Source organism: Campylobacter sp. CH186, assembly GCF_004378925.1.
Classification (GTDB): Bacteria; Campylobacterota; Campylobacteria; order Campylobacterales; family Campylobacteraceae; genus Campylobacter_D; species Campylobacter_D jejuni.
The window spans coordinates 56,645-113,795 of sequence record NZ_RYYB01000002.1 but is presented as its reverse complement, the minus strand read 5'-3'; the positions used below and the strand labels follow the sequence as shown (position 1 = coordinate 113,795).

The window sequence follows — 57,151 nt, the reverse complement described above, 5'->3', positions numbered from 1 at the left end:
AAATAGTCCGTCCAAGACAACTTTATTTGGGTGAAACTAGTAAAGTTTAATTAAAATTTTTGTGGAAATTAAAAATTCCACAAAATCTTCTTGTATAATTTTAAAAAATCTTATAGAAAGTCTTATAATCATGCTTAATCTTGATAAATTTTTAGAAATTGCTATAAATGCTAGCAATCAAGCTTCTAAAGCTATTTTAGAAGAGAGAAAAAATTTCAAAACTTGGGAAAAAGAAGATAAAAGCCCGCTTACATCAGCAGATCTTGCTTCTAATAAAATTCTAAATGATATTTTAGGTTCTACGGATATTAAAATTTTATCAGAAGAAAAATTACTCAGCAAAGAAGAGTGTGAAGAATTAAAAACTTTTTGGCTTATCGATCCTCTTGATGGAACAAGTGGTTTTTTAAAAGGCAGTGATGAATTTTGCGTTATGATAAGTTTGGTTCATGACAATCGCCCTGTTTTATCGCTTATACAAAATCCATCAAAAGGTGATATATTCTATGCTCATGCAAAAACCAAGGTTTATAAAAACGATAAACCTTTGCAAATTGACCAGCAAGAATACGAGAAAAATAAATATAAAGCCTTATTGAGTGTTAATCATCTTAGCAAAGAAGATGAAGACTTTGCAAAAGAGTATCAACTAGAAGCTATTAATATAGGCTCTGGATTGAAATTTTGTGCTATTTTAGAGGCTAGGGCAGGAGTTTATAAAAGATTTGAAAAGCTTAATATTTGGGATATTGTAGCAGGAGATTTTTTGATTAATCAAAATGGAGGATTTATGGGCGATTTTTCTAAAAAATACATTTTATATAACCCTTTAAATTATAAATCCAGTCCTTTTATTTGTGTTTCATCTAGGAATTTTTTACAAGATTTTTTATAAAATAAAGAGTATAATTTTATATTTAAATAGTTTATAAGGATGAAGATGAGGTATTGTTTCATTTTGTTTTTAAGTTTAGTTTTAAGTTCTAATCTTTTAGCGAATAATTTTTCTCAGAAAAAGGTTATTAAAATTGAAAAAAGCGCAGATAGCTTTGAAGTAATAGATCTAAATCAAAATGTTGCAAATCCAAATTTAAATCAACAAAAAGCATTGTTTGATAGTTCTACTTTAATTGAAAAAAAATCGCAAATCACCAAAGATAAGGATATTGATTTTGCTATTGTATTAACTTCTAGGAAAAATTTTGGTTATTTTTTAGATGGTTTTAGGGTGAGTGATAAGGAATTTTCTACATTATTTGCTAAAAATTTGATTCAAAGTTTAAAGCTTAATTGGGTTAATTCTGTTGCAAATGGTATTTATCAAAGTCCTAAAACTTTGTCATATTTTAGCCCTAAAGATGCAAAACTTATAAATGTAAGTCCTTTTTTAACACAAGAAAAAGATAAGGCTAAAATGTATGCTAAATTTACAGATTATGTTGTGGTGGTAAATTTGCAAGATTTTTATGTAAATATTACAAATTATTTTATCACAACTAGTAAAGAGGGTGTGGCTAATGTTAATTTTAAAATTATTTCTACAAGGAATGGAAAAATTCTTGCAGCAAAAAATGCAGAATTAAATTTGACATTAAAAGATCAAGATGCAAAACAAAATTATCAAGATATTGTAAATCAAATGCCAAAAATGTTAGCTAGTGTTATAGATAATGAAATAAAAAAATTAAAATCAACTATCAATTAATTTAAAGATATATTGAAAAATTTTTAGATAATAATCACTTCATTTTCTAAGTTTATGCCAAATTCTTCAAAGACTTTTTTTCTAGCCAATTCGATAAGAAAAAACGCATCTTCAAAACTTGCATTTTTTTTATTGATTAAAAAATTTGCGTGTTTATCGCTTAACATAGCATCTCCTTTACTAAAGCCTTTAAGCCCTACAGCTTCGATTAAACGTCCTGCAAAGTCGTTTTTTGGATTTTTAAAGATAGAGCCAAAGCTTGCTCCACTAGGTTGGTTGCTTCTTGCATTTTTTAAAGCTTCATCTTTAAGGGTATCAAAGCCAAAATTTAGTTTAAATTCAGCCCAAAAAAAAGGCATATTTAAAGGACAAAAACGATAATCAAAATTTATATTTTCTCTTAGAATTTCGCCTTGAGAAGTAGCAATTTTGATTAAATTTTGACTGATGCACTCTCCTTTAAGCCCTGCATTCATTTTCAAAAGCCCACCAAGTGTGCCAGGAATTTTGCTTAAATACTCAAAACCCTTAAGATTATTTTCTTTAGCAAAGCGATACATTTTGCTTGATTTTGTTTTGCAGCCTATGCGAAGATGTATAAAATCTTTATTTTGATCTAAAATTTGTATAAAATCAAAACCATCTCCTAAAATTCCTATATTTTTAGGTTTTGGGCTAACTAAAAGGTTGTTTGCACCACCTATTAAAAAACCATCAAAATCACAAATTTGATCCAAAACTAAAACTTCAAATTCATTTCCTATACGCACAGAAGAGTATTTTTTAAAATCAATGATCATTTGATAAAAGTTGGAATTTGATTTAGTATATTCTCAGTAAAATCAATCATAGTCGTAGTCATCCAAGGCATTAAAAAGATTAAAATAACCACAACCAAGATGATTTTAGGAACAAAAGAAAGTGTCATTTCATTAATCTGTGTAGTTGCTTGAAAAATACTGATTACAAGCCCTGCAATAAGTCCTGCTAAAAGCATAGGCAAGGAAAGTAAAAGTGTGATTTTAAAGGTTTGTACTCCAAGAGCAACTAAGGTACTTTCGTCCATTTTTATCCTTTTTAAGAATTTCTAGCTTCTTCGTATTCGCTAGGGATAAGATAATCATTTACATGTATGATTTTATCATAAAATTTATAATCATATCCTAGTTTAAAAAGCGTATCTACAGCTAAAAGTTGAGTTTGATTCATGCTAATAGAGTTTTTATTGGCATATAAATTAAGATAAGTATTAAGTTTTTCTTCATTAACACGGATAAGTTTTCTTTCCATAAGCATGGGGGCTAAAATTTTACGATTTGCATCGGCAATTTTTACAGCATTGGTTAAATCTCTTTCGATCTTAATCGCATCGCTTAAAGGCAAAGAGCGACGCAAAGCCATTCCACCTAAAGGTAAAGGTAAATTTTCTTTAGCAAATTCAAGCCATATATCCCAAAGTTCTGCTTCTACACAAAGACTTTGATCAAATTCTAAAATGCTTTCATGGATCAAAACTCCTGCATCTACTTCACCACTTAAAACTGCATTTTCAATGTCTAAAAAATTCTTATAAATAATTCTTGCTTCAGGATATTTTATACGAAAAATTAAAGCATTGGTGGTATTTGCTCCACTTAAAGCAACTTTAAAATTTCTTTTTAAATGTGTATCTTTTTTTTTGATAAGCTTTGGTCCATAACCTTCGCCAAAACTTACTGCTGTGCGTAAAAGAGCGTATTCAGAAGCGATTAAAGGATAAAGTCCAAAAGAAATAGCCGTAGTATCAAATTCATTTTTCAAAGCAAATTCATTTAAAGTTTGTATATCTAAAGCTGTATTTTCATAAGCAAAATCATTCCCTATCCATCCAAATTTAATAGCCATATACATAAAAATATCATCAGCATCAGGAGAATGTGCGATAGTGATTTTTTTCATCTTTAATTTCCTTTAAATCTTTGCTTTAATTCTAGCAAAATAAATTGTTATTTAATTTTATTTTGTTAGAATTCTAACTAAAAATTTAGAATTTTTAAGGAAAGTTATGGATGATAATAAAAGAAAATCCCTAGACGCTGCCCTAAAAAGTTTAGATAAAACCTTTGGAAAAGGTACTATCTTAAGACTAGGGGATAAAGAAGTCGAGCAAATCGATAGCATAGGCACAGGTTCAGTTGGGCTTGATCTTGCTTTAGGTATAGGCGGTGTTCCAAAAGGAAGAATTATAGAAATTTATGGGCCTGAAAGTTCAGGTAAAACCACTCTAACTTTACATATTATCGCAGAATGCCAAAAAGCAGGTGGAGTTTGTGCTTTTATCGATGCAGAACATGCGCTTGATGTAAAATATGCTAAAAATTTAGGTGTAAATACAGATGATTTGTATGTTTCTCAACCTGATTTTGGAGAACAAGCCTTAGAAATTGTAGAAACTATAGCAAGAAGTGGTGCAGTAGATCTTATCGTAGTAGATAGCGTTGCAGCACTTACCCCAAAAGCAGAAATTGAAGGCGATATGGGCGATCAACATGTAGGGCTTCAAGCAAGACTTATGTCTCAAGCTCTAAGAAAACTTACAGGTATAGTTCATAAAATGAATACCACGGTGATTTTTATCAACCAAATTCGTATGAAAATTGGTGCTATGGGCTATGGTACTCCTGAAACTACAACAGGTGGAAATGCATTAAAATTTTATGCTTCTGTGCGTTTAGATGTTAGAAAAGTAGCAACCTTAAAACAAAACGAAGAACCTATAGGAAACCGCGTTAAAGTAAAAGTAGTTAAAAATAAAGTTGCTCCTCCATTCAGACAAGCTGAATTTGATGTGATGTTTGGAGAGGGTTTAAGTCGTGAAGGTGAATTGATCGATTATGGTGTAAAACTTGATATCGTAGATAAAAGTGGTGCGTGGTTTTCTTATAAAGATAAAAAACTTGGACAAGGTAGAGAAAACTCAAAAGCTTTCTTAAAAGAAAACCCTGAAATTGCAGATGAAATCACAAAAGCAATTCAAAATTCTATGGGAATAGAAGGTATGATCAGCGGTAGCGAAGATGACGAAGGAGAGGAATAATGTTAGTAATTGAAGATGTTAGAGCCTATGAAGTTCTTGATAGTAGAGGAAATCCAACCGTAAAAGCCGAAGTTACGCTAAGCGATGGAAGTGTAGGTGCAGCCATAGTTCCAAGTGGTGCAAGTACAGGTTCAAAAGAAGCTTTAGAATTGCGTGATAATGATGAAAGATTTGGCGGAAAAGGCGTTTTAAAAGCTGTTGCAAATGTCAATGAGGCCATTGCAGATGAAATTTTAGGACTAGATGCTTTTAATCAAACTCAACTTGATGATACTTTGCGTGAGCTTGATGGAACAAATAATTACTCAAATTTAGGTGCAAATGCGACTTTAGGCGTATCTATGGCAACAGCTCGTGCGGCTGCGGCTGCTTTGGGAATGCCTTTGTATCGTTACTTAGGTGGTGCAAATGCGAGCATTTTACCCGTGCCAATGTGTAATATCATAAATGGCGGTGCTCATGCAAACAACAATGTAGATTTTCAAGAATTTATGATCATGCCTTTTGGTTTTACTAGCTTTAAAGAAGCTTTGCGTTCAGTTTGTGAAATTTATGCGATATTAAAAAAAGAACTCGCAAATTCTGGACATTCTACGGCTTTAGGTGATGAAGGCGGTTTTGCTCCAAATTTAGCTAACAACACAGAACCTATCGATCTTTTAATGACTTGTATCAAAAAAGCAGGTTATGAAAATCGTGTAAAAATCGCTCTTGATGTGGCAAGTACAGAATTTTTCAAAGATGGCAAATATCACATGGAAGGCAAGGCTTTTTCAAGCGAGGATTTGATCGAATGCTATGTAGAACTTTGTGCAAAATATCCAATTTGCAGTATCGAAGATGGCTTAGCTGAAAATGACTTTGAAGGTTGGATAAAGCTTACTGAAAAATTGGGCAATAAAATTCAGCTTGTAGGCGATGATTTATTTGTAACTAATGAAGATATTTTAAGAGAAGGCATCATCAAAAAAATGGCAAATGCTGTGCTTATTAAACCAAATCAAATCGGAACTATTACCCAAACTATGAGAACTGTGCGTTTAGCGCAAAGAAATAACTATAAATGTGTGATGAGTCATAGAAGTGGCGAAAGTGAAGATGCTTTTATAGCAGATTTTGCTGTGGCTTTAAATACAGGACAAATCAAAACAGGAGCCCTAGCAAGAGGTGAAAGAACCGCAAAATACAATCGCTTGCTTGAAATTGAACTTGAAAGCGATGAATACTTAGGAGAAAAGCTCTGAGCGATTTACTTAAAGAATACGACGAAAGCACAAGAAAAAAAAGTTTTTATACCCATGTTATAAAAATGATTTTTTGGGCTTTTCTTGTTGTAATTGGAGCGATTTATTTTGGCAATATGTTTTTTGGGCAGTATTCTTTAGACACTTTATTAAGCTTAGAAAATACCAAAGAAGAGCTTAATAAAAAGATTATTTTGCTCAAAGAACAAAATGCTAAAGCACAAAAAGATTATTTTGAATTAAAAGGATTATACCCAAATGAAAACTAGAATTTTGGCAATATTTTTTATTTTTACCTCTCTTTTATATGCTGATGAAAATCCTTTCAAGGCAGATCAAAATATAACCTTGGTTGCTCCACCTGAATTTCAAAAAGAGGAAGTTAAATTTAATTCTAGTGCAAGAATTTTAAAAAGCATCACTTTTAATTATATCAATTTAGACGGAAGTGAAGATAAGATCGATTTAGATGTCAATAAAAGTATTGATTGGCACGATACTTATACTATATCAAGATTTAAAAGCCCTGATCCTTCAAAAGTACTTGATGTTTCAGTTACTATACCTGAAAAAAATAGCTCTAAACAAGAATCAAACTCAACAGCCAATGTTGAAATACCTTTACAGGTTGCAAAGATTTATGATTTTATTTCTTACGCGGTTTATAAAAACAAAATAAAACTTAACACTAGTGATGAAATGATCACAGATTTTTCAGTAGGAAATCCAAGTAAAATCGTTATAGATTTTAGATCTAATTTGATTAGCCCTACAAAAAACATACGCCTTAGCAATTCTATTTTTAAACGCATAGACTTTGGATCTCATAAAGGATATTATCGACTTGTAATATATCTTGATGGAACTTATAATTATAATATTCAAAAAGATGCAACTGGATATATGATTAATCTGCTTTGATGAGATTTATTTTTTTAATATGTTGTGCTTGTTTAGTTTTTGCTAATGAAATTTTACTTCTTAACAAATTCGATAAGCAAGATTTTAATTCTAAAGATTTTAATGCTTATTTGATGAGCGAAAAACTTGATGGGGTGCGTGGAATTTGGGATGGAAAATATCTAAAAACTCGCCAAAATTACCAAATAAAAACTCCTGACTTTTTTACAAAAAATTTCCCTCCTTTTGCTATTGATGGTGAGCTTTGGATAGCAAGAAATAAATTTGATGAAATTTCAGCTTTAATTCGTAGTGGCGATAGCAATTTGACCTTATGGAAGGAAGTAACTTATAATATTTTTGATGTGCCAAATGCTTGTGAAGAATTTCAAATTTCTACTTGCACTCTTAAAAATCGTCTGGCTGTTTTAGAAGAGTATTTACAAAAATATCCTAGTGCCTATATAAAAATTATTCCTCAAATTCCAGTTGAAAATCAAAATAATTTAAATCAATTTTACAAAAGCATTATAAAAAATCAAGGTGAAGGTATTGTTATACGCAAAAATTTAAGTCCTTATGAAAAAGGCAGAAGTAAAAATGCTATGAAATTAAAACCCTATGATGATGCAGAATGTGAGTTGGTAGGATTTCGCAAGGGCAAGGGTAAATTTGAAAATCAAGTAGGTGCCTTACTTTGTAAAATGCCTAATGGACAAATCATTAAAATAGGCAGTGGTTTAAAAGATGAAGATAGAAAAAATCCTCCAAAAATTGGTAGTATTGTGACTTATAAATTTAATGGATTGACCAAAAATTCCTTACCTCGCTTTCCGGTTTTTTTAAGAATAAGAGATGAAAATCCTTGACTTTAAAATTATTTTGTGATAAAATATTTCCTTTTATTTATTCGGGGTGTAGCGCAGTCTGGTTAGCGCACTTGGTTTGGGACCAAGGGGCCGAAGGTTCGAATCCTTTCACCCCGACCATTTTTTATAAATTTATACAAAATGGTGAGTGTAGCTCAGTCGGTTAGAGCATCAGATTGTGGTCCTGAGGGTCGTGGGTTCAATTCCCATCACTCACCCCACTAAGCGCTCGTAGCTCAACTGGATAGAGCGACAGACTTCGGATCTGTAGGTTATGGGTTCGATTCCTATCGGGCGCACCACCAAGATTTTATATGCGTTCATAGCTCAGCTGGATAGAGCAACGGCCTTCTAAGCCGTAGGTCAGAGGTTCGAATCCTCTTGGGCGTACCACTTTAGCGGATGTGGTGAAATTGGCAGACACGCCAGACTTAGGATCTGGTGCAGCAATGCGTGAAGGTTCAAGTCCTTTCATCCGCACCACTTACTTTTATCATTTTCAAACAAGAGTTGATTTCTCATAAATTTTTATTTCATTTTAAAATTTCTTATGATTGTTAGATGAAATGCAAAAATTAGGTTTAGCTTTAGCAGCTTTAGTTGCTTTAAGTGTTTCAGCATTTGCAGGTGTTATTGCTATACATGATTCTAATTTAGTTAAAGTATCAGGAGGAGATGATGCCTATGCAAAAATAGCTTTAGAAGATGCTAAAGAAGAAATGAAAAATCAATTTAACACTGATAACTTAGAGATTTATGCTATAGAAAGTATCAAAAAAGATGATCCAGAACAATATAATGTTATTCAAAGGGGCAGTTTTAAAGTAATGAAACAAAGGATAGCAAAAGGAAAGACTGTCTATTATAATAATTCTTTCTTAGTTGTAGATAGAAAAACAAATTGGGCTGCTGAATGGGATATTGAATGTGATCATCTTGATAGACCTATAAAATTAAGCAATGATGTTAATTGTCGTTCTGATATCTCTTCAAAGCACTATAATTTCAAATAATACTTGAAAGCTCTATTATTTTAGAGCTTTCACACCATAAAGGTTTTGATTATAAAAAACATAGTATAAAATATATCTAAATTTTAAGCTTTTTAAGTTAAAAATTTCTAGTTTTTTTAAATCGTTTTATCTTTTATATCTTTGCTGTAAAGACAAAATCAGCACTCATTAAAATCTTTTCTTGATTAAATTTTTGTAAATTCATTTTTAGTGTTAAAAATGTGATGATATTAACTTTATAAAAGTATTATTATATATTTTTTACTTAGGATAGCAATTATGAAAAAAACAATTTTAACCATTCTTTTTTTACTCACTCTTACGCAGGCTAAGGAAATACAAGTTTATGAAAGTCCTACTTGTGGCTGTTGTGATCTTTGGGCTGATTATATGAAAGCTAAGGGTTATGAGGTTAGTGTTCATAAAACCAATGATTTTCTTAAAATCAAAGAAAAAATGGGTATAAAAGATGAGTATCAAAGTTGCCATACAGGTGTGATCGAAGGCTATGCTATTGAAGGGCATGTTCCTGAAAGTGCTATAGCATGGTTGCTTGAAAACAAACCTAAAGATGTTATAGGAATTTCAGCTCCTGGCATGCCGCAAGGAAGCCCAGGAATGGAACAAGGTTATAGTGAAAAATATCCTGTAATTTTGATGAAAAAAGATGGAAGCTATGAGCTTTATGGATATTTTATAGGAGATAAAAAGCTTTAAAGTAAATTTTTAGCTTTTTACTTTTTTGATTTCTTTTTCAAGTATGCTATAAGGAGTTAAGCCTATGAATTTTTCATCCATTTTTCCTTCTTTGAAAAAACTAAGCACAGGTACTCCATATATTTCCCCAATGGCACTTGAAAGGTATTTAGCTGCTCTTTTTTCATAAAACATTGCTAAATTAGATAAACCTTTTTCATCAGCCCAAGTTTTTGCATCATTTGCATCATTTGCATCACCTAAAACCACAAAGATACTAAAATCATAATTTTTAGCCAAATTCTGTAAAATAGGAATTTGTTCTTTACAAACTCCGCAATCTTTTGTGAAGAATACTAAGGCAAAATTTTGTGCTTTATCATTTAGTTTTAGGCTTTTTTCAAAACCATTGTAGGCAAAATTATAGGTTTTATCGCTATTTAAAGCTTTAAAATTTTCTCCACTATCACAAGCTACAAAAAATAAAGCTATGATTAAAGCAAAGAAATAAGCTTGGATTCGAAAAATTCCCATGGTTTTTCTCCTAAAATTCTATCTTTTATCATCCCATCTTTAATGATGATGGTAGTAGGGGTTGCAAACACAGCGTAACGATCATTGGTGATTTTAAGATCGTCTTTTAAAACTTTTACATTTTTAAAGTCAAATTGTTCGGCTAAAACCTTAACCACATTGGCATTATCGATGGAATTTATAGCATAAACACTGATTTTATTGGGGTGATTTTGTATGAATTCATCTAAAGAAGGGAGTTCTTTTAAGCAAGAAGGGCAGCCATTTTGAAAAAAGACTAAGATTTTTAAACTTGTGTTATCATCAGCAAGTTTTACAGCTTTTCCTAAGGTATCTTTAGCTGAAATTTCAGCGCTTTTTTCTCCAACTTTTCCAGTATCTTTTGAATTTTCAAAAGAACAAGCATTGAGCAAAAACAAAATGCTTAAGATTAAAAGGCTTTTTTTCATTTTAACACCCCATGTTGTAAAATAAGGGTTCGATCTGCGAATTTAGCCAAATCAGGATTGTGTGTGATTAAAACTATGGTTTTGCCTTCATTTTTTAATTTTTGCAAGGTTTGAAGAACGATTTGTTCATTGGCTTCATCTAAATTTCCTGTGGGTTCATCTGCGAGTAAAAGCTCTGGGTTGTTGATTAAAGCTCTTGCTATGCAAACTCTTTGTTGTTCCCCGCCACTTAATTGGCTAGGTAAATGAGTGAGTCTATGCGAAAGTCCTGCTTTTTCAAGAACCATTTTGGCATCTTCTTCATCTACGCTTGAGTGATAATACTGAGAGAGCATAACATTTTCTAAAGCGTTAAGATAGGGGATAAGATGAAATTGTTGAAAGACAAGCCCTATTTTTTCACGACGCAAGGTGATTTTTTGCTCCTCATCCATTTGCTCTAGGTTTTCATTGTCTAAGATATACTCTCCAGAGCTTGGAGTATCCATGAGTGATAGTATGTTTAAAAGCGTTGATTTTCCACTTCCTGATGGACCCATGATGGCAAGCCATTCTCCTTCATAGACGCTTAAGTTGATATTGTTTAAGGCTTTAACTTTGCCAAATTCTTTATTTAAGTTGTTTATTTTAATAAGTTCTTTTTTCATCATTCACCTTTCAAATTTTCACACACATTGATTTTTAATGCTCTTTTTATAGGAAAAAATGCAGCCAAAAAGGCAAAAATCAAAGAAATGATTAAGGCTATAAAAACAGCTATAAATCTAAAATCAATACTAGAATTAAAAATCAAATAACCAAAGACATTGGCTAAAAATATCCCACAAAAAGCTCCGATTAAACTAGCAAAAAAACTTACTATAAAGCATTCACTAGCAAAAAGTTTAAAAATTTCACTTTTTTTCGCACCCAAGGCTAAACGCAGTGCGATTTCTTTTTTGCGAGAAAATATAATAGAGCTTAAGGTCGTATTAACGCTAGTAGTGACTATGATCAATACTACAAGTATGATTAAAAACATTAAAGCTTTGATTTTTCCAAGCACTAAACCTTCACTTAAGGATACTGAAGATATAGGTTTTGCATCGATGAATTCATTGCTGATTGCTTGTGTTTTGGCTTTAACTTCATCAAAATTTCCATAAACTACAGCATTAGCATAGTTAATACCGGCTCTATCGCTTAAATTTTGCACCACGCTTAAAGGAGCTAAAACAATGCTATCAAATTCATCATTGCTTGAAAGTATGCCTTTTATGGTAAGTTTTGTGCTTTTTCCGTTGCTTGGATTGTAAATTTGAAGTTCATTGCCTGTTTTTAGGCCTAGTTGCTTGGCTAAATTAACCCCTAAAAAGGCTGAATTTTCATCAAAATCATTTAGAGAAAAGCTTCCTTCTTTAACTTCTAAAAAAGGTTTAGTGATTTTTAAAGCCCTAAAATCAGTGCCTAAAACCACTCCGCTTGTACTGCCTAAATTTAAAAAATCATACAAAAAAGGAGTTAAAGCTCTAGCCTTTAATTTTTCTTTTACTTTTTCATACTCAGCATTGGAGATAAAATTTTCATCCTGCTTAGGACTTATCATTACATTTGCTCCATAAGCTTTTAATTCTTTAGAAAGTTTGGTGTCAATATCAAAATAAATATTTAAAAAAGCTGAGCAAGTAAGTGCTCCTATAAAAACACTTAAAACTATAATAAAAAGTCTTTGATAAGAAAAGCTAATGCTTTTAAAAAGTTCATTAAGGAAAAACTTATCTACCATAAAGCACTCCTGCGGCTGAAAGTTGTGTGATATTTTTGATAGGAAGCAAGCAACCTAGCAAGGCAATAAGTCCTGCAAAAATAAAGCTTAAAGGTAAAGCTACAAAGGCTATATCAATAAAATATCCAAAAATACTAAGACTGATGATTTGAGAAAGTGCTGTGCCAAAAATAAATCCAAATAAAGCAGCAAATAAAGCTACGATTAAATTTTCACTAGCAAAGATGAGATAAATTTGAAAAGTATTAGCACCAAGCACTTTTAAAAGTCCTATTTCTTTTTTTCTACGATGAATTTCAGAACTCATCAGACTTGAAATCGCAATACTTGCAACAATAAGACAAATAATACAAGTAATGCCCATTAAGGATTGGATCTTTTTAACCACCAAGCTTTGAGCATCGCTTATAGCATTTAGAGCTTTTGCATCAGCACCTGGTAAGCCATCGCTAATTTGACTAGCGATTGAGCCTACATAAGCTGAGCAATACCATTTGTCATATTCTAACTGATCTAATTTTTCTTCGCCCATGCGACGCACTTTTTCAGAAAGGGCTGATTCAGGTATGGTAAAAGCTCTTACTTCTGCACTTGAGTAAAGCCCTTGTTTGTTGAGTAAATCTTGAGCTAAATTTAAAGGAGTGATGATTTTATTTGACATTTTAGGATTGGCATGAAGTAAAATGCCTACGATTTTTGCTTCTTTGCTTTGATTGTTTTCTCCTATGAGTTTGATAGTATCTCCTAATTTTAGTTTATTGTTTTTAGCAAAGTCTTCGCCTAGCATGATTTCATTGCTATCATCTTTTGCCCATTCTCCTTGGACTGCTAAATAAGGATAAAGACTTTTTATACCTGTGATATAATCATCATCATCTTTAATTTTTATGGCTTTTTGAAAGTAAGTGCCATAAATAAGTGCTTTTTGCTGGGAGTTTTCAATTGCGATTTTACCTTCTAAAAAAGGAGCAAGTGCGGTGATGTTGTTACGCCAATAAATGTCTTTAATCATATATAAATTTTTTTCTTCTAGGTAGTTTTTGTTTTTTAAGGGTTCATAAAGTTCATTACCTATTTCTATACTAAGACTTGAGCCTTTGGGTAAAACAAGGATATTAGAGCCATAGCTTTTGAGTTGTTTAGTTACTTCATCGCCTATACTTAGGGTAATATTTAGCATAGTAGAGAGCAAAAGCGTGGCTAAAAAACAAGTAAGAAAGGCTAAAAATTTTTGAATTTTGTTTTTAAATATAGAGTTAAAAATCATTTTAGCCAACATCGTTTCTCCTTTGGATTAAAAATTGGGCTTCGTTTTCTTCTACATATTTTATAGGATCTTTTTTAAATTCTTCATAGTTGTTTTGATTTGAAAAATAATAAGTAATCCCTTTATAGCTATAAGAAAAAGGAGCTTGGGTGTTTATAACCTTTGTTTTTGATACAGGATCTTGCACTTCAATTTCCTTGATTTGACTAAAATAATTAGATCCTGCTATTACATCTTTAACATCTATGGTGATTTTTTTACCATCGTATTCGTATTTGAGTGGGATAGGATTGCAACCCCCGCTTTTGCCTACACTAGGTAAGAAAATACGCACATTGCAAGAAATGCAAATGAGTTGTCCATCTTTTTTGATATAGCCCATATCTCCACAAATCATACAAGCATCAAAAACAGCTACAGGAGAATCCCTATCTTCTCTTTTGTTGATAAGAAAAAACCTTATCACCTTGCCTTCAGCACTGATATAAGCAAAGCGGTGGAGTTTGTTGTCCCTTAAAAGAGCTATATCAAAGATAAATTTGCCATTCTTATCGGGTAAAATTTCTTTAGGCTCATCTATGGTTAAAGGCTTAGAGCTTACCATAAAAAAGTATAAAATAATGCAAAAACTTATAACACAGGAGATAAAAACACTGGAAAAATAACGATTAATAAGACTTGTTTTAGCTTCGTTTTTGCGATAATTTATATCTAAAATTTGTTTTTTGCTTATATTTTTTTTGCGAATTTTTAAGCTTAAGAATGCTAAAAAAGCGATGAAAATTAAATAAACATAAATTCCAAAAACACCAAAATAATTACTTTTTCCTACAAAACTCACCAAAAAAGTATGAGTTTCTATGATGGAATTTCGCATTAAAGTAAGCAAGATATTGGCTAGAGCTTTATCGCTTTCCATAAGGATAAGCAGTAAAAACAGCATAAAGCTTGTTTTTTGATTAAAATTTTTTTGCCATTTTAAAAAGAAGAAAATCAAAATACAAACAAGCAAGGCTAAAGCAATAAAACCTAAAGAACTTATACTTTCGCTATCGATTAAAGAGCTAGTAAAAATAGGGAAATCTTGACTTAAAAAATAATAATGCAAAGCGGTGCAAAAACTTAAATTTCCCAATAAAATAAAATTTAAAAGTTCAATTTTTTTCCAAAAATAAAATATAAAGCTTACTAGCAATAAACCTATAAAAACAAAATCAAAATTAAAGATTAAATTTTCGGTTTTTAAAAATTGTGCTGCGATAAAAAAAGCAAAATATCCAAATAAAAAGCCCAAAAAAACTACTAAAAAACTTTTAAAAATATATTTTTTATCAGGAGTGATAAAGGCCATTAAAATACTTAGCGGTAAAACACTGATAAGAAAATGCACAAAATATATACTCATAATTTACTCTTTAAACATTGTTATTTTAATTTTTCAATAAAAATAAAAATATTTAAACACTCGGAAAATCCGAGTGTAAAATCATTTTGGCGTGCCTGTGTATTTGAATTTATAATCTACTTTAAAAGGTTCAAACCACTTACCCACGCCTGTTTCTTCATCAACATGGCGTCCAAAACCTTGTTTTTCTGGATTTGAGATATAAAAAGTAAGTTCATAGTTTCCTACGCCAAAGCCACCTTTTTTATCTTTTTCCATAGCGATATTTGCACCATAGTGAGGACCATCATCAGCCACCATAGGCATCAAAGTTCCGCGTTTAATTGCACCTGTGTCGGTATTTTTAAGTTCATAGGCTATGGTTAAATAAGGCATCCAAAAACCTTCTGGAAAACCATTTGGATTGTTTTTAAGTGCGTGAATGTCAGCTTCTAGGTGAATATCTGCTAAAGACGCAGCTAAATCAATACCTCTTGGTTCCATTTCAATAGGTTGTAAATAAACAGCGGCTATTTCCATACCATTAAGTTCTTTTGGATCACCGATTGGCACTTCGCCTGCAAATAAATTTGTACTAATAACCGCAGCTGCAGCAACTACTGATAAAACTTTTTTTATCATGATTTTACTCCTTTTTTTGAAATTTGTTTTGTTATTAAAATGCCAATAATTAGCATGATCAAAACTATAAATTGAGGGATTAAGGTTTCATAGTAAGGATAAATTCCAAGCCATAAAATCGGTTCAAAATTCATAGGTATAAGACTAGGAATAATGACTTTTCCTTCTATGAGTTCAGCTATGCCTTTGCCTGTAAAAACAAAAACCATGTAAAAAATAATGTAAGAAGTGATATAGAAAAATTGTTTTACAGGTATGCGAATGGCTCCTGCTTTTAAAAGAAAATATAAAACAATAAGTATTAAAATTCCAAGTCCAAGCCCGCCAAAAACAGCACCAAAATCAGTGCTTGTTTTAGCATCAAAAAGCAAGGCTTGATAAAAAAGCACAGTTTCTGCACCTTCTCTATAAACAGCTAAAAATACGGTGATCCAAAGGGTTTTTGCACTATTGTTTGATATGGCATCTATAGCACCTTGTTTGATAAAGCTTGTCCATTTTTTATTTTGTGCGTTTGAAAGTAACCAAAAGCCCACATAAAAGAGTAGCAATACGGCTATAAGCATGGTAATACCCTCTATAAGCTCTCTACTTTGTCCCGCATTTTCTTTAAATAGCCAAGAAACTCCAAAAGCGGTAACAAAACTTAAAATCACTCCTGTAAAAAGAGCACTATAGGCGATATTTAGACGATTTTTATTACCACTTTGCACAAGATAAGAAACAATGGCTACAACGATAATCAAAGCTTCCAAGCCTTCACGCAAAATAATACCTAAAGCCCATATAAACAGCGAATAAGGAGTAGAATCTTGAATTTTATCCACACTGCTTGCTATGAGTTGTTCTAAGTCATTAAAAGTAGCTTCAAGCTCTTTTTTATCTGCACTTGCTTTAATCAGTGCCACACCTTTGGAAAATAAACTTTCTATTTTAAGTTTTAAGCCACTATCTACAGCACCGATTTTATTTTCCATACCGCTTGCTTCAAAAATATCTAGATAAATTCCTTGTAAATCATCTACTATAGAAGCACTAAAGCCATCATAATTTTTTAAAATTTCATCTAAAGCAAGTTTGATATCATTAGAAACTTTGGTATAATCTTTGCCTTTTGTTTCATCATTAAAGCCTGAAATTTGCAAACTTGAAAGTTCTGAATTTGGAATTTGTAAGAAAACATCAAAAATTTGTTCTTCTATGCTATCTAAGCCATCTCTTAAGCCTTTTTCATCTATTTTTGCATCGTTGATTTGGCGTATAAGGGTGCGTATGGCTTGTTGAATTTTTTGATCGTTTCCTGCTTTGGTAAATTTATTTACTAAAATTTCTACTTTGGTATTGCGATAATCACTAAATAAGGCATCATTTAAAAAATCTTTACTAGCTTGGTAGTTTTTTTCTTTAAAAGCATTAGCTGCCTGTGAAAATTTGGTAGAGATATTATCTAGTATAAATTGCAATCTTGCGTCCATTGCAGCGGCAGCTTGTAAATCAGCGCTTGCATTATCATCTGTAAGTTTGCTTGTGTCGTCGTTTGCAGGTATAGGAGCTTGGGTGGTTAAAGAACTTTGTGCTAAATCTTTTTTATCTACACCCATCATTTGTGCGATTAAAGCTTCTGCATCAGCTTCGCGTTTGGCATTGGCTTCTAGGCTTGATTTTTCAGCTTTAGTCTTATCATAGTTTGTATCGCTTGCTTCTGCTTTTAAACGATATCCATTTTGTAAAATAGGGGCTACTTCATCAAGATCATAATAAAGGCTATCCACTAAAGCATTAATTTGTGTTAAAGGAGCTTCATCTTTATACATACGACGCAAATTTACAAATTTACGCTCCATGGTGATGGCTTTTCTTCCTATGTTTCTTCCTATAGGGCCTTCCATATTTTCAAAATGTTGAAAATACGCATCTTCGCTAAGCTTTTTAGCACCTAGATTATCACCCTTTTTGTAAGTTTCTATGCTTTGTTTTAGCATGTCTTTGATAAGATTTGCTTCATTAATATAATCATCTACTCTAGCAAAAGCTGAGCTTGATAAAAAAATACTTATAATTAAAAATATAATTTTAAAAATTTTCATTATCATTATCCTTAGTTTTTGATAAAAATAATATTTATTATCAAAATAAATAATGGCTAGTATAATATTAAAAATCTTAAATAGAACTAAAAAATAAGCTTTTGTATCGATAATATTTTTTATTAATTGTATTTAAGATATATTTTAATAAATTTTTAAATATATCTTATTTTTGTGATTTAATATGGGTTGTTTTTAAGTATCGCAAGGTTTTCTTTTAAGCTATGCACTTTGGGATATTGTTTTTGCATTTTTAATTTTTCCTTTTTTGATGTTTTAAAAGCTTAATAAAAATCAAAAAATCATTTATTGTATTCTTCAAGGAGATGGTTATAGCATATTTTAGATTAAGCAGATATATCCAAAAGTTTATCTTTTTTGTTGGTATCCGTGTTTGTAGAATTGCTATTGTCTTTATTTGCTTCTTCTTTCTCAGCTTTAGCTTCTACTTTTTCTTTTTTTTCTTGAAATTTTAAAGTTGAAGTTATATTAATTCTTTTACTTTCAAAATTTGTATCTACTATTCCCCTACAAGGTGTATTAAGTAACATTAGCAAACTCCTATATAATTGCAATAGCTTTTTAAGTTGTAATTTTTGATTATATTATAAATCGTATAAATAAGATAAAACTTAAATTTATTGAAGTAAAATTTTATCTATTTCATTTGCTTCTAAAAGTATCAACCATTTATATTTTGCTTATTGTTTCATAGTGTAAAAATTTTTAAAATAGGATTTTATCTTAAAAAATTTATGATTTTTAATTTCAGATATTGGTTTCCTTGAAAAATTTTAAAAAGTTTAGTAAAAAATATTAAGTTTTAAAAATATCATCCGATTTAAATAAAGTCTTAAGACTCAATCTAAAAGGAGGATGATATGGTTTCAGATGTTTCTATGGGTAATGCTAATTTAATGACTGCTGTTAATACTTCAGTTTTGAAAAAATCTATGGACACAAACGAGGCATTGATGAATGAACTCATCGAAGGTATGGAAGGTGTCTCTCAAGCCTCCGCTCCACAAGTTTCTAGCTCTAGTGGTTTGGATATTTACGCTTAAATATCTTAAGAACAAGCTTAAGAACTTGTTGGTATCTTGAGCTTGTTTTTTTAAATAATTATTTCTTTAGTATTTTTTCGTTATAATTTTGCCATTTTATTTATCGTATTAAATTTTTATAATATTTATTTAGGAGCAAGGATGCAAATGATAAAGAAGATGGTTTTAAGTGAAACTTTCCCTGGTATTTTGCTTATATTTTTTACATTTTTAGCCTTATTGTGTAAAAATTCTTCTTTAAGTGTTATTTATACAGATTTTTTTCATGCTAATTTTACAGTAGGATTTGATCATTTTCAAATTTCAAAGTCGTTGGATTTATGGATAAATGATGGTTTGATAGCTATATTTTTTCTATGTATAGGGCTTGAGTTAAAATATGAAATTTTACGCGGACAGCTTAAAAATATAAGAGCTGTATCTTTACCTATATTTGGAGCTTTGGGGGGTATGATTACTCCTGCTTTAATTTTTGCTGCTATTAATTATTCCCATGGTTTTGCTATGAAAGGTTGGGCAATACCTACAGCAACCGATATAGCTTTTGCAGTGGGTATTTTGATGCTTTTAGGAAATAAAATTCCTACAAGTTTAAAGCTTTTTTTACTTTCTTTAGCTATTTTTGATGATTTGGGCGCTATTGTTATCATTGCTTTATTTTATACAGATCAGCTTTCAGCTTTGGCGATTATTATTTGTTTGTTTTGTATATTTGCTCTACTTTTGTTAAATTATTATCACATCACCCATCTTTCTTTGTATGTGTTAGTAGGTGTTGTATTGTGGATAGCTATGCTTAAAAGTGGAGTACATGCGACTTTGGCTGGTGTGATCATTTCTTTATTTATACCGCTTGATACAAAAAATAAAAAACCTTATTTGCATGAAGTTCTTAAGGATTTAAATCCTTGGGTGGTTTATTTTATCTTGCCTTTATTTGCTTTTGCTAATGCTGGGATTGATATCCGAGATATGCATCTTGGTTCGGTATTTTCGCCTGTAAGTCTTGGAATTATTCTAGGATTATTTTTAGGAAAGCAACTAGGTGTTTTTACTTTTTGTTTTATTGCTATCAAACTTAAGCTTGCAAAACTACCTGAAAATATTAAATATGGAAAATTTTATGGTATATGTATTTTAACAGGCATTGGTTTTACGATGAGTTTGTTTATTGATGGTTTGGCTTATAAAAATAGTGATATTTTTGAACATGCGGATAAACTTGCTATTTTAATAGCTAGTTTTTTAAGTGCCATTGTTGGTTTTATTTATCTTAAGATTGTTAAATGAATAATATAGTACATAAATTAAAAACTTTAGTTTTAAACGAGGCTTTTGGTGGTGTTTTACTTATAGTTTGTACTTTGCTTGCTTTGCTTGTGCAAAATGGATCTTTTAGCGAACATTATCGAGAATTTCTAAATTTAAAAGTCGGATTTAGCGTAGGTGAATTTGAGCTTAATAAGCCTTTTTTACTTTGGATAAATGATGGGCTTATATCTATATTTTTCTTTGCTATAGGGCTTGAGCTTAAGAAGGAATTTTTGCACGGGGATTTTAAAAATCCTAAAAATATTGTTTTACCTTTTATGGCTGCTTTAGGAGGTATACTTATACCTGCGATGTTGTTTGCTTTGGTAAATATAGGAGATGCTTATACTTTAAAAGGTTGGGCTATACCTACAGCTACAGATACAGCGTTTGCCTTAGCGATTTTAATGATGTGTGGCAAGCATATTCCATCAAGTTTAAAAATTTTCTTACTTTCTTTGGCTATTTTTGATGATGTGGGTGCTATTTTAATTATAGCTATTTTTTATACGACAAAATTATCAATAGTTGCTTTTGTCGTTGCAGGAATTGCTATTTTGGCAATGCTTGTTTTAAATATTTTAGGAATAACAAGAAAGTCTTTTTATTTTATTTGCTCAGTTATTCTTTGGATTAGTGTTTTAAAAAGTGGTGTGCATGCAACTTTAGCTGGAATCATAACAGCATTTTTTATACCGATGCAAACTAAAAATGGAGAAGCATTTTTAGAAGAAATCTATGAAAGTCTAAAATTTTGGCTCGCTTTTGTTATCTTGCCTTTATTTGCTTTTGCTAACGCTGGAGTAAATTTATCCAATATCGATATAGGAGCAATTTTTTCAGGTGTAAGTATAGGTATTTTCTTGGGGCTTTTTGTGGGTAAACAAGTGGGTGTATTTTTGTTTTCTTATTTGGCAATCCGTTTTAAATTTGCAGCCTTGCCCCAAGGTTCAAATTTGAAACAACTTTATGGGGTTTGTATACTTACAGGAATTGGTTTTACAATGAGTTTGTTTATCGATGGCTTGGCGTATGAAGTTAGCGATATTTTTAATTATGCAGATAATTTAGCTATTCTCATAGCTTCATTTTGTTCTGGGATTTGGGGTTTTATTTATCTTAAATTCTTTGCTGCTCGATCTTAAGGGGACTGATGAGGCATATTTTTTTCATCATCACGATTATATTCTTTATAAGCGGATGTAGTTTTTATCAGAATTTAAACTATACTCGTCCAATTTATAATACAAATAAAGAAACAAAACTTAAGACTATAGCACATGAATGGAAAAAAACTCCTTATGTTTTAGGTGGAATTACTAAAAAAGGTGCTGATTGTTCAGGATTTACACAGAGTGCATTAGCTCAGCTTAATATACGCATACCTCGCACCACAAAAACTCAATTAGGTTCTGGGAGAAAAGTTTCTAAATCAAAATTGCAAACAGGAGATTTGGTATTTTTTAAGACAGGTAGAGGGCCAAATGGTATGCATGTTGGTATTTATATGAGCAAGGGAAAATTTATACATTTATCTACTAAAGGTGGAGTAAAAGAAGTCGAGCTAAATAGTTCTTATTGGAAGGCTCGTTATATAGGAGCAAGAAGGTATTAAAGTGAAAATAGGTGTATTTGATAGCGGGGTAGGGGGGCTTAGCGTTTTAAAATCTCTTTATGAAGCTAGACTTTTTGATGAAATTATCTATTATGGAGATACCGCAAGAGTTCCTTATGGAGTAAAAGATAAAGATACTATTATAAAGTTCTGTCTTGAAGCATTGGAATTTTTTGAACAATTTCAAATTGATATGCTTATCATTGCATGTAATACTGCTAGTGCTTATGCTTTAGATGCTTTAAGGACAAAAGCACATTTTCCAGTATATGGTGTAATTGATGCAGGGGTTGAAGCAACGATAAAAGCTTTGCATGATAAAAATAAAGAAATTTTAGTCATTGCAACAAAAGCAACCATTAAATCAGAAGAATACCAAAAGCGTTTATTATCCCAAGGATATACAAATATAAATGCTTTAGCTACAGGGCTTTTTGTGCCTATGGTTGAAGAAGGTATTTTTGAAGGAGATTTTTTGCAAAGTGCTATGGAGTATTATTTTAAAAATATCACAACTCCAGATGCTTTGATACTCGCTTGCACTCATTTCCCTTTACTAGGTCGTTCTTTAAGTAAGTATTTTGGCGATAAAACAAAATTAATTCATTCAGGAGATGCCATAGTTGAATTTCTTAAAGAAAGAGAAAATATAGATTTGAAAAATCATAAAGCAAGATTACATTTTTATGCTTCAAGCGATATTGAATCTTTAAAAAATACTGCTAAAATTTGGCTAAATTTATAAGGAAATAAAATGATAGAATTGAAAAAACCAGATGAAATAGAAAAATTAAGAATAGCAAATCAAATTGTAGCAAAAACTTTAAATTTTTTAGAGAATGAAATTAAAATAGGAATGAGCTTAAAACAAATTGATAAAATGGCAGAAGATTATATTTTAAGCCTTGGCGCCAAGCCATCATTTAAGGGACTTTATGGTTTTCCAGGTGCCATTTGCACATCTTTAAATCAAGTTTGTATCCATGGAATTCCAGATGATAAAATTATCAAAGAGGGTGATATTTTAGGTCTTGATGTGGGAAGTTTGATTGATGGGTATTATGGGGATGCAGCAAGAACTATTGCTATAGGAGAAGTTTCACCCACTGATAAAGCTTTAATCTCTTGTGCTAAAGATGCGTTATATCATGCTATAGATATTATTCGTGATGGAATGCGTTTTAAGGAACTTTCAGCTGCTTTAGGCGAATTTATCCATGCAAGAGGTTTTGTCCCGCTTCGTGGATATTGCGGGCATGGTATAGGACGAAAGCCCCATGGAGAGCCTGAAATTTTAAACTATTTAGAAAAAGGTGCGAGTGCAAAAAGTGGCCCTAAAATTAAAAATGGAATGGTGTTTTGCATAGAGCCTATGATATGCCAAAAAGATGGAACACCAAAGCATTATAATGGAAAATGGGATGCTGGAAGTATTGATGGGCTGAATGCGGCTCATTATGAACATTGTGTTGCCGTGATTAATGGGCGTGCTGAAATTCTTTCTATGATATGATATTAAATTATAAAATAATATTTTTTTCTTAAAATTCTAAAAATTTAAAATTTTTTAAATAATATTGTAGTAATATTCTTTAATAATTTAAGTTACTAAATGATATTTTTATAGCAGATTAAGTGTTTTTAGAATAAAATGTCACATCGTATTAAACTAAAACATAAATATGGTTAGATAATTTAATAATTTTTATTAAATTATCTAAATATTTATTTTAGTTTAAAGAGATCTTTTAAGATCTCGTTTGGGTTAGGCTATTTCCCTCCCCCTTTTTATTCGTAGCCTAACTCTCTTTTAAGAGTTTGGAAAATCTCTTTAAGCTAAAATATATTATATTTGCTTAAAGAGAACAAACGATTACTATTCTTATTTAAATAAATTTTTAAAATCCATTGTAGAGTTATAAATTCCAGCATTATCCATAGTTTCGCCCATAGTAATTGCGGTTGCTAATTCTGATAGAATGATTTTTATTTCATCTCTTTTATCTTGTATATAGGCCAATACACCTTCATAATTACTTGTTTGAAGAATTAAAAGCGGATTAGCAATTTCAAATTCAAAAAGTTTTTTACCAACATAAACATTGAAAATATTTCCAAAAAGGGCTGTTCCCATGAAAGAGCAGTTTTGTATAAGTTGTGATGCTGTGGCATCAAGAGTTCTTTTTTGCATATCATCTGAATTTTCATCTATTCTTTCTAGAATGCTTTTTTCTATTTTTTTTAAAGACATATCAAGTACTTGAAGTGCTCCTATAAAATCATTTGCATCATTGATTTGAGAGCAAATTTGATTTGCTTTAAATTCATTCACGCTTTGAATTTCGCCTAAGTGTTTTTTAAATATATCTAAATCACTTTTCATTGTTTACCTTTCAAAAATATTGCTAAATATTTAAAAAGCAAAAAGTGTTCCTAAATTAGGATAAGTTAGAATTTACCCAAAAAACAATCTCATTGCCAATTTTATTCAAGGCTTTTTGAAAAGCATCATAAGTAGAGCGGATATCTTTTTTTTCTATTTTTTCTTTAGTATTGAAAATTTTATGAGCTATTATTTGATTGTTTTCAAGATTTATGAAATTTACGCTTATAGAAATTTGAGCGTAGTTTTCATTGTTATTAAGAATTTGCTCAAAAGAGTTAATCCTGCTTTCAAGAGCATAATCCGCGCTTAAAGAGCTTGTTGAAGAAAGTAAGGTTGTAAAAATATTGCTTTGTTCAAATTTTGACAAAATTAAAAAAGAATAAAGATTGCTTGGCAAATCTCCCCAGAAATAATGTGCGTATTTGTTGCTAAAACCATTATCTATATAAACAATAGCTCGCGAGTTTAAATACAAAGGTGCATTTGCATTGCGAATTTTAAGAATTTTACTGGTTTTTTTAAAAAAAATATTTGAGTCTATTCCTTCGTCTTTTAATATGATATTTTCATTTTTATTGATGGTTTCGTGTCTTAAAGAGCATCCGCATAACATAAAAATAAAAGTCAAAATATAGAATAATTGCTTTAGCATTATTTTTCTCCTGGTCCTAGTTTAGGTTTGGTTTCTTTAAAAATCAAATCAGCAGGGCTGTTTTGTAAATTTTCTATTAGAATATTGCTTTCAATTAAAACTCGTTTAAAAAGCTCTAAATTTTGCATCAAAGATGCTTTAATATCATCATAAGTGTTTAATTTTTCATCAGCTTTTTTTATGAATTTTTTTAAAATCATCGTACTTTCTTTTATGTCTTTAAGACTAGAGTTGAAATTTTGTGCACTAAGGCTTATATTATCAGCCATTTTTCCTATTTTTAAACTTGCGTTTGAAAGATTAAGGCTTAAATTTTTAGAATTAGCGTTTAAATTTGCACTTAATTCTGCTAGATTTTGCAAAAGGATTTCTAGATTTTTAAGATTTTTTTCGCTTAAAAGTTCTTTTGATTTATCATCGGCCGTTTTAACCAAAGAAAAAATATGTTCACTTTGTCTGTCTATGGTTGCTAAAAAACTTTCTTTAAAAGGAATGACTGGAAGTTTTCCGTGGATAGATACTAGATCTTTACTATTTTTACTTCCGCCTTGAAGTTGGACAAATTTAAGTCCTGTGATACCTTGAAGTTGCAAAGTAGCAAAAGTATCTTCTTTTATAGGCGTGTTATTTTTGACCTTGATGCGTATGTTAACGCCGAGTTCATCTTGATTGTAAATGCTGATTTCTTCTACGCTACCTACTTCCACACCCAAAAGCCTTACAGGTGCTTTTATGCCAAGTCCTGCAACGGATTCTTGTGTGTGAATTTCATAATACTTAAAACTTTCTTCTTTAGAGTATCCACCAAGCCAAAGTATGAAACCAAGGCTTGCAAAAAATACCCCAAAAACAAAAAGTCCTACAAAAAAATAATTTGCTCTATTTTCCACTTTTACTCCATAAATCTTTTAAAAAGTCGTTCATTTTGCAGGCGTAATTCTTCATAAGTACCGCAAAATCCAACTTTTTTATTTTCTAAAATGATAAAGCGATCGAGTAAATTTTTCATACTTTCTTTATCATGTGTAACCAAAATGATATTTAAATCAAAACTTTTTTTTAACTCTAAAACCAAATCGTCAAATTCACGACTACTATGAGGGTCAAGTCCTGAAGTAGGTTCATCTAAAAAAAGCAATTTACTATCAAGTGCTAAAGCTCTAGCAATTGCCACTCTTTTTTGCATACCGCCACTAAGTTCGCTTGGAAATTGTTTTAAAACACTTTCGTTTAAGCCTACCATTTTTAGCTTCATTAAAACCAGTTCTTGTATGCTATTTTCATCTAAATGAGTGTATTCTTTTAAAGGAATGGCGATATTTTCATAAACATTAAAAAAGCTAAAAAGTGCAGCAAACTGAAAAACCACACCCCATTTTTTACGCAAAGTAAGTCCATCTTCTTCGTTGATATTTTTAAGTTTATAGCCTAAAATTTCATATTCTCCACCATCAAAATGTTCAAGCATAAGCATTTGTTTTAAAAGGACGGATTTTCCACTTCCGCTACCTCCTAAAATACCAAAAATTTCGTTTTTTTTGATTTCAAAACTTACGCCATTATGGACAATTTTTTCTCCAAATTTTGTAATGATATTTTGTGCTTTAATAACCATTTAAATTCCTGCAGAAGTTAAAATAACGGAGAATAAAGCATCAAAAGCTATCACCCAAAAAATAGCATTTACAACGCTTTTTGTTGTATAAATTCCTATGCTTTGTGTAGTATTTTTTACCTCAAAACCACGAAAACAAGCAATAAGTCCTATTAAAAATCCAAAAATAGGTGCTTTTGCAAGTCCTATAAAGATATGTTTTATATCGACAGCTTCTCTAAAGCGTCTTAAAAATTCGACAAAAGAAATATCAAGATTTAATTTTGCAACCATCATTCCACCTATAATACTGATTGCATCGCTAACGGCAACGATTAAAGGCATGGCCACTACCAAAGCCATGACACGTGGAATAATAATAAATTCAAAAGAGCGAAAACCCATAGTATTCATAGCTGCAATTTCATCAGTAATTTTCATCACTCCAATTTGTGCGGTATAAGAACTTGCGCTTCTTCCTGCGATCACTATGGCAGCGATTAAAGGTGCAAGTTCTCTAGTGGCTGAAATTCCCATCAAATCCACTATGAAAATATTGGCTCCAAATTGTGCGAGTTGATAAGCAGCCTGATAGGCTAAAACCACTCCTACTAAAAGAGCAGTTAAAATAACTATAGGCAAGGCTTTAAAAGCAGAATTTTCTATATGATATAAAAAAGCAATAAAGCGAAAATTTTTAGGATTTTTAAGGCATAAAAAAAGACTTGTGAAAAAAGCTCCTGTAAAATTGATGAATTTTCTTAAAATTTTTAAAAGTTCTAAACTTAATTTTCCAAGATCGATAAAGTATTCACTGAAATTTTTATGTGATTTTTTTGTTTTGCTTAGTCTTTGGTAGTTTTTTTCACAAAGTTCAAAAAGGGTTTGAAAGCTTGAATTTAAGCCTTCTTTGGTGATTTTAATATTTTTATCTTTAAGATCATTTTCCAAAGCAAGGAAAAATCTCACTCCAGCGGTATCGATTGCTTTTAGATCTTTAAAATCAAAAATCACTTCCTTGCTTTGAATCAAAGCTAAAAAATCTTTTATTTTTAACTTATAAATGCTTGTTTTATCCCAAATTCCAAAGATAAAAAGAGTGTTATTTTGAAATTTGAAATTTGTATTCATTTTATTTGCTAAGGATAAAATTTACAAGCTTTGAAACGCTAAATCCAAAGTGTTCAAACACATCTTTGTCTTTACCACTTTCTCCAAAACTTTCTATGCCATACACTTTGTGGCAAAATTTATAAAGTTCATTAGAATGCGCTGCTTCAACGCCTATAACTTCACCTTTTAACAATCTTTCTTGATAAGCTTTATCTTGTTTTTCAAAAAGTTCAAAACAAGGCATGGAAACAACATTACAAGCAAAACCTTGTTTTTCAAGTTCGTTTGCACTTTCTAAACAAAGCCAAACTTCACTTCCACTTGCTAAAAGTGTAAAATTAGCATCTTTGCTTTCTTTGAGTAAATACGCTCCATTTTTTACATCTCCAAAAATAGGTTCATTTAGAGCTTTGAGTTTTTGGCGTGAAAGCACAAAAGCACTCGGTATATCAGCATTTAGGGCTATTTGCCAAGCTTTGACATTTTCTACCCCATCAGCAGGCCTAAAGGTTAAAAAATTTGGCATAGCTCTAAAAGTGCTAAGTTGTTCTATAGGCTGGTGTGTTGGGCCATCTTCGCCCACGCCTATGCTGTCGTGTGTGAAAATAAAAAAATGTTTGATTTTCATTAGGGCTGCTATTCTTGCGGCAGGTTTTAAGTACTCACTAAAGATGAAAAAAGTTGCCGAAAATGGTAAGAAAATTCCATATCTTGCAAAAGCATTGTTAATCGCTGCCATAGCGTGTTCTCTGATACCAAAATGGATATTTTTACCTTTTACAAAGTCTCCCATACCGTGAAGTTCTGTTTTATTTGAAGGGCCTAAATCCGCACTTCCACCTAAAAATCCTTCTAAATTTTTAGCTAAAACATTTAAAATTTCACCATTGCTATCTCTTGTCGCAAGATCTTTTCCTTTAAAATCAGGATAAGCTATCTTGCTAAAATCAGGGTTTAATAGCCTTTCTAAAAGTTCTTTTTTACCACTTTTTTCAAGCTTATCTTTCCATTTTGCTTCTTCTAAATCCCCAAGTTCTACAGCACTTTCAAAGCGGATTTTGCTTGCTTGTGGGATATGAAAACTGATATTTGGATCAAAACCTGCTTGTTCTTTGGCTTTTTTAATCACTTCTTCACCCAAAGGTGCGCCATGGCTTTTATGACTGCCTTCAAGCTCTCCTGCACCCTTTGCTATAGTTGTTTTTGCGATGATAAGACAAGGTTTTGTGGATTTTTTAGCTTGTTCTAAGGCTTTATTAATTTCTTCATAATCATGTCCATTTATACTTAAAACTTCAAATCCTTGTGCTTCAAAACGCATTTTTACATTTTCATTAAAGGCTAAACCTACATCGCCTTCTATGGAGATATTGTTGCTATCATAAATGAGTATGAAGTTATCAAGTTTGTGAAGTCCTGCTAAAGAACAAGCTTCATAAGAAATGCCTTCTTGTAAATCTCCATCTCCGCAAAGACAATAAATTTTATGATCGATTAAATTGCTACCTAGTAAATTTTGTGCTTTTTTTGCCGCCATAGCAAAGCCTACAGCATTGGCAACGCCTTGTCCTAAAGGACCTGTAGCGATTTCTACTCCAAGAGTTGAAATTTCAGGGTGTCCTGGGGTTTTAGAATGAAGTTGGCGGAAATTTTTAAGATCTTCTAAGCTTAAATCATAGCCACTTAAATGTAAAAAACTATAAAGCAAAGCACTTGCATGTCCGCCTGAAAATACAAGTCTATCACGGTTTAGCCAAGTGGGATTTTTAGGATTGTGTTTTAAATGATAACTTAAAACACTTAAAATATCTGCTAAGCCCAAAGGTGCACCTGGGTGTCCTGAGTTTGCTTTTTGCACCATATCGGCACTTAAAAATCTTAGAGTATTTGCCTGTTCTTGTAAAATTTGAATGTCCATTTTTTACCTTTATAAGTATTGAATTATTAAATTTTGTATCATTTGTGCGAGTTTTTCATTGAGTTTTTCTAAATCTTGTTCGCATTCACTAAGAAGATTTTCTTTTGTTTTTATAGCTTGTTCAAGTCCAAGCAAATTGACAAAAGAATTTTTATGAATATCGTTATTAGTAGGCTTTCCGCTTTGTTCTTGACTTGTGGTTACATCGATAATATCATCATTGATTTGAAAAATCAGTCCTAATTTCAAACCAAGTTTGTAAATTTGATTGCTTTCTTCGTTGTTAAGTTCGCAAATTTCACAACCCATTTTTAAAGCTGCAGCGATTAATCTTGCGGTTTTGTGTGTATGTAAAAACTCAAGTTCATTTAAACTCAGTCTTTTGTCTTCAAAGAAACAATCAATAGCTTGTCCTATGACCATTCCATTAAGTCCTGCATTAAAGGCAAGGGTTTTGATGAGTTTGATTTTGATTTCATCTTTTAAATGAGCATGACTTAGAACTAAAAAAGCTTCAGTATTTAAAGCATCGCCCGCTAAGATGGCTGTAGCTTCATCGTAGCTTTTGTGTAAGGTTGGAATTCCTCGTCTAAAATCCGCATTATCCATAGCGGGTAAATCATCGTGTATGAGTGAATAAGTATGGATAAATTCCAAAGCTAAAGCCACATCTAAAGCTTGATTTAAAAGTTCAGGTTTATTGCTTTGTACTACGCTTAAAAGCAATTGTGCACGAAAATGCTTTCCTCCTGCTTTTAGCATAAGAGCTAAAGCTTCATTAAAAAAAGGATGAAAGCTTTCGACTTTAGGTAGATTTTTTTCTAAGTGATGGATAAAAAGTTCTTTTAAATTCACTTAGTAAGCCTTATGAAAAATTGAAATTTACCATCGCCACCTGAGTTGGCATTTCCGCCTAGTTCATTGTTGAAATTTGATAAAGGTAATTTAGTACTTTTGCGTTCAATTAAGATGCTAAAGTCATTACCAGCGCTTAAAATATTTTGTAATTCTTTAAAATTATTTAAAATAATATTATTAACGCGTAAAATTTTATCTCCTACCATAAATCCTGCATTTGATGCTTTTGATTTTGGATCTATTTTAGTTACAACAAGACTAGTATTAACCGTTAAACCAAGATTGCTTGTGAAATTTGTAATTTTTGGTTTTGGTTTAGAATCAGGAAGATTAAATTTGCTCAAATCTTTTGCAAAAACTTCAGTAGAAATATTTAAATCCATATTATCACGCAACACTTGAAAATAAAGAGTGCTTCCGCGATCTGCAAAAAGAATTTTTTCATTGAGTTTTCTTAAATCATTGGCGGGCAAGCCATCAACACTTATAACTTGATCGTTGATTAAAAATTGTGGATTTTTTCTTACATTGTTAACATAAATTTTATTTTCTCGAACAACAAAATCAACGCCAATATCCCCCCAATAAACATCGTTATATTTCATAAAATGTTTTAAATAGCGATTGCCTATAAAAGAGCTATTATTTAAAGCAATCCCCATCATTTCACAGCATGGAGTCCCTAAAAGTCCTATTTTGGAATTAAAATCAAGTTGATCTTTTTCATCAATATTTTGAGCTAAATACTTAATATGCCCTATATAAGGTTTATTAGGATCCCAAATTCCAACCCAATCATTACGAGTAAGTTTTTCTTCATCACCCATAGGAGTAGGGATTAGGCTAAAGTCAGTTCTTACAAGATATAAATTTAAAAATGGATCGTATTTTACATATTTGTTAAGCTTAGTATTAGGCTGTTTTAACACAGCAAGTAAATTTTCACTGAGTGCAAAAGCTGGCATTCCTTCATAGTTGAGCATGCTTGCCTTATTTCTTTCATAACCTGCTAAAAAATCTTCAAATTTAGGTCTTTCTATACCAAAAGACAAAGTAAAAAGCATGCAAATAATTAAAATTTTTTTCATAATTTCATACCTCCAAAACCGCCTAAAACATCATTCGCCATACTTGAGCGATTTTGCGCAACCATGGCTAAAACATCATTAATTGCAGAAATAAGTAAAATTTGCAAGGACTCTTTATCTTCAAGTAAAGAATCATCAATGCTAACATCGATAATCTCGCCTTTTCCGTTAGCACTTACTTTAACAAGTCCTGCTCCACTTTTGGCGCTAAATTCACGATTTGCAAGTTCTAGTTCTATATTTTTAGCTTTTTCTTGAACTTGATTCAAAAGTTCACCCATTTTAGAAAAATCCATATTTTCAAACATTGATTATCCTTGATTTTTTAAAATTTCATTAACAACTACTTTATCACTAAAAGGATATTTTATCCCTTTAATTTCTTGAGTAGTTTCATCACCTTTGCCTAAAATAACGACTAAATCGTCATTTTCTTTTAGTTCTAAAGCTTTTTTTATGGCTTCTTTTCTATCTTCTATCGTTAAAACTTTTTCTTTTTTAGCAAAGCCTGATAAAATTTCTTCCATGATGGTTTTTGGTTCTTCGCTACGTGGATTATCACTTGTAATGATAGCAATTTTTGCAAAATGTTCGACGATTTTTCCCATTAAAGGGCGTTTGGTTTTATCTCTATCTCCACCTGCTCCAAAAACAACGATGAGTTTTTTATTTTTAAGAGTGTCAAGTACTTTTTCAATGCCATCAGGCGTATGAGCAAAATCCACGATCACACCTTTTGCTACTTGTTCTACTCTACCACAAACCCCGCCAAATCCACTGATAGCTTTTTCCAAGTCTTTTAAATCAGGCTTTACGAGTTCATTCACACAAGCACTAGCAACTAGAAGATTGTAAAGATTAAAAAGTCCTAGCAAGGGCGAGTCTATGTGAAAAGTTTGATTTTTATTTGTTACAATAGCACTAATGCCTTCTTCTAAAGAATAAGCTTTGATTTGATATAAAGCAGGATTTTCTATGCCGTAAGTAAAAGCGTTACGCACATTAAATTTAATAGCCAAAGCATCTTTGTTGATAAATTTTAAACTCTCATCGGTAAAAAAAAGTTCTTTTGCTTCTTTGTAATTTTCAAAAGCACCGTGAAAATCTAAATGATCTTGAGTGATATTGGTAAAAATTTTAGCAACAAATTTTAAGCCTTCGATACGGTTTTGAACGAGTGCGTGTGAGCTTACTTCCATGATGAAAAAATCACATTTTTTTTGAGTGGCTATTTGTAGGTACTCTAAGGTTTTAAGAATAGGGGAGGTGGTTAAGGATTTTTCATCAATTTGTTCATCGTTGATAAAAGCTCCTCTTGTCCCGCAAAGCCCGCATTTATAACCTAAATCCAATAAGATAGAATAAATCGCTGCTGCGGTTGTGGTTTTGCCATTGGTTCCTGTGATTCCTATGATTTGAATCTTTTTATCGATTTTTAAAAGTTTTTTACACTCATTTACATCGATGATTTTTGCACCTTTTTCTAAGGCTTGAGCGTGAAATTTAGCATTTTGTGTGGTTTGTAAAAAAAAGCATTCTTTTTCACACTCTAAGGTATTATCTGTAATGAATGAATTTTCAAGTTTTAATTTCACTTTTAAATCCTATGAGTTTTTCTTGGAGTTTGATAAATCTATCATTTGCCCAAAAATGAGGCATAACATTTTCTATATAATTTAAAGTCATATCTTTATAGCCATTATCAAGTAATTTTTCCAAAAAATCTAAAAAATCATCACGATTATCAATAACTAATTTAGTGCTATTAATGATATTTTCAAAACTTTTTTGAAAGCCAAGTTCTTCTTCGCTTTTTAAAAAATCTTGATAATTTAACGCATGCCCATCTTCAAATTCGTTTTCCTGTTTGTTTTCTTGTTTTTTAAATTCAATTGTACTTAAAATTTCTTCTAAGTCTTTATCAATGCTAGAGATTTTGTAATGTTCTATATAAAAATCAAAAAGTAAAGAAGCTTCTTTAGGAGATTTTAAAGCAAGATCGCAAAGGCAGATAAAATTTAGCAAGCGTTTATTTTTGCGTTTTTCATAAGCCATAGAAAAATACATTTTTGCAGTTTTAAAATCTTTCTTGTAAAAATGTTCAATTCCAAGTTTTTTATAATTTTGCAAATTCGTCTGCTCCGCCGTTTAAATTGATTATAGTGATTTCTGGATGAATATCAATCTTAAGTTGCCTTTCAAGACCGTATTTTAGCGTTGTTCCACTCGATGCACAGCCTTTACAAGCTCCTATTAAATGGATATAAACGATCCCATTTTTAATTCCTAAAAATTCAAGCCCTCCGCCATCACGCTCAAGCATAGGCAAGCTCTTTTCTAAACTTGCTTTAACAGGATTTATAAGCTCTTCATCACTAAAAGGCATCATAATTTATCCTTAAAAATTTTTATATACTTTAGCGTGATTGTGTTTAAAAAAAGGTAAATTAAGGCTTGAAATTTAAATAAATTAAAAAGGTTCGTCACTATCTTGTACGCTAAATTCTAAATCATAAGCTGTAAAGTTTTTGTTACCAAAAATTCCATTTAAGTTTCTAAATGATTGTTGCAGAATTTCTTCGTTTTTTTCATATTTTAAGAAGCTTAAATATTCTTTTAAAAAATTATTTAATTCTTCGGTATTTAAATTTTTAATTAAAAGATTTAAATTTTTATCAATAAGCGTAAAAAGTTGTTTTTTTAATGCGAGTGTAGAATTTTTAATTTTTATATTGTTTAAAAAAGCTAAATTAACCTTGCAAACACCTAACAAGAATTCACTATAGTTTAAATTTTTTCGAATATTTTTACTTTCAAATTCTCTAATATCACTATCTTCATAACCTTTTTTTTCTAAAATTTTATCCAATAAAATCTTATGCTTAAAGCAAACACTATCACTAATTTGCTTAAAATCGTTACATATATCTGGATACTGTTTTAAAAAAGCTATAAGTTCTAATTCTGCAATGTGAATTTTTTCTTTAGGAAAATTGTATTTATTTTGAGAAATTAAAGGGGTTTGTATGGTTTTTTTTGAATTTTGTGATAAGATAATAAATTTTTCATCTACTTTTAATAAATTTGAAACTAAACTAGTGTAAGAATTTGCCACTAAAGGTTCAAGATTAAAGGTGAATTTTTGTATAGTTTCTAAAGCTTTTTGTCTATCAAGAGCAGAAATTATGGAATGGGTGGATATTAAGCGCCTGATATAAAATTCGCCAAGCTCTATTCCTTCATCGAGTATATTATGGAGTTTTGTGCTTTCATTTTTTGCTACGAGCTCGGCAGGATCTTTTCCGCCTTGCAAAATTGCCACTTTACCGTCTATTTTGTTTGTGCTCAATAAAAATGCAGATCGTGTCGCAGCTTTTAATCCTGCTTCATCATTATCAAAACATAAGATCACTTTTGCTTCATAACGACGAATTAAAGGTAGATGATGTTCGGTTAATGCTGTTCCAAGAACTGCTACAGCATTGTTAAACCCTGCTTTGTGAAAAGCTATTGCATCCATGTAACCTTCACATACTATTATTTCTTTTTTTTTGGCTATATTTTCTTTAGCGATGTTAAAAGCATAAAAAATTCTACTTTTATCAAAAAGTATATTTTGAGGTGAATTTACATACTTTGCCGGTACATTGGGATTTAAAGTACGCCCTCCAAACCCTACCAATAAGTCTTTATGATCGTAGATTGGAAAGGTGATACGCCATATAAAACTTGCGTAAAATTCATTATTTTCATCTTTTTTTAAAGCTCCAACACTCACAGCATCTTCTAAAGGAATTTTTTGATTTTGCAATAATCTTATACTATCTTCACTTGCTCCTGCAAAACCTAATTCGAATTTGGCTATATCTTTGTCATTTAAAGCTCTTTGGTAAAGATAGGTTAAAACTTCTTTGTGGTGTTTGAGATTATCTTTAAAATACGCATTTAAGCTTGGTAGTATAGACTTTAGCTCTTTTTTATTTTCTTGTTTTTCTTTTGTATAACTCAAAGTAAAATTACTGAGGCTTGCAACTTTTTCAACTGCATCGGAAAAACTTAATTTTTCATAATCCATTACAAATTTAAAGGCATCTCCACCAGCTTTGCAAGCAAAACAATGATAAAAACCTTTGGTAGGATTGATATGCATAGACGGGTTTTTATCTGCATGGAAAGGACAGATACACACAAAACTAGAGCCTTGTTTTTTTACTTCAATATAATTTTCTATAATATCGACAATATTAAGTCTTTGGGATAAATTTTCTATACTTTCTTTAGTTATCATTTTACAAACCTTGTTAAAATTATACAAAGATTTGGCTATAATTTGGCATAAAATTTTTAGAGCGAGACTATGGATTTTTTCTTTGTAGAATACAGAGACCCTTTAGTAGGGCTTATAATTTTAACCATTTTAGTATTTGTTGTAGCTGTTGCAAATTATATTTGGAAAATATTTGCTAGCAAAGATGAAGAACAAAAGCTTGAAAAATTTATAAAAAAATTTGAAATGGATAACGTTCATAAAGAGTTGTTAAGAAATAGTAGCTTGAGTTTTGGAAATTTAAGTTTTTTGGCCGAAATTTTTACTAAAAGCGGGGAATTTGAAAAAGCAACTCAAATTTATTTGATTGCTCTTGAAAAATGTAAAGATAAACAAGAAAGAGAATTTATTTTCCTTTCTTTAGCAAAAGTTTATTTTAAAGCAGGATTTTTAGAGCGTGCAAAAGAAGTTTTATTACAAGCCTTAAAACTGCGTCCAAGAAATATACAAGCCTTAAAACTTTTAAAAATTGTTTATTTAAAACTTCATTCTTATAAAGAAAATTTAGAACTTTTAGAATGTCTTTTTGAGCTTAATGAAGATGTACAAAAAGAGTATGATTTTATCAAAGCTTTAGAACTTTGTACTTTTAATATCACTGATGAACAAAAAAAGAAAAAACTTTTAGAATTTAAAATAGAAGATAATCCTATGTTAGGGCGTTTAGTTTTTGAAAAATATCATATGTTTTTAGGACAAAATTTTTTTGATATTTGTGATTTGCTTTATAGAGAAAATGAAGCGTTTAATTTAGAAAATCAAGATTTTTTAGAATTCTTTTATGCTTTGGGTAAAATTTCAAAGCATGATGATACGCATCAGTTTGTTTTTAAAAATTCTAATTTTAAAATGTTAAAAATTTTAAAAGATAATTCTTTTAATGCGGGGTTGGAATTTTCATATCGTTGTTCTGAGTGTAAAAATGTTATACCTTTGTTTTTTTATCATTGTCCTGTTTGTTATGAGTTTAATACTTGTAAAATTATTTATGAAGTGAAAAACAATGAAACACATTGAAATTTATACAGATGGCTCATGTCTTAATAATCCAGGTTTTGGCGGATGGGCTTATATTTTGCGTTATAAGGAGTATCAAAAGGAAGGTTTTGGAGCTGAGGCTAATACCACTAACAATAGAATGGAGCTAATGGCAATTATTGAATCTTTGAAGGCTTTAAAAGAGCCTTGTGAAATTTCGCTTTTTACAGATTCTAACCTAATGGTTCAAAGTATTAATGAATGGCTAGAAGGATGGATAAAAAAGGATTTTAAAGGTAAAAAAAATATAGATTTATGGAAGGAATATATTAAAGTGGCAAAATCTCATAAGATTAAGGCTTTTTGGGTAAAAGCACATAATGGACATTTGGAAAATGAAAGGTGTGATACATTGGCGCGCGAAGCTGCTTTGAAAATTGCAAGGGAAAATGATGAAAAACATTGAAAAACTAGAGCAGAGTTTAACTTATAAATTTAAAGATAAAAATCTTCTTATACATGCTTTAACCCATAAAAGTTTTAAAAAATCTTACAACAACGAACGCCTGGAATTTTTAGGTGATGCCGTGCTTGATTTAGTTGTGGGTGAATACCTTTTTCATAAATTCGCCAAAGATGCCGAAGGAGATTTATCTAAGCTTAGAGCGGCTTTAGTGAATGAAAAGTCTTTTGCAAAAATTGCAAATAGTTTAAATTTGGGCGATTTTATTTTTATGAGTGTTGCTGAAGAAAACAATGGAGGAAAAGAAAAGCCTTCTATACTTTCAGATGCGTTAGAAGCCATTATAGGTGCTATACATTTAGAAGCCGGGTTTGAGTTTGCAAAAACTATTGCTTTAAGGCTTATAGAAAAAAATTTCCCTCAAATTGATGCAAAAATTCTTATAAAAGATTATAAAACAAAATTACAAGAGATTACACAGGGAAAAATCGGACAAACTCCGCAGTATGAAACAGTGCGTGCTTTTGGTCCTGATCATTTAAAGCAATTTGAAATTGCTTTAATGCTTGATGGTAAAGAACTTGCAAGAGCTATTGCAGGAAGTAAAAAAGAAGCACAACAAATGGCAGCAAAAATTGCACTTGAGAAATTAGGAGCTTTATAGTGAATACATTTGGTACGAGATTGAAATTTACAAGTTTTGGTGAGTCTCATGGTGTGGCTGTTGGATGTATTATTGATGGAATGCCTGCTGGAGTTAAATTTGATGAAGAATTTTTACAAAATGAGCTTGATAAACGCAAAGGCGGAAGTAAATTTGCAACACCAAGAAAAGAAAGTGATAAAGCTCAGGTTTTAAGCGGGGTTTTTGAAGGATATACAACGGGTCATCCCATAGCTATAGTAGTTTTTAATGAAAATGCTCATTCTAAGGATTATGATAATTTAAAAGATCTATTTCGTCCTGCTCATGCGGATTTTACTTATTTTTATAAATATGGCATAAGAGATTATAGGGGTGGGGGTAGATCAAGTGCTAGGGAAAGTGTTGCTAGAGTGGCTGGTGGTGCAGTTGCAGCGATGCTTTTGCGTGAATTTGGCATTTGTATTCAAAGTGGTGTTTTTGGAGTAGGAACTTTTGTATCAAATTTGAAAGAAGAAGAATTTGATTTTGAATTTGCTAATAAAAGTGAAATTTTTTGCCTTGATCCAAAACTAGAAAGTGACTTTAAAAATGAAATTTTAAATGCTAGAAATTCAAAAGATAGTGTAGGTGCTGCTGTTTTTACAAAAGTTAGTGGTATGCTTGTGGGACTTGGAGAGGTTCTTTATGATAAGTTGGACTCTAAATTAGCTCATGCTTTAATGGGAGTTAATGCTGTTAAAGCAGTCGAAATAGGCGAAGGTATTAATGCAAGCAAAATACGCGGATCGTGTAATAATGATGCTTTAAAAGATGGAAAGTTTTTAAGCAATCATAGCGGAGGAATTTTAGGAGGAATTTCAAATGGAGAAAATCTTATTTTAAAAACTTATTTTAAACCTACTCCTTCTATTTTTGCCAAGCAAGAAAGTATAGATAAATTTGGCAATAATTTGGAATTTGAACTCAAAGGTAGGCATGATCCTTGTGTAGGTGTTAGAGGAAGTGTTGTAGCTAGTGCTATGGTGCGTTTAGTTTTGGCTGATTGTTTGCTTTTGAATGCGAGTGCGAATTTAAACAATTTAAAAAATGCTTATGGATTAAAATAAAAAAGCCCATTTTCATGGGCTTGATTGCAATATTTTGAAAAGATTCATTGTAATATCGTCTATTTTTTAAGATTTTTTATTAAATGTGTAAAAAAAGAATGAAATTTATTTTTTTAATTTAAAAATATTGATAAAAATTACTATATTTAGTATAAAATAATTAAAATATTATTTTTTTAGGAGGGGTTTATGGAATTCAATAAAAAGAAAATTGTTCGTTTATCGTTAAATTTAACGCTTCTTAGTGCTTTATTTCCTTGCGTATTACTATCAGCAGATTTACGTCAAAGAAATGGCAATATTATTGTTTCAAGAACCACTGATATGGTAAAATCTAGCAATAATACAGATGTAATTAATATTAAAAATCCAAATAAAAATGGGGTTTCGCATAATCAATTTGAAGATTTTAATGTTAAAGATGGGGTTATTTTTAATAATAGCTTAATTGATGGCAATTCTCAAATTGGTGGATGGGTAAATAAAAATCCTAATTTAAAACAAAATGCCAATACTATTATTAATGAAATTTTAAGTAAACAAGCTTCTAATATTAATGGTCCTGTTGAGGTATTTGGAAAAAGTGCTAATTTAATTTTTGCCAATGAAAATGGTTTTAGTGTTAATGGAGCAACTTTTTTGAATACTAAAGGAGTTACTCTTAGTGCTGGTAAATTTAATGAAGATTTTACAACAGAAACAACAAGCAATGGTAGAATAGATATTGGAGAAAAAGGCGTTGCAGTTGATGGAGATTATTTCAATGTAATTAGTCGTAGCATAGGTATTGCCGGTAATATTGCTCATTATCAAGCAGGAAAATACTTATCTAATATTAATTTTATAGCTGGATTTAATAAAGTAGATTTAAGCAATAGTAATATTCCTAACATTCTTGCTTCAAGACAAACAAATGATAAAATTGATTATGGAATTGATGGTAGGAATTTAGGTTCTATGTATGCAAATACAGTTACCTTTGTTAGCACAGAAGAGGGTGTTGGTGTAAGACACACCGGGATTATAAGAGGTCTTAAAGATATTATTGTCAAAGTCAATGGCAAGGCAGAATTTCAAGCTCTTGGCGTAAATCAAGGAGGAAGTATTGATGTAAATGCTAGAGATATTACAACTTCTTTGATTGACGCAGATAATATGAGATTAAATGCTGATGGAAAAATCATTAATGAGGGATTATATAGAGGTAAAAATATCAAAATTGATGCTCAAGATTTTGAAAATGCAAAACAAACTCATTTTAATAAAGAGACTAAGGATGTATTTAAAACTAATGTAGAAAATTCACAAATTGATACTGATAATTTAGATTTGCATACTAAAAATAAAACGGCCAATTTTGGTTCTATAAATACTTTAGGTGATGCGAAAATCAATACAGGATCTTTTGAAAACCAAGGTAAAATTTCGGCAAATAAAGATGTATATTTAACTTTAAACAATGATGATTTTGCTAATCAGGGAAAAATTTTTAGTCAAAATAATATTTATTTACAAGCTAATAAAAATTTAACCCTCAATAACGGTAATTTATATGCAAAAAATTTACTTGATATTAAAAGTTTGGGTGATTTATATATTAATTCAAAGCTTGAAAATTCTTCTTCAATAGGACTTGAGGCAAAAGATATTTTTAATAAAGATCTTGTTGCTAGTGGAAAGGATTTAACTCTTAATGCGAGAGGGAGTATAATCAATGATGGATATTTCTTGGCACGCAATGATTTGAAAGCAACTGCTTCGCATATTACCAATAATTCTACTTTTAATAGTTTAAATAATGCTTATTTAAATGCCGATATTATTGATAATAATGGTTTGATTGTCGCTAACAAAGACATTAACATTGAAGTAAAAGAATTGAATAATAATGCAAGTTTAACAGGCTCTATTCAAAGCTCTGATGAAAAAATTAAAGGTAATGGTTGGGCTAATTATGGTGATACACTTTTTAAACGTTGGAATATGGAAGTTGGAATTGATAATTTAAAGTATCTTAATAATTTAGATGCTAAACAAGCTTCTATTCAAGCAGGTGGGAATGTCAATATCAATACTACTTCAAAAAATAAATCAGCACAAATTAATAATAGTGGTAAAATTATAGCTCAAGGTAATATTGTTTCTTATGGAAATATTAATAATAAATCTTTAAGTCAAGATCTTAATATAGAAGATGTTTTATCTCATGTTAAACTAGATGGTTTTTTTGCTAAAGAGTATTTAGGATCTTGGAATACTAACTGGACTGATTATTTTACCAAAGGCGGTAGCTTGCTTGACGCTTTAAAATACTTTGCAAGTAATAAATTAAAAGATCATCAACGAGAATCTGCTTGGAATGCTCTTAAAGATGCTGCTGCTCATAATGAGACTTTGCATTTATATTTTTCTTTATTGTTTGGCAGTGACTATGCTTCAAAAAGATTTGTTCCAGACCCAAGTCAATGGAATCATGATGCTAAAATTGTTTTTAAAGCAAAATCTGAAGCTTTAATAGCATCTAATGGAAAATTAAATTTAAATTCTAAAGAATTTAATCAAGGTTTGGTAAGTTCTTTTGATGAGAATTCTGCTTTGATAAAATCTCATTTAGAAGATGTAATAAATAATAAAGATTTAGCTTCGCAACTGATACCAGATATTGCTAATTCTGGATTGTTTCATTTTACAAATACGAAAAATGGAAATATTTCTTATCAGTATACATCAGATTCTGTAGCAGTGGATGCAGATAAGTATTTTGGATTTAAAGATGTTGCAAAAGAATTTAAAGATAAAAATTTAGATGATGCTACTGTTGTAGGGGATTCTTTCTTTCAAAATCAACTTATTAAAAATATGTATGCAAAATTGGGTATGCATGGTGCTTTAAGTGATGAAGATATTAAACTACTTCTTGAAAATGGGGTAAAATACGCTAATGGGCATGGTTTGAAACTAGGCCAAGGATTGGGTAAAAATCAAACGACTGATGATGATATGATTTTATTTGAAAAAGTTGATAGAGATGGAAAAACAGTCTTTGTTCCTAAATTTTATTTTTCTCATAAAACTTTAGAGGCAAATAAAGGTGGAGTAAATATTGTTGGAAAAAATGGAGTTGATATAAATACAGATAAATTCGATTCTTCATTAGGTAATATTGCTTCGGAAGGTACGGTTAATATCAATGTTAATGATAAAATGAATTTACATAGTTCAAGCGTAAGTGGAAAAAATGTTAATATCCAAGGTAATGAAGTTAATATAGATACGCTTTTGGGTGTTGATGAAAAAGGTTCTCACAGCTCCATCAATAAAGGTCAAATCAGTGGAAAAGATACTATTGTTATTAGTGCCAACCAGGATGTAAATGTTAAAAATAGCAATGTTGTGGCAGATTCTGAAAATTCTAAAATTACTTTACATTCCAAAGATGGAAATATTAATATAAGTAATGATTATGCTAATTCATCATCTTTTAAAAATACTAATACAGATGTTGAAAATACTAATGCTTTGCAGACAACAGATAAAGTTTTAAGCTCAAATTTTAAAGCAGGTAATATAGATATTATGTCTAATAAAGATATTAATATAGTAGGTAGTAATGTAGATGCAAATCATGAAATTAATATTAAGGGTAATGATGTTAATATAAAAGATGCTCATGAAAAATCTAATGTTACTTTTGATGGAATACGATATGGAACAGCATCTATCTCTTATGAAAAAGGTAATTCAGAAATTACTAAATCGATTGGTAGTAATTTGAATTCAAAAGGAGATATTAAAATTGATGCTAAAAATAATATAAATGTTGTAGGTTCTAATGTTAAAGCTGAAAATTCAGTTAATTTAAATGGAGAAAATATTAATATAAAAAATGGAGAAAATAAAATTTCTTCTTCTTTAGATTCTTCAACTCTTAGTGGATTAGGATATAGATATGATTCTGTAAGTAGTGACAGCTCTTTGGCTTCTTCATCTAATGTTGAAGCAGGTAATTTAAATTTACATGCAAAAAATAAAGCAACTATTACAGGAAGTCATTTAGACGGTAAAGATATTAACATACATGCTAACGAGGTTGATTTTGTAGCAGCAAAGAATCAAAATCACATGCAAAGTAATTCTTCAGCTATAGGATTCTTTGGTGATGCTAATATAGGATTAGGTGGACATGAAGTCGTCGCAAAATATAGTTTTACAGATCAAATATCCGGTGCTGGTCAAACATATGATGGTAATTTTAGAGGATCTAGTACTTTAGGTTCTTCTGAAATAGGAATAGAATTTGCTAAAACTCAAAAAACAGAAGATGAATCTTCTTATCTTTCTAGTTCGGTTAAAGGAACAAATATCAATATTGAAGCAGATGACACTTTGGATATAGGTGGAGGTAACTTTGAAGCAGATAAAGATATTAACTTAAAAGGAGGGGAGATTAAAAGCACTAAGTATGAAAATACTAAAACTGAAGATAGTACAAGATTTGGTATTTATAGCAAAGAAAAACTTGAAGCAGGTGGTTTAGCAGTATCTGCTCTTAATCAGGGGATTGGTAATCTTAGTAATGATAAAGGGTCAAATTATGTGGTACCAACAGTTCAAGCTCTTTCAAATACTCTTGGTGTGTTTCATGATAATATTGCAGAAGCAAGCTCCGGCGAAAGTATAGGTTTTACGTTTGAGAAAGAACATGAGCAAAGTTCTAAAGAAAATACCACCCATGTTAAAGCAGGAGGTAAATTAAATATAGAAAGTACAAAAGGAGATATCATTTTAAATGGGACTGATGCTAAGGCAGATGAAATTAATATCAAAGCAAAAGATAATTTTATAACTAATGCTGCAAAATCAAGCTCTTCTTCTTCAGGTATTTCTTTTGAAATGGAAATGGGTAATAAAAGAGTAGCAGGATATAATGTTTTTGATGGAGGAACCGCTGGAGGTGAAATTGAGTTTTCTGCTGGAGGATCACGTTTTAAACAAGATGAAGCTAAATATTATAATTCTAATTTTGATACAAATAATGTTAAGATTACTACAGGAAAAGACACCACATTAAATGGTGCTAATATAAAAGCTTCTAATAACATTGATTTAAATATAGATGGAGATTTAAATGTTAATTCTTTAAAGGATCAATTTCATTCAGAACAACATAGTGGTTCCTTGGGTGGATCTGTAGGATTAGATTTATCGTCAAATCATGTTATTTCAGGAGAATTTTCAGGGACAATTGGTATAGGATATGCTAAAACTGATAACCAAGCTGTAGAAACTCAAAGTGGTATTAGTGCCGGTAATGAGTTAAATGGTCGTGTGAATGGAGATTTATCATTGGAAGGAGGAATTTTAAATTCTGATGTTAAAAAAGGAAATTTATCGCTTGGTGGAAAAGTTACAGGGTCTAATATAGATGTTCATGAAAAAAGCGATGGAGCTAATGTTGCATTAACTGTAGCGACAGAGCATGTTTATAAAGGTAATATTGATTTAAATGATCATATTGATAGGACAGGCAAAATTAACTCTGCAATGAATATCAATATTAATGATAAAAAGGATTATGACTTGAGTCAAAATACTCAAAATACTCAAAATACTCAAGATCATTCTTGGAGTGGTGGAACTATGAATATTGGGATTTTTACTCATAAAATAAAAGATGGGGTGGATCATTTTATTCATGCTGGTTCCGATTCTCATCTTGATCACACATCAAACTCAGAACCAATTTTTAATCAAAATGATAAATAAGGTTATGAGTGCGATTTGTTAAAATTGTATTTTTGCTTATGAGTCATCTTTGTTTATTGCAGGCAGATGACTCTACAAAAATGTTTAATTTACTAGATAAAAGACAACAGCAATTGCATATACAAAAAGAATTTAATGAGTTAGAAAAAAAGCAACAGAAAAAAGAAGATGAGTATTCAAAAAATGAAGATTTTGAGTCTCAAATTTATATTTTTAAACAAATTCGATTTAAAAAAAATGATAAGCTTACTATGCAAGCTGAAAGTATTTTAAAAAGATACATAAACAAACCCTTAAGAGTTGGTGATATTTATAATATAGTTAAAGAGCTTACCAATTTTATTATTTCAAAAGGTTATTCAACCTCTAGTGTAACTATTGATGAAATAGATTGGCAACATGATATACTTTTTCTTGATTTAGAATACGGTTTTGTAGGAGAGATATATCTTAATGGAGATAATAATACAACAAGATTAGATTTTGGTATGCCTTTGAAAAAGGGTGATAAATTTAACATTTATGATTTGGATACAGGAATAGAAAATCTAAATAATGGTGCAAGAGATGTTAAAATTGCTGTAAAAGCTAATGAAAATTATGGTTATTCTGACATATTTGTTAATCTTGAACCAAAGTTACCTGATTTGATATTAGATTTTGATAATAGCGGTTCTAAGGCTAAAGGAGAATACAAAGCTAGCACATATCTTTCTTTAAGTAATGTTTTCAATCTAAATGATTCTATACGATTTGGTTTTATTAAAGGATTATTGAAAAATATGAGTCAAAATCGAGAAAATGTTTATATATTAAGCTATAACTTACCTATACAAAGTTATCAATTATCGTATTCTTTACAATATAGTGATAATAGAAATTTGATAGCAGGATATGATGATTCTTTTATAAACAATAAAGATACAAGTTTAAGACATAAAATTATGTTAAAAAAAATTTTACATCGTACAAACAAAGATAAATTTTCAATTTATGTTAATGTAAATATTAAAGATGATATTAATGAAATTAATAATTTTCGCTTAGAGAGTTCAAGTGGTAGATATTCAAATATTGTTAGTGGTGTTGAGTATTCAACAGTAGCATTTAGCGGATTTTTATTTGTAAATCTGGAATATGAAAAAGGAATTCCATTTTTAGGTTCTAAAAGGGACTCTAGAGATTCTTTATATAAAATTGAATTTAATAAAGTAAATTTTAATTTAAGTTATCAAAAAAATTTTTATATAAATGATGATATAGCATTTTTATATCAAAATAGTTTTGGTGCAAGTTATTCTAATGAACCATTGTTATATTCTAATAAATTTTTAATAGGTGATGAATATACGGTTAGAGGATTTAAGGAAAGTTCTGCTGCTCTTGATTATGGAATGTATAGTAATAATACAGTTTATTTGCAATTTTTAAATGCTTCTAAATATTTAAGAAAGCTAGAGCCTTTTATTGGAATAGATATGGGTTATGGTAGAGATTATCTGTTGCCCAATAAAGACTTTTTAGCTGGAGTTGCTTTTGGATTTAGATATAATTTAAATCATTTTTCTTTAAATTTAACAGCTTCGAAAGCTATACATAAATCTTCTAATATGCCAAGCGAAACAATTCCTATTTATCTTAGAGCCTCTGTATCTTTTTAGTTTTAAGAAATAAAAAATGGACTAATTTCTTTTTTGTCTTCAAAGGCTAAGTTTTTATAAATTCGGTTTTTAAATTTAAGTTCATAACTTTTTCCTGTTTCGTGTTTAGTATAGGTAAGGGCTATTTTTAAGGCAAGTTCTAAGTCTTTTTCTGAAATTTTTTCATCTACCAAAGAGTAAGCTCCGATTAAATCCCCAAGTTCTATTACTTCATATTTAGGAGTTTTTAAACCTTTTAAAAGAGTATTTTCAAGTTCATTTCTACCTATGATCATTTTAGCTCCATTGGGCAATCTTAAATGACGACCATATTTTAAAAGTTGTGCGTCATTAACCTGCATATCTTTGTCAAATTCTATGAAATCTCGAATTTTTTTAGCAAAACTATCAAGAGTTAGCAAACAACCTCCACCTGGGCTTTCAAAGTCTTCCAAACCAAACTTAGCTGCAAGTTCAAGTTGTCTTTTGCGACTTCTTCCGCTAATATCTTCGAGTTTTTCTCTATCTACCCAACCTTCTCTTTCGGGTTTGGTTAGAGGTAGGTTTTTTGCACACATAGGACGCAAGATTAAATCTTCTTCATCAAGGGCAAGTTTTTTAACTTTTGTCATCGCATCACTTCTTTGACTCATAGGGCGTTGTCCTAAAACTTCTCCTGTGATGATAAAACTTGCATTTTCTTCTTTTAACATAGCAAGAGCAGTTTTAAACATAAAAGCATGACAATCTATACAAGGATTAAAATGTTTGCCATAGCCATATTGTGGATTAAAAAGCACCTCTTGAAGATAGGAGTTTCTTACATCTATCATTTCAAAATCTGCACCTACCATTGCCGCACGCTTTTTCATGATTTCGCTTTTATCGCTTGTGCTTCCAAAACCTATATTGATATTTAGAGCTTTAACTTCTATGCCTTGTGTAGTGATGAGTTTCATTGCAAGCATGCTATCAAGCCCACCGCTAAAAAGAGCTAATGCTTTCATTTATGTTCCTTTTTTAAAAAATAATTTTGTTAGTATAAATAAATTTGATTTTTTGCCGATATCAAATTTGTAATTGTATCAAATAATTTTAAGATTACAATTATTTTTGGAAGTTTACTATGAGAAAATTACTCTCTGTTGCACTAGTGCTTGCTTTATTGGTTCTTTTGCTTATGGCAAAACTGAGAATAATAAAAGCCCACAAGTTAGAAGTTCTTGCGTTGATTATGAAATAAGATTGAAACGATGCAATTCTTTGCCTACTCAATATCAAAGACAAATGTGTCGTTTGGGCTTATTTGCAGCTTGTAAATAAAATAAACAAGTCCAAGTTAAATGCTTGGGCTTTAAAATTTCTAAGGAGTTATTATGGATAAATTAACAATCAATGATTTTAATGTTTCTTTACCAAGTTCTCAAAATGTTACAAATCGTAAAGAAATTTTAGAATTAAAAAAAGAAGATCAAGATAAAATTCCCGTGCAAGATCTTTCGAGTTTAAATAGCGATGGTGTTAAGGTTGTTTTTGAAAATAAGCAAGGTGAACTTATAGCTTTAAATTTAAGTGATGAAAATTATAGTAGTTTACAAAAAAATTTCGGTTCTTATACGAATTATGTTGCTAGAAATGATGGTAGTATAAGGCTTAATAGCGAAGCAAACCAATTTGTTTCAAATTGGTTTGAAAGTGTAAAAGATAATTTTGGTTCTTTAAATTCAAATTTAAACAATAAACAACAAAGTGTAAAATTAAATTTTAATACAAATACCCTTCAACAAAGTATGCAAAATTTAGGCTTTAAAACAAGCGATGAAAAAATATCTGATGATGCAAATATAGAAGAAAAATTAAATTTTTTTATTGATAAAGATGTAAATAAAGATGGTAAAGTTGATGATAGTGATGTTAAAGAACCTAGTATGAGAGAAATTTTAAGCGACATTAAAGAAGCATCAGGTGGTGGAGCTAATGCTATGAAAACCATAGATCCGCAAAAAATCAATAAAAAAGATGATAAGGAAAATAATATCAAAGAAAAAGAAGACGAAGATTTGCTTCAAAAAGCCCAAGAAAAAGGTTTAAGTGCTTTAAGTGCTGATGAGCAGGCAAAGCTTGAGGCTAGCAATCCTGAAGAATTTGAAAAATTGAAGCAAAAATCTTTGCAAGAATTAAGTCAGAATTTAAGTAAAGATTTTAAAAATAAAATTGAAAATCAAGAAGCACAAATTGTAGATAAGAGAGTGTAGCTTTTATAAAATTATAATTTTACCCTCTTAAGATTTTAAAATCATATATAATAGGTAGTGTAATTCTTAAATCTCCATTATACTGCGGAAAATTTAAAGAAGCTTTTCTTATGCTTTCTAAAGCACTTTTATCTAACAAATCATATCCTGAGCTTTCGATGATTTTTAAATCTGCTAAAGTTTTGTTTTCTTTCCATAAAAATTCTACTTTTACAGTTCCTTGCATACGCATTTTTTTTGCTTGCCTTGGATAAAATTGTGCTTGTTGTATAGCTTTTTGGATTTCTTTTAATACAGGGTGATTATCTTTTCCTTGTGTTAATTGGGTGATCTTAGGTTTGACATTTATATCAGTTGTTTTTGCAAAAGGTTTAACTTCTTGAGTTGGCGCTATAGGGGTTTTATTTGGCATTGGGTGTGGAGGTGTTTTTTTTACCTTTTTTTGAATTTTTTCAGGAGTTTTTTTAATAACTTTTGGCTGAGGTTTTGGTTTGATAGGTTCTATAATGGATTCTGTTGGTTTGGCCTCATTTGTTGGATTAGTTTGGGTAAATTGTTTTATTGCCAAAGAAAAAGAATCTTCGTTTTTAATTTCCATTTTAAAAAAATCATTTGAGTGAAAAATGACAAAAAGCAAAGGTATAAAGACTATAAAAGTTATATAAGAAGCTTGGTATTTATGATTTAAAAATAAAGTTTTCATTTGTTTTTCTCAGTAAGAATCTGAAAATTTTCATGTTCTTTGGCTTTTAAAAAATCTATAATTTTTACAAAGCTTTCAAATTTAGCATTTTTATCGCTTTTTAGTTCTACTATAGTTTTTTTATCAAGTGAAAAAATAGCATTTTGAACTTCATTTAAATCAGCTAATTTATCATTTAAATAAAAAGTATTTTTTTCGTCTATGGTTATAAGAAGTTTTTTTTCATTATTGCTTATATTGGTAGCATTTTCACTTGAAGGAAGTGAGATTTGAATTTTTCCATGCGCAATAAAGGTTGAAATACTAAGTACTATAGCAAGCAAAACAAGCATAATATCTATAAATGGAACTATATTTAAACCTTCATTTTTTGGTAGTTTAAGCATTTTTATTTGCCTTATAAGCATTGCTTAAGAGGGAAACTTTTCTAAGTAGAGCATTATAAGCTATTAAAGCAGGAATAGCAACCAAAAGTCCTAAGGCTGTAGCTTTAAGAGCTAAAGAAAGTCCTACGACTATAGATTTGACATCTATATTACCCGCCAATCCCATTTCGTAAAATGTAACCATTATGCCTATTACAGTGCCTAAAAGTCCTATATAGGGGGCATTGGAATAGATGATATATATAGTGGTTAAATTTTCGCTAATCGCATCATCAAATTGCTCTTGATTCTCATAATTTTTAAAGTTAATTTTTCTAAAAAATAGCATTCTTTCTACGACACACCAAAAAGCTATAAATGCCATAATTCCTAGAATTAAAAAGATAATTAAATCGATGTAATCTTTTAGAAATTCCACATTTTTCTCCAAAATATACTTATAAATTTTAAAAGATTATACTATATAGAAAATAAATTTATAATTAATATCAATTATCATAATTTTTAAGAAATTCTTGTTTATAATTTTTATTTTTATTTAGGTTATAATTTACAAAAATTTATATAGGGTTTTAATATGACTATAGATTTAAATCACAATTTTACCTCTTTTGTTCTTCTTGATGAAGTTGATTTTAATTTTTCGGAGTTAAAAAGCATTTTAGAAGATAAATTTAATATAAAAATAGCTGATGAAAATTTTACCAAAGAGGGAGTGATTTTTTCACATGAAAATATGTTGATTACTTTAAATTTGATTAAAAATCCTATACCTAATCACGAAGCAGAATACTATGCAAATTTTAATTTTATGTGGAAAGATGCCTTAGAGCAAACTAAAAAACATAAAGCTCACCTTCTTATAGCGGTGCTAAGTCAAGATCAAAGCAAATTAGAACAAGCTAAAATGTTTACGAAAATTGCAGCTTTATGTTTGGATAATAAACATGCTTTAGGTTTTTATACAGGTGCAGTTGTTCTAGAACCCAGTTTTTATATAGAAAATGCAAAAATGTTAGATGATAATCGCTTACCGGTATATAATTGGATATATGTTAGTGTTTATCCTAGTGAAAATGGAGTCAATGCTTATACTTATGGGCTTAGAAATTTTGATAAATTAGAACTTGAAGTTTGTGATTTAAACATAGAAGAAAAAGAACTTTTCTTTTGTATTTATGATATTGTTTTACATATTTTAACTTATGATATTAATCTAAAAGATAAAGATATTTTAAAATTTGAAGATGGAAAAGAAATAAAATTTATAAAAAGTCAAGGTATAAGTGTTGAGAACGAAAGCTTGAAAATTATTTTTTAAGTTTCACATTCACTTCACAGTTTTGAGTTAAACTTTCGCCAACCAAAACACAAAAGGAGAAATTATGAAAGCAAAATTAACTTTACTTGCTTTGTTGGGCGCTACGGTGCTTTTAGCTAAAGATATGGTTGTTCCTGCTAGCGAACTTCCAAATAATGCCAAAGAATTTATTTCTAAAAATTTTAAAACTGCTCAAATTGGTTTAGTGAAAAAAGATATAGATTCTTATGATGTAATTTTAAATGATGGAACTGAAATTGATTTTATGATCAATGGAGATTGGAAAGAAGTTGATGGAAAATACAAGGCTTTGCCACATACTATTTTACCTAGTGTTATGAAAAAAGTAAGCGCAACTCAACCAAATGCTCAAATTCTTGAAATAGATAAAGAAATTAATGGTTATAAATTTAAGTTTAATAATAACATGAAAGTTTATACGGATATGCAAGGAAATGTCCTAGGTCAAAAATTAGATTAATTTTTGAAAATTTAACTCCCTTAGAAAATTTGATGCAAAAATTTGGAAGCATAGTCTTCCAAATTTTTATTTTTTGATTGCAAAACCCAAAATATATTTAGTTTTAAAATAATACTTTATTGATACAAGTGATTGTTTTTTTATAAAATTAAATTTACAAAATGTTACATAAGATTTAAAATATTTTTTAAAAAAAATAATTATTTATAAATATTTTGCTAAAATAAAAGAGATACAATCTTATAATTTAAGGAAGAATAATGAATACTCCTAAATGGACTAGTCACGATACAAGGTGGGTTTTATCTCTTTTTGGAACAGCTATTGGAGCCGGCGTACTTTTGTTACCTATTAGTGCTGGGCTTGGTGGATTGATACCTTTGCTAGTTATACTTGTTTTAGCTTTTCCTATGACTTACTTAGCTCATAGAAATTTATGTCGCTTTGTGCTTTCAAGTTCTAATCCAAAAGATGATATTACTTTTGTTGCAGAAAGTTATTTTGGCAAGGGTGGTGGATTTTTAATTACGCTTTTGTATTTTTTTGCTATTTTGCCCATTTTATTGGTTTATAGTGCTAATCTTACAACAACTTTACTTGAATTTTTAGTCAATCAGTTTAATTTCAATGCAGATCTTACTCATGCTGCTCGTTGGTGGGTGAGTTTTTTGATTGTTGGAGTTTTGGTTTTGATTTCTATTCTTGGTGAGAATGTTGTGACAAAAGCAATGAGTTTTCTTGTTTTTCCTTTTATTATATTTTTATTTATTTTTTCATTGCTGTTAATTCCACAATGGAATTCATCATTATTTACAAATGCCGATTTTTCTGTAATTTCAACAAGTAATTTTTGGGTTACTTTATGGCTTGTTGTTCCTGTGATGGTATTTAGTTTTAATCACTCTCCTATTATTTCTTCGCTTGCTTGTTATTGTAAAAAAGAATATGGTGATTATGCTGAACCTCGCGCTAGAAAAATTATTTCTTTGGCAATTATTCTTATGGTTTTTGTTGTAATGTTTTTTGTTTTTTCTTGTGCTTTAACTTTTACACCAGAAGATTTTGCATCAGCAAAAGATCAAAATATCAATATTCTTACCTTTATAGCAAATAAATTTCCTGAAGTTTCTTTGCTGACTTATGTTGGGCCTATTGTTGCACTTGTGGCCATTAGTAAAAGTTTCTTAGGACATTATCTTGGTTCTCAAGAGGGCTTAAATGGTATTTTATATAAAGCAAGTAATGGTAAAATTCAAGGTAAATTCGCTCAAACTTTAACAGCGATCATTACCTTTGCTATCGCTTGGTTTGTTGCGTATAAAAATCCAAGTGTTATAGGAATTATTGAGGCTATTGGTGGTCCTGTTTTGGCTATTTTGCTTTTCTTAATGCCGCTTTATTGTATTTATCGTTTTGATATTTTGGCAAGATTTCGTAATAAATTTTTAGATCTTTTTATTTTGGTAATGGGAATAGTTGCAATTTCTGCTGCAATTCACAATCTTTTATAAATTAAGGATAAAAAATGAGTAATTTAAGCATTTTTAAAATAGGTGTTGGCCCTTCTTCTTCTCATACTTTAGGGCCTATGCTTGCTGGAAATTTATTTTGTAAAAAAGTTGCTAAAAAGCTCGATGAAATTGATAGAGTTGAAGTCACTCTTTACGGTTCTTTGTCATTAACAGGTAAAGGACACTTGAGTGATAAGGCTGTAATTTGGGGGTTAAATGGCCTAGAAGCTAAAAATTTAAGTGCGGCAATACAAGATGAAGCAAATAAAAATGCTATTGAAAATGCTCAAATTGATTTTTGTGGCGAGAAAAAACTTTGTTTTAATTATGAAAAAGATTTGATATTTTCCAAAGATTTTTTACCTTTGCATGAGAATGGTATGAAGATTAAAGCTTATGATTGCAAAGGTGTGTTAATTGATGAAGAAACTTATTATTCTGTAGGTGGAGGCTTTGTTTTAACAGCTGCACAATTAGAAAAAAAAGGTAAAAATTCCAACCAAAATAAAAAGAAAAAACTAGATATAGAGCTTAACAATGCAAAAGAAGCTTTAGAACTTTGCGATAAAAGAGATTGGGATTTAGCAGAGCTTTCTTATCGTTATGAATTGCAATTTCACACTAAAGAGGAAATTCGAGCTTATTGTCTTGAAATTTGGGAAGTGATGCAAGAAGTGTATTATAATGGCACACATCCAAATGAAGATTATTTGCCTGGAAAACTTCATTTAAAACGTAGAGCCAAAGGGCTTAAAGAAAGAGTGGCGATGACAGCTGATCCTATGGTCATTATAGATTTTATTTCTTTATATGCTATTGCGATTGCTGAAGAAAATGCTAGCGGAGCAAAGGTTGTAACCGCACCAACAAATGGAGCATGTGCTGTTATCCCTGCTGTTATGCTTTATCTTAAAAATCATACTATAGGCTTTAGTGATGAAAAGGCTATAGAGTTTTTATTAACAGCAATGCTTATAGGTTCTTTTTATAAGAAAAATGCAAGTATTAGCGGAGCAGAAGCAGGCTGTCAAGCAGAAATTGGTAGTGCTAGTTCTATGGCAGCTGCGGCTATGGCAACAGTTTTAGGAGCTAATGCTTTTAAAGCATGCAACGCTGCTGAAATGGCAATGGAGCATCATCTAGGTTTAACTTGCGATCCAGTTGCAGGACTTGTGCAAATTCCTTGTATAGAAAGAAATGCCTTTGGAGCTATTAAGGCTATAAGTGCTGCTAGAATGGCAATGACACGTAAATCTACTCCCATGGTAAGCCTTGATGATGTTATAGAAACCATGTACGAAACAGGAAAAGATATGAATTATAAATACAAAGAAACTTCTTTAGGTGGTCTTGCTACAAATTTAAAAACAGTATGCTAAAGTATTTTTTACACTTTAGTGTATTTTTTCATTCTTTGACTTAAAAATTCTTTCATTTCTTCTTTGGAAAAACTTTTAAGAATACGAATTTGCTTAAAAAGCAAGCCAAGATTGATTGCTCCCATCACTAAAAGTAATAAGCAAATCATTAAAAAAACAAGATCTATGGCTCCAAATTCATTAATCATAGCCAAACTTGCAAAAAATACACTCGCTAATAATAAAAAAAATAAAAGCAATATTTGTTTTAATTTTGCTTCATTAAAATTATCACAATTTTGAGTAAAATTTCTAAAAAGTATGATCTTTTTACCCAAATTTGAAACTAAAATTTCATCATTTTCTTTAAATAAGTCTTCTTTTAAACTTTGATAAAAAAAGATTTCATTGTTTAAATTTAAATCATCTTTGTAGCTTGATAAGGTGTAGTTTTTGTAAAAAAAGGATTTTAATTCATTTGTCTTTTCTATTTTAAATAATCTTAAATCATTTCTTGCATAAAAAAATCCACTAAAGTTCATAAATGCCATAAGTATCACTCCCTAAAAAATTCCTATAAAGTGGCTTGAAATTTAAAGGTATTGTAACATTTTTTTCATCATTTAAACTTGAACTTTGGAAAATCAAAAACATATCTATTTCATCTTTAAAGATTTCTAGAAAATTTTCTCCACCCTCATACATTAAAAATTTTGCTTCACTTGGAATTTGGGTATAAATTTGGCGGTTTGGAACTTTAAATAAAGGGATATTTTTATCAAAATTATCTATATTTTGACGGCTTAAGATACAAAGATTAGGCGCTTTTGCTTTGCAAAGCCTAGCATCTAGTATAGGATGATCTTTTCTTATGGTTTCTCCACCGACTACAAGCAAATCAATCACCGCTCTAATTTTATGTGCATAAGCGCGACTTAGCTCATTGCTTACGATTTTGCCAAAAGGCGAGCCATTCATAGAAAGGGCTAATTTAAAAAGTTTAAATTGCCCTTTTTGCCATTTTAAAAAAGGTTTTAAAAGTTTTTTTCCTTCTTCTTTAAGTATGTCAAATTCAACCTCTATGCCTTGTTTTTTTAAAAATTCAGCCCCACCACTTGCGATTTTATTTCCATCTTTAACGCTGATGAAAATTTTTTTAAAACCTAGCTCGCTAAAGAGTTTTGCACAAGGAGGCGTTTTTCCTTGATGAGAGCAAGGCTCAAGTGTGACAAAAGCTATGCTATCTTTAAATACACCTTGATGGTTTTTGCAAATAAACTCATGTAAGGCGTTTGCTTCTTTAGGCAATGAAATTTCAGGTCTTAAGCTTTTAAAAGCATGAGTTATGGCATTAAGTTCTGCATGAGCTAATCCAGCTTTTTCATGAGCTTTTATGGCTAAAATTTTTCCATTTTTATCTAAGATTACACAGCCTACAGCCGGATTTGGATAGGTTAAAAACTGATATTTCCAAGCCTCATTTAAGGCTAAATTCATATAAAATTCTTTCATTTGCCTACCTTGTATTTTAAAATTTGACATATTTTTAAAATTTTATATTTTTGTTTTAAGATAACAAATTCTAAATTTTCCATTTGTATTTCTTATTTTTAGTTATATTAGTCATAGTTTTTCTAAGTTTTTTAGGATATAACAAAAATAGTAAGACCGAAGTATTATTTTTCATTTGTAGTATCCTTTATAATTTCAGGAATGATATAATTGATAAACTAGAAAGTCTTGGTGGCCGGGAGAAAGGGATTCGAACCCCTGGAGGTGTGACCCTCAACGGTTTTCAAGACCGCCGCTTTCGACCACTCAGCCATCTCCCGATAAAGTAAAGTTTTGCCTTTTGGAGGCGACATCCGGATTCGAACCGGAGATCAAGGCTTTGCAGGCCCATGCCTTACCGCTTGGCTATGTCGCCCTGATAATGTTGAAAAAGTGGTGCCCGAGGCCGGACTTGAACCGGCACGGAAGAAAAATTCCGAGGGATTTTAAGTCCCTTGTGTCTACCAATTCCACCACCCGGGCGGGTGATTATGGAGCGGGAAACGAGATTCGAACTCGCGACCCCAACCTTGGCAAGGTTGTGCTCTACCCCTGAGCTATTCCCGCATAAATTTCTGAAAGAATTGAAGATAAAAGTATAGCAAAATAAACTTAAAAGGAGTTTATTTTGCCTTAAGTTATTTGCAAATAAATAAAGCTTTCGCGCTTAAAATTTGTTCTTTTTCGCTGATAATTGGAGATGAAAGTTCTATATTGCTAGATTTCGCATTTAACATTCTAGGTGCGATATTGGCATTTGTATTTACTTGTAAATTTTTCAATACACAAGTTTTATTAAGATCTAAAGAGTAAGTTTTTTCATATTCGTATGATGTTTTTAAAAGCTCTTTGTAGAGATTTTCTTTGTTGTTGTTTAGTGTATCTTTTGAAAATCTTGTTTGTATGGCTGGTGTTGAAACGCTGATGAAATTATTTTTAGCTATGATAGAATTGATGTCATTTAAAAGCTTGTTAAAATCTGCAAGTCGGTTTTCTTTAAATTCACATTCTAAATTCGCATCAAATCTTTGACCTTTTGGGGTTTGTATACCATCTTTATAGGAAAAATTAGGCTCTAAAGAAAAACTTCCTCCGCTACAAAAATTTTCTTTTTTTGAGCGTTCTAAAATTTGATTGAAAGTATTTGTGATTTCGGCTTTTTCACTATTGTCTAATGTGATTTTTGAGCTTAAATTTTCATTTGCCCAAAAATTAATATTTGCATATAAAATATCGGGTTTTAGTGTATTGCTTACTTCTATATTTCTTGAAAAATATAAATCATGATTAGAGTCTTTTTTGCCTAAAAATTCTACATTAAAAACTACTCCTGCAACAAAAAGTAATAAACATAAAAAACCTACGCCTAAACCTTTAAAAAAAGCTAACATTTAATATCCTTAATAATTTAATTTGAGCTAATTTTAGC

General features: G+C 30.4%; 59 protein-coding genes, 9 tRNA genes and 1 pseudogene (1 of these 69 only partly in view). 33 read left to right on the top strand and 36 right to left on the bottom strand.

Annotated features, from left to right (window positions below):
* From ELQ09_RS03410 to ELQ09_RS03400, 3 genes are all read left to right on the top strand, one after another.
* Positions 1-50 carry the end of a citrate synthase gene (locus tag ELQ09_RS03410; RefSeq protein ID WP_070316600.1) on the top strand. It extends 1,219 nt beyond the left edge of the window, so only the last 50 of its 1,269 coding nucleotides appear in the window; the start codon falls outside the window, past its left edge; it ends in the stop codon at positions 48-50.
* 80 nt (positions 51-130) lie between these two features.
* The gene (locus tag ELQ09_RS03405) at positions 131-895 is read left to right on the top strand and encodes a 3'(2'),5'-bisphosphate nucleotidase CysQ (protein ID WP_044306343.1); all 765 of its coding nucleotides are present in this window, start codon (positions 131-133) and stop codon (positions 893-895) included.
* Between the two features lie 39 nt (positions 896-934).
* Positions 935-1,705: a hypothetical protein gene (locus ELQ09_RS03400; RefSeq protein ID WP_079862121.1), complete on the top strand. Its 771-nt coding sequence runs from the start codon at positions 935-937 to the stop codon at positions 1,703-1,705.
* A gap of 23 nt (positions 1,706-1,728) precedes the next feature.
* On the opposite strand, the gene ELQ09_RS03395 is transcribed toward ELQ09_RS03400, so the two are convergent.
* From ELQ09_RS03395 to ELQ09_RS03385, 3 genes are read right to left on the bottom strand one after another with little or no spacing between them, the layout of a single operon-like run.
* Positions 1,729-2,505 (bottom strand): UDP-N-acetylmuramate dehydrogenase, encoded by a 777-nt coding sequence (locus tag ELQ09_RS03395; protein ID WP_070316598.1) that lies wholly within the window; start codon positions 2,503-2,505, stop codon positions 1,729-1,731.
* Positions 2,502-2,771: a flagellar biosynthesis protein FliQ gene (fliQ, locus tag ELQ09_RS03390; protein ID WP_002851290.1), complete on the bottom strand. Its 270-nt coding sequence runs from the start codon at positions 2,769-2,771 to the stop codon at positions 2,502-2,504. The genes ELQ09_RS03395 and fliQ overlap by 4 nt, the downstream gene beginning before the upstream one ends.
* A gap of 11 nt (positions 2,772-2,782) precedes the next feature.
* Positions 2,783-3,643 (bottom strand): menaquinone biosynthesis family protein, encoded by an 861-nt coding sequence (locus ELQ09_RS03385; RefSeq protein ID WP_134263761.1) that lies wholly within the window; start codon positions 3,641-3,643, stop codon positions 2,783-2,785.
* 106 nt (positions 3,644-3,749) lie between these two features.
* Between ELQ09_RS03385 and recA the strand changes: the two genes are divergently transcribed.
* From recA to ELQ09_RS03325, 12 genes are all read left to right on the top strand, one after another.
* Positions 3,750-4,781 (top strand): recombinase RecA, encoded by a 1,032-nt coding sequence (recA, locus tag ELQ09_RS03380; RefSeq protein WP_002851424.1) that lies wholly within the window; start codon positions 3,750-3,752, stop codon positions 4,779-4,781.
* Positions 4,781-6,025 carry a phosphopyruvate hydratase gene (gene eno, locus ELQ09_RS03375; RefSeq protein WP_052794988.1) on the top strand — a complete coding sequence of 415 codons (1,245 nt, stop codon included), beginning with the start codon at positions 4,781-4,783 and terminating at the stop codon, positions 6,023-6,025. The genes recA and eno overlap by 1 nt, the downstream gene beginning before the upstream one ends.
* 65 nt (positions 6,026-6,090) lie before the next feature.
* Complete coding sequence (locus ELQ09_RS03370) at positions 6,091-6,294, top strand: hypothetical protein (RefSeq protein WP_002839177.1); 204 nt, start codon at positions 6,091-6,093, stop codon at positions 6,292-6,294.
* Positions 6,284-6,946 carry a glycoprotein CgpA gene (gene cgpA / locus ELQ09_RS03365; RefSeq protein WP_052794987.1) on the top strand — a complete coding sequence of 221 codons (663 nt, stop codon included), beginning with the start codon at positions 6,284-6,286 and terminating at the stop codon, positions 6,944-6,946. Before ELQ09_RS03370 ends, cgpA begins: the two co-directional genes overlap by 11 nt.
* On the top strand, positions 6,946-7,794 hold the full coding sequence (locus tag ELQ09_RS03360) for a DNA ligase (protein WP_070316597.1): 849 nt from the start codon (positions 6,946-6,948) through the stop codon (positions 7,792-7,794). The genes cgpA and ELQ09_RS03360 overlap by 1 nt, the downstream gene beginning before the upstream one ends.
* A gap of 42 nt (positions 7,795-7,836) precedes the next feature.
* Positions 7,837-7,914, top strand: a tRNA-Pro gene (locus ELQ09_RS03355).
* A gap of 24 nt (positions 7,915-7,938) precedes the next feature.
* Positions 7,939-8,015: transfer RNA gene (locus ELQ09_RS03350), tRNA-His, on the top strand.
* Positions 8,016-8,019: 4 nt separating this feature from the next.
* A tRNA-Arg gene (locus ELQ09_RS03345) sits at positions 8,020-8,096 on the top strand.
* A gap of 14 nt (positions 8,097-8,110) precedes the next feature.
* A tRNA-Arg gene (locus tag ELQ09_RS03340) sits at positions 8,111-8,187 on the top strand.
* Between the two features lie 5 nt (positions 8,188-8,192).
* A tRNA-Leu gene (locus tag ELQ09_RS03335) sits at positions 8,193-8,277 on the top strand.
* Positions 8,278-8,360: 83 nt separating this feature from the next.
* Complete coding sequence (locus ELQ09_RS03330) at positions 8,361-8,807, top strand: hypothetical protein (RefSeq protein WP_134263776.1); 447 nt, start codon at positions 8,361-8,363, stop codon at positions 8,805-8,807.
* Between the two features lie 279 nt (positions 8,808-9,086).
* A complete protein-coding gene (locus ELQ09_RS03325) occupies positions 9,087-9,524 on the top strand; it encodes a DUF411 domain-containing protein (RefSeq protein ID WP_002858990.1) in 438 nt (145 codons plus the stop codon).
* 9 nt (positions 9,525-9,533) lie between these two features.
* Here ELQ09_RS03325 and traF read toward each other — a convergent pair whose 3' ends face one another.
* The 9 genes from traF to ELQ09_RS03280 form a co-directional block, all read right to left on the bottom strand.
* Positions 9,534-10,037, bottom strand: coding sequence for a conjugal transfer protein TraF (gene traF, locus ELQ09_RS03320; protein WP_070316596.1), 504 nt, complete (start codon positions 10,035-10,037; stop codon positions 9,534-9,536).
* Complete coding sequence (locus ELQ09_RS03315) at positions 9,998-10,486, bottom strand: TlpA disulfide reductase family protein (RefSeq protein ID WP_070316595.1); 489 nt, start codon at positions 10,484-10,486, stop codon at positions 9,998-10,000. The genes traF and ELQ09_RS03315 overlap by 40 nt, the downstream gene beginning before the upstream one ends.
* Positions 10,483-11,136, bottom strand: a complete 654-nt coding sequence (locus tag ELQ09_RS03310; RefSeq protein WP_079862120.1) for an ABC transporter ATP-binding protein — start codon at positions 11,134-11,136, stop codon at positions 10,483-10,485. The genes ELQ09_RS03315 and ELQ09_RS03310 overlap by 4 nt, the downstream gene beginning before the upstream one ends.
* Positions 11,133-12,251, bottom strand: coding sequence for an FtsX-like permease family protein (locus ELQ09_RS03305; protein WP_096702751.1), 1,119 nt, complete (start codon positions 12,249-12,251; stop codon positions 11,133-11,135). Before ELQ09_RS03305 ends, ELQ09_RS03310 begins: the two co-directional genes overlap by 4 nt.
* Positions 12,241-13,530, bottom strand: coding sequence for an ABC transporter permease (locus tag ELQ09_RS03300; protein WP_096702749.1), 1,290 nt, complete (start codon positions 13,528-13,530; stop codon positions 12,241-12,243). Before ELQ09_RS03300 ends, ELQ09_RS03305 begins: the two co-directional genes overlap by 11 nt.
* Complete coding sequence (locus ELQ09_RS03295) at positions 13,520-14,923, bottom strand: Fe-S-containing protein (RefSeq protein ID WP_096702747.1); 1,404 nt, start codon at positions 14,921-14,923, stop codon at positions 13,520-13,522. Before ELQ09_RS03295 ends, ELQ09_RS03300 begins: the two co-directional genes overlap by 11 nt.
* Before the next feature lie 81 nt (positions 14,924-15,004).
* Positions 15,005-15,544 carry an iron transporter gene (locus ELQ09_RS03290; RefSeq protein WP_002778842.1) on the bottom strand — a complete coding sequence of 180 codons (540 nt, stop codon included), beginning with the start codon at positions 15,542-15,544 and terminating at the stop codon, positions 15,005-15,007.
* A complete protein-coding gene (locus ELQ09_RS03285; protein WP_096702745.1) occupies positions 15,541-17,631 on the bottom strand; it encodes an FTR1 family protein in 2,091 nt (696 codons plus the stop codon). Before ELQ09_RS03285 ends, ELQ09_RS03290 begins: the two co-directional genes overlap by 4 nt.
* A 347-nt stretch (positions 17,632-17,978) precedes the next feature.
* Positions 17,979-18,182, bottom strand: a complete 204-nt coding sequence (locus ELQ09_RS03280; protein ID WP_096702743.1) for a hypothetical protein — start codon at positions 18,180-18,182, stop codon at positions 17,979-17,981.
* 330 nt (positions 18,183-18,512) lie between these two features.
* Here ELQ09_RS03280 and ELQ09_RS03275 point away from each other — a divergent pair, with 330 nt between their 5' ends.
* From ELQ09_RS03275 to map, 6 genes are all read left to right on the top strand, one after another.
* Positions 18,513-18,695 (top strand): YjfB family protein, encoded by a 183-nt coding sequence (locus ELQ09_RS03275; RefSeq protein WP_002856010.1) that lies wholly within the window; start codon positions 18,513-18,515, stop codon positions 18,693-18,695.
* 141 nt (positions 18,696-18,836) lie between these two features.
* Positions 18,837-19,985: a Na+/H+ antiporter NhaA gene (gene nhaA / locus ELQ09_RS03270; RefSeq protein ID WP_070300797.1), complete on the top strand. Its 1,149-nt coding sequence runs from the start codon at positions 18,837-18,839 to the stop codon at positions 19,983-19,985.
* A complete protein-coding gene (nhaA, locus tag ELQ09_RS03265) occupies positions 19,982-21,151 on the top strand; it encodes a Na+/H+ antiporter NhaA (protein ID WP_038816441.1) in 1,170 nt (389 codons plus the stop codon). The genes nhaA (ELQ09_RS03270) and nhaA (ELQ09_RS03265) overlap by 4 nt, the downstream gene beginning before the upstream one ends.
* 8 nt (positions 21,152-21,159) lie before the next feature.
* Positions 21,160-21,621: a C40 family peptidase gene (locus tag ELQ09_RS03260; RefSeq protein ID WP_070316587.1), complete on the top strand. Its 462-nt coding sequence runs from the start codon at positions 21,160-21,162 to the stop codon at positions 21,619-21,621.
* A 1-nt stretch (position 21,622) separates the two neighbouring features.
* Positions 21,623-22,366 carry a glutamate racemase gene (gene murI, locus ELQ09_RS03255; protein ID WP_070316586.1) on the top strand — a complete coding sequence of 248 codons (744 nt, stop codon included), beginning with the start codon at positions 21,623-21,625 and terminating at the stop codon, positions 22,364-22,366.
* Positions 22,367-22,375: 9 nt separating this feature from the next.
* Positions 22,376-23,134: a type I methionyl aminopeptidase gene (gene map / locus ELQ09_RS03250; protein WP_002868878.1), complete on the top strand. Its 759-nt coding sequence runs from the start codon at positions 22,376-22,378 to the stop codon at positions 23,132-23,134.
* 369 nt (positions 23,135-23,503) lie between these two features.
* Here the strand turns inward: map and ELQ09_RS03245 are convergent, their stop codons facing one another.
* The 13 genes from ELQ09_RS03245 to dnaG form a co-directional block, all read right to left on the bottom strand.
* The gene (locus tag ELQ09_RS03245; RefSeq protein ID WP_002871263.1) at positions 23,504-24,004 is read right to left on the bottom strand and encodes a flagellar FLiS export co-chaperone; all 501 of its coding nucleotides are present in this window, start codon (positions 24,002-24,004) and stop codon (positions 23,504-23,506) included.
* A 55-nt stretch (positions 24,005-24,059) separates the two neighbouring features.
* Complete coding sequence (locus tag ELQ09_RS03240) at positions 24,060-24,659, bottom strand: ABC-type transport auxiliary lipoprotein family protein (protein WP_070316585.1); 600 nt, start codon at positions 24,657-24,659, stop codon at positions 24,060-24,062.
* On the bottom strand, positions 24,659-25,549 hold the full coding sequence (locus ELQ09_RS03235) for an MlaD family protein (RefSeq protein WP_070316584.1): 891 nt from the start codon (positions 25,547-25,549) through the stop codon (positions 24,659-24,661). The genes ELQ09_RS03240 and ELQ09_RS03235 overlap by 1 nt, the downstream gene beginning before the upstream one ends.
* Positions 25,550-25,551: 2 nt before the next feature.
* Positions 25,552-26,274, bottom strand: a complete 723-nt coding sequence (locus ELQ09_RS03230) for an ATP-binding cassette domain-containing protein (protein WP_070300793.1) — start codon at positions 26,272-26,274, stop codon at positions 25,552-25,554.
* On the bottom strand, positions 26,275-27,384 hold the full coding sequence (locus ELQ09_RS03225; protein WP_070316583.1) for an MlaE family lipid ABC transporter permease subunit: 1,110 nt from the start codon (positions 27,382-27,384) through the stop codon (positions 26,275-26,277). It abuts the gene before it with no gap.
* A gap of 1 nt (position 27,385) precedes the next feature.
* A complete protein-coding gene (tkt, locus tag ELQ09_RS03220) occupies positions 27,386-29,284 on the bottom strand; it encodes a transketolase (RefSeq protein ID WP_070316582.1) in 1,899 nt (632 codons plus the stop codon).
* Between the two features lie 9 nt (positions 29,285-29,293).
* Positions 29,294-30,139, bottom strand: coding sequence for a polyprenyl synthetase family protein (locus tag ELQ09_RS03215; RefSeq protein ID WP_070316581.1), 846 nt, complete (start codon positions 30,137-30,139; stop codon positions 29,294-29,296).
* Positions 30,136-31,230 (bottom strand): PDZ domain-containing protein, encoded by a 1,095-nt coding sequence (locus ELQ09_RS03210; RefSeq protein ID WP_002862279.1) that lies wholly within the window; start codon positions 31,228-31,230, stop codon positions 30,136-30,138. The genes ELQ09_RS03215 and ELQ09_RS03210 overlap by 4 nt, the downstream gene beginning before the upstream one ends.
* A complete protein-coding gene (locus ELQ09_RS03205; RefSeq protein ID WP_002851172.1) occupies positions 31,227-31,538 on the bottom strand; it encodes a YbaB/EbfC family nucleoid-associated protein in 312 nt (103 codons plus the stop codon). Before ELQ09_RS03205 ends, ELQ09_RS03210 begins: the two co-directional genes overlap by 4 nt.
* Before the next feature lie 3 nt (positions 31,539-31,541).
* Complete coding sequence (locus ELQ09_RS03200) at positions 31,542-32,825, bottom strand: UDP-N-acetylmuramoyl-L-alanyl-D-glutamate--2,6-diaminopimelate ligase (RefSeq protein ID WP_070316580.1); 1,284 nt, start codon at positions 32,823-32,825, stop codon at positions 31,542-31,544.
* Complete coding sequence (locus ELQ09_RS03195) at positions 32,809-33,360, bottom strand: hypothetical protein (protein ID WP_002855727.1); 552 nt, start codon at positions 33,358-33,360, stop codon at positions 32,809-32,811. The genes ELQ09_RS03200 and ELQ09_RS03195 overlap by 17 nt, the downstream gene beginning before the upstream one ends.
* On the bottom strand, positions 33,347-33,619 hold the full coding sequence (locus ELQ09_RS03190) for a NifU family protein (protein ID WP_002871253.1): 273 nt from the start codon (positions 33,617-33,619) through the stop codon (positions 33,347-33,349). Before ELQ09_RS03190 ends, ELQ09_RS03195 begins: the two co-directional genes overlap by 14 nt.
* A gap of 81 nt (positions 33,620-33,700) precedes the next feature.
* On the bottom strand, positions 33,701-35,518 hold the full coding sequence (dnaG, locus tag ELQ09_RS03185; protein ID WP_070316579.1) for a DNA primase: 1,818 nt from the start codon (positions 35,516-35,518) through the stop codon (positions 33,701-33,703).
* A gap of 69 nt (positions 35,519-35,587) precedes the next feature.
* On the opposite strand from dnaG, the gene ELQ09_RS03180 reads away from it, so the two are divergent.
* The 6 genes from ELQ09_RS03180 to ELQ09_RS03155 all read left to right on the top strand — a co-directional run bounded on the left by ELQ09_RS03180 (position 35,588) and on the right by ELQ09_RS03155 (position 46,177).
* Positions 35,588-36,574 (top strand): CDC27 family protein, encoded by a 987-nt coding sequence (locus ELQ09_RS03180; RefSeq protein ID WP_070316578.1) that lies wholly within the window; start codon positions 35,588-35,590, stop codon positions 36,572-36,574.
* A complete protein-coding gene (gene rnhA / locus ELQ09_RS03175) occupies positions 36,561-37,001 on the top strand; it encodes a ribonuclease HI (protein WP_002851277.1) in 441 nt (146 codons plus the stop codon). Before ELQ09_RS03180 ends, rnhA begins: the two co-directional genes overlap by 14 nt.
* Positions 36,988-37,662: a ribonuclease III gene (gene rnc, locus ELQ09_RS03170; protein ID WP_070307044.1), complete on the top strand. Its 675-nt coding sequence runs from the start codon at positions 36,988-36,990 to the stop codon at positions 37,660-37,662. Before rnhA ends, rnc begins: the two co-directional genes overlap by 14 nt.
* Positions 37,662-38,750: a chorismate synthase gene (aroC, locus tag ELQ09_RS03165; RefSeq protein WP_134263760.1), complete on the top strand. Its 1,089-nt coding sequence runs from the start codon at positions 37,662-37,664 to the stop codon at positions 38,748-38,750. The genes rnc and aroC overlap by 1 nt, the downstream gene beginning before the upstream one ends.
* Positions 38,751-38,939: 189 nt before the next feature.
* Positions 38,940-44,516, top strand: coding sequence for a hemagglutinin repeat-containing protein (locus tag ELQ09_RS08495; RefSeq protein ID WP_134263759.1), 5,577 nt, complete (start codon positions 38,940-38,942; stop codon positions 44,514-44,516).
* 8 nt (positions 44,517-44,524) lie between these two features.
* The gene (locus ELQ09_RS03155) at positions 44,525-46,177 is read left to right on the top strand and encodes a ShlB/FhaC/HecB family hemolysin secretion/activation protein (RefSeq protein ID WP_079862118.1); all 1,653 of its coding nucleotides are present in this window, start codon (positions 44,525-44,527) and stop codon (positions 46,175-46,177) included.
* A gap of 2 nt (positions 46,178-46,179) precedes the next feature.
* Here the strand turns inward: ELQ09_RS03155 and ELQ09_RS03150 are convergent, their stop codons facing one another.
* Positions 46,180-47,163, bottom strand: coding sequence for an MnmA/TRMU family protein (locus tag ELQ09_RS03150; RefSeq protein ID WP_096702735.1), 984 nt, complete (start codon positions 47,161-47,163; stop codon positions 46,180-46,182).
* A 119-nt stretch (positions 47,164-47,282) separates the two neighbouring features.
* Between ELQ09_RS03150 and ELQ09_RS03145 the strand changes: the two are divergent.
* A pseudogene (locus tag ELQ09_RS03145) lies at positions 47,283-47,479 on the top strand (hypothetical protein).
* A 53-nt stretch (positions 47,480-47,532) separates the two neighbouring features.
* Positions 47,533-48,411 (top strand): hypothetical protein, encoded by an 879-nt coding sequence (locus ELQ09_RS03140; protein WP_134224656.1) that lies wholly within the window; start codon positions 47,533-47,535, stop codon positions 48,409-48,411.
* A 19-nt stretch (positions 48,412-48,430) separates the two neighbouring features.
* Here ELQ09_RS03140 and ELQ09_RS03135 read toward each other — a convergent pair whose 3' ends face one another.
* The 3 genes from ELQ09_RS03135 to exbB are packed head-to-tail and all read right to left on the bottom strand — an operon-like array spanning position 48,431 to position 49,918.
* Positions 48,431-49,114, bottom strand: coding sequence for an energy transducer TonB (locus ELQ09_RS03135; protein ID WP_070316573.1), 684 nt, complete (start codon positions 49,112-49,114; stop codon positions 48,431-48,433).
* Positions 49,111-49,500 carry a TonB system transport protein ExbD gene (gene exbD, locus ELQ09_RS03130; RefSeq protein WP_002851470.1) on the bottom strand — a complete coding sequence of 130 codons (390 nt, stop codon included), beginning with the start codon at positions 49,498-49,500 and terminating at the stop codon, positions 49,111-49,113. Before exbD ends, ELQ09_RS03135 begins: the two co-directional genes overlap by 4 nt.
* The gene (exbB, locus tag ELQ09_RS03125; protein WP_070316572.1) at positions 49,493-49,918 is read right to left on the bottom strand and encodes a TonB-system energizer ExbB; all 426 of its coding nucleotides are present in this window, start codon (positions 49,916-49,918) and stop codon (positions 49,493-49,495) included. Before exbB ends, exbD begins: the two co-directional genes overlap by 8 nt.
* A gap of 159 nt (positions 49,919-50,077) precedes the next feature.
* Between exbB and ELQ09_RS03120 the strand changes: the two genes are divergently transcribed.
* The 4 genes from ELQ09_RS03120 (at position 50,078) to ELQ09_RS03105 (ending at position 54,192) form a co-directional block, all read left to right on the top strand.
* The gene (locus ELQ09_RS03120; protein WP_044306321.1) at positions 50,078-50,821 is read left to right on the top strand and encodes a DUF4261 domain-containing protein; all 744 of its coding nucleotides are present in this window, start codon (positions 50,078-50,080) and stop codon (positions 50,819-50,821) included.
* A 64-nt stretch (positions 50,822-50,885) separates the two neighbouring features.
* Positions 50,886-51,302: a PepSY-like domain-containing protein gene (locus tag ELQ09_RS03115; RefSeq protein ID WP_002856602.1), complete on the top strand. Its 417-nt coding sequence runs from the start codon at positions 50,886-50,888 to the stop codon at positions 51,300-51,302.
* A 260-nt stretch (positions 51,303-51,562) separates the two neighbouring features.
* Positions 51,563-52,813: a serine/threonine protein kinase gene (locus ELQ09_RS03110; RefSeq protein ID WP_070316570.1), complete on the top strand. Its 1,251-nt coding sequence runs from the start codon at positions 51,563-51,565 to the stop codon at positions 52,811-52,813.
* A gap of 14 nt (positions 52,814-52,827) precedes the next feature.
* On the top strand, positions 52,828-54,192 hold the full coding sequence (locus ELQ09_RS03105; protein ID WP_134263758.1) for an L-serine ammonia-lyase: 1,365 nt from the start codon (positions 52,828-52,830) through the stop codon (positions 54,190-54,192).
* Between the two features lie 8 nt (positions 54,193-54,200).
* On the opposite strand, the gene ELQ09_RS03100 is transcribed toward ELQ09_RS03105, so the two are convergent.
* The 7 genes from ELQ09_RS03100 to ELQ09_RS03070 form a co-directional block, all read right to left on the bottom strand.
* The gene (locus ELQ09_RS03100; protein WP_134224654.1) at positions 54,201-54,722 is read right to left on the bottom strand and encodes a hypothetical protein; all 522 of its coding nucleotides are present in this window, start codon (positions 54,720-54,722) and stop codon (positions 54,201-54,203) included.
* Positions 54,703-55,713 (bottom strand): bifunctional diaminohydroxyphosphoribosylaminopyrimidine deaminase/5-amino-6-(5-phosphoribosylamino)uracil reductase RibD, encoded by a 1,011-nt coding sequence (gene ribD / locus ELQ09_RS03095; protein ID WP_096702731.1) that lies wholly within the window; start codon positions 55,711-55,713, stop codon positions 54,703-54,705. The genes ELQ09_RS03100 and ribD overlap by 20 nt, the downstream gene beginning before the upstream one ends.
* A gap of 202 nt (positions 55,714-55,915) precedes the next feature.
* Positions 55,916-56,003 (bottom strand) — tRNA-Ser (locus tag ELQ09_RS03090).
* A 21-nt stretch (positions 56,004-56,024) separates the two neighbouring features.
* Positions 56,025-56,098 (bottom strand) — tRNA-Cys (locus tag ELQ09_RS03085).
* An 18-nt stretch (positions 56,099-56,116) separates the two neighbouring features.
* A tRNA-Leu gene (locus ELQ09_RS03080) sits at positions 56,117-56,205 on the bottom strand.
* 9 nt (positions 56,206-56,214) lie between these two features.
* A tRNA-Gly gene (locus ELQ09_RS03075) sits at positions 56,215-56,289 on the bottom strand.
* Positions 56,290-56,360: 71 nt separating this feature from the next.
* Positions 56,361-57,113, bottom strand: coding sequence for a hypothetical protein (locus ELQ09_RS03070; RefSeq protein WP_134224653.1), 753 nt, complete (start codon positions 57,111-57,113; stop codon positions 56,361-56,363).
* Between the last annotated feature and the right edge of the window lie 38 nt (positions 57,114-57,151).

Bases quoted from the DNA above. Each gene is read 5' to 3' on its own strand.
- ELQ09_RS03405 (WP_044306343.1), top strand. From the start codon at position 131: ATGCTTAATCTTGATAAATTTTTAGAAATTGCTATAAATGCTAGCAAT.
- ELQ09_RS03400 (WP_079862121.1), top strand. From the start codon at position 935: ATGAAGATGAGGTATTGTTTCATTTTGTTTTTAAGTTTAGTTTTAAGT.
- ELQ09_RS03395 (WP_070316598.1), bottom strand. From the start codon at position 2,505: ATGATCATTGATTTTAAAAAATACTCTTCTGTGCGTATAGGAAATGAA.
- fliQ (WP_002851290.1), bottom strand. From the start codon at position 2,771: ATGGACGAAAGTACCTTAGTTGCTCTTGGAGTACAAACCTTTAAAATC.
- ELQ09_RS03385 (WP_134263761.1), bottom strand. From the start codon at position 3,643: ATGAAAAAAATCACTATCGCACATTCTCCTGATGCTGATGATATTTTT.
- recA (WP_002851424.1), top strand. From the start codon at position 3,750: ATGGATGATAATAAAAGAAAATCCCTAGACGCTGCCCTAAAAAGTTTA.
- eno (WP_052794988.1), top strand. From the start codon at position 4,781: ATGTTAGTAATTGAAGATGTTAGAGCCTATGAAGTTCTTGATAGTAGA.
- ELQ09_RS03370 (WP_002839177.1), top strand. From the start codon at position 6,091: ATGATTTTTTGGGCTTTTCTTGTTGTAATTGGAGCGATTTATTTTGGC.
- cgpA (WP_052794987.1), top strand. From the start codon at position 6,284: ATGAAAACTAGAATTTTGGCAATATTTTTTATTTTTACCTCTCTTTTA.
- ELQ09_RS03360 (WP_070316597.1), top strand. From the start codon at position 6,946: ATGAGATTTATTTTTTTAATATGTTGTGCTTGTTTAGTTTTTGCTAAT.
- ELQ09_RS03330 (WP_134263776.1), top strand. From the start codon at position 8,361: ATGCAAAAATTAGGTTTAGCTTTAGCAGCTTTAGTTGCTTTAAGTGTT.
- ELQ09_RS03325 (WP_002858990.1), top strand. From the start codon at position 9,087: ATGAAAAAAACAATTTTAACCATTCTTTTTTTACTCACTCTTACGCAG.
- traF (WP_070316596.1), bottom strand. From the start codon at position 10,037: ATGGGAATTTTTCGAATCCAAGCTTATTTCTTTGCTTTAATCATAGCT.
- ELQ09_RS03315 (WP_070316595.1), bottom strand. From the start codon at position 10,486: ATGAAAAAAAGCCTTTTAATCTTAAGCATTTTGTTTTTGCTCAATGCT.
- ELQ09_RS03310 (WP_079862120.1), bottom strand. From the start codon at position 11,136: ATGATGAAAAAAGAACTTATTAAAATAAACAACTTAAATAAAGAATTT.
- ELQ09_RS03305 (WP_096702751.1), bottom strand. From the start codon at position 12,251: ATGGTAGATAAGTTTTTCCTTAATGAACTTTTTAAAAGCATTAGCTTT.
- ELQ09_RS03300 (WP_096702749.1), bottom strand. From the start codon at position 13,530: ATGTTGGCTAAAATGATTTTTAACTCTATATTTAAAAACAAAATTCAA.
- ELQ09_RS03295 (WP_096702747.1), bottom strand. From the start codon at position 14,923: ATGAGTATATATTTTGTGCATTTTCTTATCAGTGTTTTACCGCTAAGT.
- ELQ09_RS03290 (WP_002778842.1), bottom strand. From the start codon at position 15,544: ATGATAAAAAAAGTTTTATCAGTAGTTGCTGCAGCTGCGGTTATTAGT.
- ELQ09_RS03285 (WP_096702745.1), bottom strand. From the start codon at position 17,631: ATGAAAATTTTTAAAATTATATTTTTAATTATAAGTATTTTTTTATCA.
- ELQ09_RS03280 (WP_096702743.1), bottom strand. From the start codon at position 18,182: ATGTTACTTAATACACCTTGTAGGGGAATAGTAGATACAAATTTTGAA.
- ELQ09_RS03275 (WP_002856010.1), top strand. From the start codon at position 18,513: ATGGTTTCAGATGTTTCTATGGGTAATGCTAATTTAATGACTGCTGTT.
- nhaA (WP_070300797.1), top strand. From the start codon at position 18,837: ATGCAAATGATAAAGAAGATGGTTTTAAGTGAAACTTTCCCTGGTATT.
- nhaA (WP_038816441.1), top strand. From the start codon at position 19,982: ATGAATAATATAGTACATAAATTAAAAACTTTAGTTTTAAACGAGGCT.
- ELQ09_RS03260 (WP_070316587.1), top strand. From the start codon at position 21,160: ATGAGGCATATTTTTTTCATCATCACGATTATATTCTTTATAAGCGGA.
- map (WP_002868878.1), top strand. From the start codon at position 22,376: ATGATAGAATTGAAAAAACCAGATGAAATAGAAAAATTAAGAATAGCA.
- ELQ09_RS03245 (WP_002871263.1), bottom strand. From the start codon at position 24,004: ATGAAAAGTGATTTAGATATATTTAAAAAACACTTAGGCGAAATTCAA.
- ELQ09_RS03240 (WP_070316585.1), bottom strand. From the start codon at position 24,659: ATGCTAAAGCAATTATTCTATATTTTGACTTTTATTTTTATGTTATGC.
- ELQ09_RS03230 (WP_070300793.1), bottom strand. From the start codon at position 26,274: ATGGTTATTAAAGCACAAAATATCATTACAAAATTTGGAGAAAAAATT.
- ELQ09_RS03225 (WP_070316583.1), bottom strand. From the start codon at position 27,384: ATGAATACAAATTTCAAATTTCAAAATAACACTCTTTTTATCTTTGGA.
- tkt (WP_070316582.1), bottom strand. From the start codon at position 29,284: ATGGACATTCAAATTTTACAAGAACAGGCAAATACTCTAAGATTTTTA.
- ELQ09_RS03210 (WP_002862279.1), bottom strand. From the start codon at position 31,230: ATGAAAAAAATTTTAATTATTTGCATGCTTTTTACTTTGTCTTTTGGT.
- ELQ09_RS03205 (WP_002851172.1), bottom strand. From the start codon at position 31,538: ATGTTTGAAAATATGGATTTTTCTAAAATGGGTGAACTTTTGAATCAA.
- ELQ09_RS03190 (WP_002871253.1), bottom strand. From the start codon at position 33,619: ATGATGCCTTTTAGTGATGAAGAGCTTATAAATCCTGTTAAAGCAAGT.
- dnaG (WP_070316579.1), bottom strand. From the start codon at position 35,518: ATGATAACTAAAGAAAGTATAGAAAATTTATCCCAAAGACTTAATATT.
- ELQ09_RS03180 (WP_070316578.1), top strand. From the start codon at position 35,588: ATGGATTTTTTCTTTGTAGAATACAGAGACCCTTTAGTAGGGCTTATA.
- rnhA (WP_002851277.1), top strand. From the start codon at position 36,561: ATGAAACACATTGAAATTTATACAGATGGCTCATGTCTTAATAATCCA.
- rnc (WP_070307044.1), top strand. From the start codon at position 36,988: ATGAAAAACATTGAAAAACTAGAGCAGAGTTTAACTTATAAATTTAAA.
- ELQ09_RS08495 (WP_134263759.1), top strand. From the start codon at position 38,940: ATGGAATTCAATAAAAAGAAAATTGTTCGTTTATCGTTAAATTTAACG.
- ELQ09_RS03150 (WP_096702735.1), bottom strand. From the start codon at position 47,163: ATGAAAGCATTAGCTCTTTTTAGCGGTGGGCTTGATAGCATGCTTGCA.
- ELQ09_RS03140 (WP_134224656.1), top strand. From the start codon at position 47,533: ATGGATAAATTAACAATCAATGATTTTAATGTTTCTTTACCAAGTTCT.
- ELQ09_RS03135 (WP_070316573.1), bottom strand. From the start codon at position 49,114: ATGAAAACTTTATTTTTAAATCATAAATACCAAGCTTCTTATATAACT.
- exbD (WP_002851470.1), bottom strand. From the start codon at position 49,500: ATGCTTAAACTACCAAAAAATGAAGGTTTAAATATAGTTCCATTTATA.
- ELQ09_RS03120 (WP_044306321.1), top strand. From the start codon at position 50,078: ATGACTATAGATTTAAATCACAATTTTACCTCTTTTGTTCTTCTTGAT.
- ELQ09_RS03115 (WP_002856602.1), top strand. From the start codon at position 50,886: ATGAAAGCAAAATTAACTTTACTTGCTTTGTTGGGCGCTACGGTGCTT.
- ELQ09_RS03110 (WP_070316570.1), top strand. From the start codon at position 51,563: ATGAATACTCCTAAATGGACTAGTCACGATACAAGGTGGGTTTTATCT.
- ELQ09_RS03105 (WP_134263758.1), top strand. From the start codon at position 52,828: ATGAGTAATTTAAGCATTTTTAAAATAGGTGTTGGCCCTTCTTCTTCT.
- ELQ09_RS03100 (WP_134224654.1), bottom strand. From the start codon at position 54,722: ATGGCATTTATGAACTTTAGTGGATTTTTTTATGCAAGAAATGATTTA.
- ribD (WP_096702731.1), bottom strand. From the start codon at position 55,713: ATGTCAAATTTTAAAATACAAGGTAGGCAAATGAAAGAATTTTATATG.
- ELQ09_RS03070 (WP_134224653.1), bottom strand. From the start codon at position 57,113: ATGTTAGCTTTTTTTAAAGGTTTAGGCGTAGGTTTTTTATGTTTATTA.